The organism is Streptomyces sp. NPDC003011, assembly GCF_053591515.1.
Genome location: NZ_JBSFTY010000025.1, coordinates 55,289 through 97,567 on the forward strand (window position 1 = coordinate 55,289; position 42,279 = coordinate 97,567).

45 protein-coding genes and 3 pseudogenes (1 of these 48 running past the window's edge) are annotated in these 42,279 nt (G+C 71.2%); 21 read left to right on the forward strand and 27 right to left on the reverse strand.

Going from position 1 to position 42,279, the window contains the following annotated elements:
• The 4 genes from ppk2 to ACWD0J_RS15275 form a co-directional block, all read right to left on the reverse strand.
• On the reverse strand, positions 1–493 hold the 5' portion of the coding sequence (ppk2, locus tag ACWD0J_RS15260; protein WP_451496269.1) for a polyphosphate kinase 2. 506 nt of this gene lie to the left of the window's left edge; 493 of the gene's 999 nt are visible here — the first part of the coding sequence; the start codon lies at positions 491–493; its stop codon lies off the left edge, out of view.
• 176 nt (positions 494–669) lie between these two features.
• Positions 670–1,173, reverse strand: a complete 504-nt coding sequence (locus ACWD0J_RS15265; protein ID WP_451496270.1) for a hypothetical protein — start codon at positions 1,171–1,173, stop codon at positions 670–672.
• A 34-nt stretch (positions 1,174–1,207) separates the two neighbouring features.
• The gene (locus ACWD0J_RS15270; protein ID WP_451496271.1) at positions 1,208–1,873 is read right to left on the reverse strand and encodes a DUF305 domain-containing protein; all 666 of its coding nucleotides are present in this window, start codon (positions 1,871–1,873) and stop codon (positions 1,208–1,210) included.
• A 97-nt stretch (positions 1,874–1,970) separates the two neighbouring features.
• A complete protein-coding gene (locus ACWD0J_RS15275; protein WP_451496272.1) occupies positions 1,971–2,387 on the reverse strand; it encodes a DUF6153 family protein in 417 nt (138 codons plus the stop codon).
• Between the two features lie 310 nt (positions 2,388–2,697).
• Here ACWD0J_RS15275 and ACWD0J_RS15280 point away from each other — a divergent pair.
• Positions 2,698–3,141 (forward strand): annotated as a pseudogene (locus ACWD0J_RS15280) (hypothetical protein); the annotation flags it as partial.
• Between the two features lie 199 nt (positions 3,142–3,340).
• On the opposite strand, the gene ACWD0J_RS15285 reads toward ACWD0J_RS15280, so the two are convergent.
• The gene (locus ACWD0J_RS15285; RefSeq protein ID WP_451496273.1) at positions 3,341–4,660 is read right to left on the reverse strand and encodes a cation:proton antiporter; all 1,320 of its coding nucleotides are present in this window, start codon (positions 4,658–4,660) and stop codon (positions 3,341–3,343) included.
• Positions 4,661–5,301: 641 nt separating this feature from the next.
• Between ACWD0J_RS15285 and ACWD0J_RS15290 the strand changes: the two genes are divergently transcribed.
• The 3 genes from ACWD0J_RS15290 (at position 5,302) to ACWD0J_RS15300 (ending at position 7,859) form a co-directional block, all read left to right on the forward strand.
• Complete coding sequence (locus ACWD0J_RS15290; RefSeq protein ID WP_451496274.1) at positions 5,302–6,012, forward strand: GAF domain-containing protein; 711 nt, start codon at positions 5,302–5,304, stop codon at positions 6,010–6,012.
• 637 nt (positions 6,013–6,649) lie between these two features.
• Positions 6,650–7,510, forward strand: coding sequence for a SigB/SigF/SigG family RNA polymerase sigma factor (locus tag ACWD0J_RS15295; RefSeq protein WP_451496275.1), 861 nt, complete (start codon positions 6,650–6,652; stop codon positions 7,508–7,510).
• 91 nt (positions 7,511–7,601) lie between these two features.
• A complete protein-coding gene (locus tag ACWD0J_RS15300; RefSeq protein WP_451496276.1) occupies positions 7,602–7,859 on the forward strand; it encodes a DUF5133 domain-containing protein in 258 nt (85 codons plus the stop codon).
• A 185-nt stretch (positions 7,860–8,044) separates the two neighbouring features.
• Here the strand turns inward: ACWD0J_RS15300 and ACWD0J_RS15305 are convergent, their stop codons facing one another.
• Together ACWD0J_RS15305 and ACWD0J_RS15310 are read right to left on the reverse strand one after the other, a co-directional pair.
• Entirely contained in the window at positions 8,045–9,019 is a 975-nt protein-coding gene (locus ACWD0J_RS15305) for a polysaccharide pyruvyl transferase family protein (protein WP_451496277.1), read from the reverse strand.
• 131 nt (positions 9,020–9,150) lie between these two features.
• Positions 9,151–10,221, reverse strand: coding sequence for a DNA topoisomerase IB (locus tag ACWD0J_RS15310; protein ID WP_451496278.1), 1,071 nt, complete (start codon positions 10,219–10,221; stop codon positions 9,151–9,153).
• 194 nt (positions 10,222–10,415) lie between these two features.
• On the opposite strand from ACWD0J_RS15310, the gene ACWD0J_RS15315 reads away from it, so the two are divergent.
• The gene (locus ACWD0J_RS15315; protein WP_451496279.1) at positions 10,416–10,610 is read left to right on the forward strand and encodes a DUF2795 domain-containing protein; all 195 of its coding nucleotides are present in this window, start codon (positions 10,416–10,418) and stop codon (positions 10,608–10,610) included.
• A gap of 285 nt (positions 10,611–10,895) precedes the next feature.
• On the opposite strand, the gene ACWD0J_RS15320 is transcribed toward ACWD0J_RS15315, so the two are convergent.
• Positions 10,896–12,191 carry a multidrug effflux MFS transporter gene (locus ACWD0J_RS15320; protein WP_451496280.1) on the reverse strand — a complete coding sequence of 432 codons (1,296 nt, stop codon included), beginning with the start codon at positions 12,189–12,191 and terminating at the stop codon, positions 10,896–10,898.
• Positions 12,192–12,244: 53 nt separating this feature from the next.
• Between ACWD0J_RS15320 and ACWD0J_RS15325 the strand changes: the two genes are divergently transcribed.
• From ACWD0J_RS15325 to ACWD0J_RS15335, 3 genes are all read left to right on the forward strand, one after another.
• Positions 12,245–12,733, forward strand: a complete 489-nt coding sequence (locus ACWD0J_RS15325) for a MarR family winged helix-turn-helix transcriptional regulator (protein ID WP_451496281.1) — start codon at positions 12,245–12,247, stop codon at positions 12,731–12,733.
• A 124-nt stretch (positions 12,734–12,857) separates the two neighbouring features.
• Complete coding sequence (locus ACWD0J_RS15330; protein WP_451496282.1) at positions 12,858–13,241, forward strand: hypothetical protein; 384 nt, start codon at positions 12,858–12,860, stop codon at positions 13,239–13,241.
• Positions 13,238–14,080, forward strand: a complete 843-nt coding sequence (locus ACWD0J_RS15335; protein WP_451496283.1) for an alpha/beta fold hydrolase — start codon at positions 13,238–13,240, stop codon at positions 14,078–14,080. The genes ACWD0J_RS15330 and ACWD0J_RS15335 overlap by 4 nt, the downstream gene beginning before the upstream one ends.
• Positions 14,081–14,114: 34 nt before the next feature.
• Here ACWD0J_RS15335 and ACWD0J_RS15340 read toward each other — a convergent pair.
• From ACWD0J_RS15340 to ACWD0J_RS15375, 8 genes and pseudogenes are all read right to left on the reverse strand, one after another.
• Positions 14,115–14,411, reverse strand: a pseudogene (locus tag ACWD0J_RS15340) (hypothetical protein); the annotation flags it as partial.
• A gap of 491 nt (positions 14,412–14,902) precedes the next feature.
• Positions 14,903–15,439 carry a TerD family protein gene (locus tag ACWD0J_RS15345; RefSeq protein ID WP_451496284.1) on the reverse strand — a complete coding sequence of 179 codons (537 nt, stop codon included), beginning with the start codon at positions 15,437–15,439 and terminating at the stop codon, positions 14,903–14,905.
• 345 nt (positions 15,440–15,784) lie between these two features.
• Entirely contained in the window at positions 15,785–16,081 is a 297-nt protein-coding gene (locus ACWD0J_RS15350) for a hypothetical protein (RefSeq protein ID WP_451496285.1), read from the reverse strand.
• 39 nt (positions 16,082–16,120) lie between these two features.
• Entirely contained in the window at positions 16,121–16,972 is an 852-nt protein-coding gene (locus ACWD0J_RS15355; RefSeq protein WP_451496286.1) for an ABC transporter permease, read from the reverse strand.
• Positions 16,969–17,940, reverse strand: coding sequence for an ABC transporter ATP-binding protein (locus tag ACWD0J_RS15360; RefSeq protein WP_451496287.1), 972 nt, complete (start codon positions 17,938–17,940; stop codon positions 16,969–16,971). Before ACWD0J_RS15360 ends, ACWD0J_RS15355 begins: the two co-directional genes overlap by 4 nt.
• A gap of 271 nt (positions 17,941–18,211) precedes the next feature.
• Positions 18,212–19,000, reverse strand: coding sequence for a GvpL/GvpF family gas vesicle protein (locus ACWD0J_RS15365; RefSeq protein ID WP_451496288.1), 789 nt, complete (start codon positions 18,998–19,000; stop codon positions 18,212–18,214).
• A 3-nt stretch (positions 19,001–19,003) separates the two neighbouring features.
• Positions 19,004–19,405, reverse strand: coding sequence for a gas vesicle structural protein GvpA (locus ACWD0J_RS15370; RefSeq protein WP_451496289.1), 402 nt, complete (start codon positions 19,403–19,405; stop codon positions 19,004–19,006).
• A gap of 402 nt (positions 19,406–19,807) precedes the next feature.
• Entirely contained in the window at positions 19,808–20,233 is a 426-nt protein-coding gene (locus ACWD0J_RS15375) for a hypothetical protein (protein WP_451496290.1), read from the reverse strand.
• A gap of 268 nt (positions 20,234–20,501) precedes the next feature.
• Between ACWD0J_RS15375 and ACWD0J_RS15380 the strand changes: the two genes are divergently transcribed.
• Positions 20,502–21,167 carry a maleylpyruvate isomerase N-terminal domain-containing protein gene (locus ACWD0J_RS15380; RefSeq protein ID WP_451496291.1) on the forward strand — a complete coding sequence of 222 codons (666 nt, stop codon included), beginning with the start codon at positions 20,502–20,504 and terminating at the stop codon, positions 21,165–21,167.
• A 67-nt stretch (positions 21,168–21,234) separates the two neighbouring features.
• Here the strand turns inward: ACWD0J_RS15380 and ACWD0J_RS15385 are convergent, their stop codons facing one another.
• Both ACWD0J_RS15385 and ACWD0J_RS15390 read right to left on the reverse strand, forming a co-directional pair.
• Positions 21,235–21,729 carry an HIT family protein gene (locus tag ACWD0J_RS15385; RefSeq protein WP_451496292.1) on the reverse strand — a complete coding sequence of 165 codons (495 nt, stop codon included), beginning with the start codon at positions 21,727–21,729 and terminating at the stop codon, positions 21,235–21,237.
• 110 nt (positions 21,730–21,839) lie between these two features.
• Positions 21,840–23,141, reverse strand: coding sequence for a PP2C family protein-serine/threonine phosphatase (locus tag ACWD0J_RS15390; RefSeq protein WP_451496293.1), 1,302 nt, complete (start codon positions 23,139–23,141; stop codon positions 21,840–21,842).
• 860 nt (positions 23,142–24,001) lie between these two features.
• Here ACWD0J_RS15390 and ACWD0J_RS15395 point away from each other — a divergent pair.
• From ACWD0J_RS15395 to ACWD0J_RS15410, 4 genes and pseudogenes are all read left to right on the forward strand, one after another.
• Positions 24,002–24,727 carry a GAF and ANTAR domain-containing protein gene (locus ACWD0J_RS15395; RefSeq protein ID WP_451496294.1) on the forward strand — a complete coding sequence of 242 codons (726 nt, stop codon included), beginning with the start codon at positions 24,002–24,004 and terminating at the stop codon, positions 24,725–24,727.
• A gap of 210 nt (positions 24,728–24,937) precedes the next feature.
• Positions 24,938–25,205: pseudogene (locus tag ACWD0J_RS15400) on the forward strand (helix-turn-helix domain-containing protein); the annotation flags it as partial.
• A gap of 162 nt (positions 25,206–25,367) precedes the next feature.
• Positions 25,368–26,225, forward strand: coding sequence for an MBL fold metallo-hydrolase (locus ACWD0J_RS15405; protein ID WP_451496295.1), 858 nt, complete (start codon positions 25,368–25,370; stop codon positions 26,223–26,225).
• 99 nt (positions 26,226–26,324) lie between these two features.
• Positions 26,325–27,083 carry an alpha/beta fold hydrolase gene (locus ACWD0J_RS15410; protein WP_451496296.1) on the forward strand — a complete coding sequence of 253 codons (759 nt, stop codon included), beginning with the start codon at positions 26,325–26,327 and terminating at the stop codon, positions 27,081–27,083.
• An 83-nt stretch (positions 27,084–27,166) separates the two neighbouring features.
• Here ACWD0J_RS15410 and ACWD0J_RS15415 read toward each other — a convergent pair whose 3' ends face one another.
• Positions 27,167–27,574 (reverse strand): STAS domain-containing protein, encoded by a 408-nt coding sequence (locus ACWD0J_RS15415; RefSeq protein ID WP_451496297.1) that lies wholly within the window; start codon positions 27,572–27,574, stop codon positions 27,167–27,169.
• 319 nt (positions 27,575–27,893) lie between these two features.
• Here ACWD0J_RS15415 and ACWD0J_RS15420 point away from each other — a divergent pair, with 319 nt between their 5' ends.
• The 3 genes from ACWD0J_RS15420 (at position 27,894) to ACWD0J_RS15430 (ending at position 31,418) form a co-directional block, all read left to right on the forward strand.
• Positions 27,894–29,084: a PP2C family protein-serine/threonine phosphatase gene (locus ACWD0J_RS15420; protein ID WP_451496298.1), complete on the forward strand. Its 1,191-nt coding sequence runs from the start codon at positions 27,894–27,896 to the stop codon at positions 29,082–29,084.
• 253 nt (positions 29,085–29,337) lie between these two features.
• Positions 29,338–31,050, forward strand: coding sequence for an aa3-type cytochrome oxidase subunit I (gene ctaD, locus ACWD0J_RS15425; protein ID WP_451496299.1), 1,713 nt, complete (start codon positions 29,338–29,340; stop codon positions 31,048–31,050).
• 8 nt (positions 31,051–31,058) lie between these two features.
• Complete coding sequence (locus tag ACWD0J_RS15430) at positions 31,059–31,418, forward strand: hypothetical protein (RefSeq protein WP_451496300.1); 360 nt, start codon at positions 31,059–31,061, stop codon at positions 31,416–31,418.
• 109 nt (positions 31,419–31,527) lie between these two features.
• On the opposite strand, the gene ACWD0J_RS15435 is transcribed toward ACWD0J_RS15430, so the two are convergent.
• From ACWD0J_RS15435 to ACWD0J_RS15450, 4 genes are all read right to left on the reverse strand, one after another.
• A complete protein-coding gene (locus tag ACWD0J_RS15435; protein ID WP_451496301.1) occupies positions 31,528–32,064 on the reverse strand; it encodes a hypothetical protein in 537 nt (178 codons plus the stop codon).
• 79 nt (positions 32,065–32,143) lie between these two features.
• The gene (locus ACWD0J_RS15440) at positions 32,144–32,686 is read right to left on the reverse strand and encodes a DUF1360 domain-containing protein (protein ID WP_451496302.1); all 543 of its coding nucleotides are present in this window, start codon (positions 32,684–32,686) and stop codon (positions 32,144–32,146) included.
• The gene (locus ACWD0J_RS15445) at positions 32,670–33,647 is read right to left on the reverse strand and encodes a Rieske 2Fe-2S domain-containing protein (RefSeq protein ID WP_451496303.1); all 978 of its coding nucleotides are present in this window, start codon (positions 33,645–33,647) and stop codon (positions 32,670–32,672) included. Before ACWD0J_RS15445 ends, ACWD0J_RS15440 begins: the two co-directional genes overlap by 17 nt.
• A gap of 47 nt (positions 33,648–33,694) precedes the next feature.
• Positions 33,695–34,789, reverse strand: a complete 1,095-nt coding sequence (locus ACWD0J_RS15450; RefSeq protein ID WP_451496304.1) for a glutamate--cysteine ligase — start codon at positions 34,787–34,789, stop codon at positions 33,695–33,697.
• Between the two features lie 355 nt (positions 34,790–35,144).
• On the opposite strand from ACWD0J_RS15450, the gene ACWD0J_RS15455 reads away from it, so the two are divergent.
• Positions 35,145–35,840, forward strand: a complete 696-nt coding sequence (locus ACWD0J_RS15455) for a hemerythrin domain-containing protein (RefSeq protein ID WP_451496305.1) — start codon at positions 35,145–35,147, stop codon at positions 35,838–35,840.
• Here the strand turns inward: ACWD0J_RS15455 and ACWD0J_RS15460 are convergent.
• From ACWD0J_RS15460 to ACWD0J_RS15470, 3 genes are read right to left on the reverse strand one after another with little or no spacing between them, the layout of a single operon-like run.
• Positions 35,820–36,329 (reverse strand): hypothetical protein, encoded by a 510-nt coding sequence (locus ACWD0J_RS15460; protein WP_451496306.1) that lies wholly within the window; start codon positions 36,327–36,329, stop codon positions 35,820–35,822. The two genes, ACWD0J_RS15455 and ACWD0J_RS15460, sit on opposite strands and share 21 nt — an antisense overlap.
• A 34-nt stretch (positions 36,330–36,363) precedes the next feature.
• A complete protein-coding gene (locus ACWD0J_RS15465; protein WP_451496307.1) occupies positions 36,364–36,732 on the reverse strand; it encodes an ArsR/SmtB family transcription factor in 369 nt (122 codons plus the stop codon).
• On the reverse strand, positions 36,729–37,175 hold the full coding sequence (locus tag ACWD0J_RS15470) for an SRPBCC domain-containing protein (protein ID WP_451496308.1): 447 nt from the start codon (positions 37,173–37,175) through the stop codon (positions 36,729–36,731). The genes ACWD0J_RS15465 and ACWD0J_RS15470 overlap by 4 nt, the downstream gene beginning before the upstream one ends.
• Before the next feature lie 179 nt (positions 37,176–37,354).
• On the opposite strand from ACWD0J_RS15470, the gene ACWD0J_RS15475 reads away from it, so the two are divergent.
• The 3 genes from ACWD0J_RS15475 to ACWD0J_RS15485 are packed head-to-tail and all read left to right on the forward strand — an operon-like array spanning position 37,355 to position 41,275.
• A complete protein-coding gene (locus ACWD0J_RS15475; RefSeq protein WP_451496309.1) occupies positions 37,355–38,224 on the forward strand; it encodes an ABC transporter ATP-binding protein in 870 nt (289 codons plus the stop codon).
• Positions 38,221–39,201 (forward strand): ABC transporter substrate-binding protein, encoded by a 981-nt coding sequence (locus ACWD0J_RS15480; RefSeq protein WP_451496310.1) that lies wholly within the window; start codon positions 38,221–38,223, stop codon positions 39,199–39,201. The genes ACWD0J_RS15475 and ACWD0J_RS15480 overlap by 4 nt, the downstream gene beginning before the upstream one ends.
• A 7-nt stretch (positions 39,202–39,208) precedes the next feature.
• A complete protein-coding gene (locus ACWD0J_RS15485) occupies positions 39,209–41,275 on the forward strand; it encodes an iron ABC transporter permease (RefSeq protein WP_451496311.1) in 2,067 nt (688 codons plus the stop codon).
• A 139-nt stretch (positions 41,276–41,414) separates the two neighbouring features.
• On the opposite strand, the gene ACWD0J_RS15490 is transcribed toward ACWD0J_RS15485, so the two are convergent.
• Positions 41,415–41,711 carry a GlsB/YeaQ/YmgE family stress response membrane protein gene (locus tag ACWD0J_RS15490; RefSeq protein ID WP_286060229.1) on the reverse strand — a complete coding sequence of 99 codons (297 nt, stop codon included), beginning with the start codon at positions 41,709–41,711 and terminating at the stop codon, positions 41,415–41,417.
• Between the two features lie 368 nt (positions 41,712–42,079).
• Here ACWD0J_RS15490 and ACWD0J_RS15495 point away from each other — a divergent pair.
• Positions 42,080–42,279: hypothetical protein (locus ACWD0J_RS15495; protein ID WP_451496312.1), on the forward strand; the 200-nt coding region annotated here is incomplete at its 3' end.

Below are 42,279 nucleotides of genomic sequence, written 5' to 3' on the forward strand. Positions count from 1 at the left end.
TCACGCGCTCGACACCCGCGCGGTTGTACCAGGAGCGGTCGAAGAAGACGATCTCCCCGCGCGCCGGCAGATGAGCGACGTAGCGCTGGAAGTACCACTGCCCGGCTTCCCGTTCGGTCGGCTTCTCCAGCGCCACCACGCGGGCGCCTCGGGGGTTCAGCCGCTCGGTGAATCTCTGGATGGTGCCACCCTTGCCGGCCGCGTCCCGGCCCTCGCAGAGCACGACTATCCGCTGCCCGGTCTCCCTCACCCAGCGCTGCATCTTCAGCAACTCGATCTGGAGGATCCGTTTGGCCTTCTCGTACTCGCCCCGGCGCAGTTTGCGGTCGTAGGGATAGTTCTCCCGCCACGTCTCCAGGGGACTGCCGTCGGCGTTGAGGAGGATCGGCCGCTCCGGACGCTGCTCGTTGACGCGCAGTCCGTCGAGCAGTTCCGTCTCCGCCCCGCCCTCGTCGGCCTCGCGCGCCTCCGCCACATCCTCGTGGTCAGTCATCACTACCGCCCTCCTTTGCCTCCCTCCCAGTTCCCGGGGGATCGCGGACGAACCTCGCGCGGCGACAGCGAGCTTGCGCACAGGTGCCGCCACCCCGGGGCGGGCTCGGCCGGCGGGCTGCCGCCGCGGCCGGCCCGCCCCCGTCCGCTGCGGCCGACAGCCCTGCTCAGGCCGCTCTAGAGGGCGTCCCAGACCTTGAAGTAGCCGATGTTGTCGTTCGCCCGGTCGCCCACGTATTCCGTGGCGTAGCCGTAGTAGTAGACCGGGTTGGGGTCGTCGTTGAGGGCGGCCATCTGCCCGTCGCAGTTGTTGTAGGTCTCGAACGAGGAGATCATGTAGCGCGACATTCCGGCGTCCAGGACGTAGCCCGACCGGTCGCAGGGGCCGTAGTCCCCGTACACGTGGGTCATGCCGCCGTCGAATCCGGCGTGCTGGTACCAGGTGATGAGCTTGGTTGCGGCGCTGCTGTTCATCGTCGCCGCCGTCGTCCTGTCGTCGGAACAGGTCCGGCTCTTCACCCGGGACACCTTCTCGCCCGGCTTCACCCGCTCCACGACCACGGAGCAGTACGGGCCTTCCGACGCCCGGAGACCGAGGCCGGGGCCGCTGCCGAGGTGACTGCCGAGGCCGACGGTGTGGCCGACCGTGGGGCCGGCCGTGGGGTCGGCCGTGTCGGACATGGCCGGCCCCACTGTCCCGGGTCAGGGCGATGTGTCAGCTCTTGCCGAGCATCTTGTTCATCTGTTCGATCTCGGCGGTCTGGGCCGTGATGACGTCGTCCGCGAGCTTCGTGGCGGGACCGTACGCGCCGTCCGCCTTCTCGGCCTTCGCCATCTCGACGGCACCCTCGTGGTGCTGGACCATCATCGTGAGGAACATCTCGTCGAACTCGGTGCCGGACGCCTTCTCCAGCTTGTCCATGTCCTCGCCGCTCATCATGCCGGGCATGGCGGACGACATGTCGTGGCCCATGCCGGACATGTCCTCGGGGACCTCCTCGCCCCACGCGGCGAGCCAGCCGGACATGATCCTGATCTCCGGATCCTGCGCGCCCTTGATCTTCGTGGCGAGGTCCTTGACCTCCTGCGAGGAAGCACGGCTGTCGGCCAGTTCGGCCATCGTGACGGCCTGGCGGTGGTGCTGGATCATCTCCGTGGCGAAGCCGACGTCGGCGTCGTTGTGCTCGCCGACCCCGGCCCCGGCGGAAGCCGAGGAGGGAGAGGAGGAGGCGGCGGACGGGCCGGCGGACTCGGAGGTCATCGCCCCCGCGTCGTGACCGCCGCTGTCGCTGTCGCCGCCGCACGCGGCCAGTGCCAGAGCGGCCACGCCGGCGGTGGTGGCGAGGGCGACACGACGGATGAGTCTGCGCTGTGCAGTCATGGTGGAGCTCCTGCGTTCTGATCTTCCGGATCTGCTGAAGGGCATGCCGAAGCACGGCGCCACACCCGAAGCGGTGGGTGGCGGCGTGCGGGCCGTTCTAGATCCGCAGGAGCTGGAGTTCGGAGAGTGAGGGCGGGGCTCTGCCACCGTCGGGCCCGCTGCCGCCCGGAGACGTCCGCACGTCCTGCGCCGGCCCGGCGCAGGACGCCACGTCGGGCTGCAGCACCGGCACCACCACGGGAGTCCCGGAGACGGAAGCGGAGGCGCAGGTCGGGTCCGCATGAGCCACGTGGCCCGAGCAGCCGCCCTCGCCGTGCCCGCACTCACCCGGCATCGACAGCACGACAGCCGCGTGCGCGGTCACCACCGTCCGGTCGTGTGCCGCCGGATCGTGGAGCGCGGGGACCGGCCCGAGGCCGTGCATCCCGAGCAGACCCAGCAGCAGAGCGGCCACGAGCAACCCACAGGACCGCGTCGTGCGGTGCGGTCGGGTGCGCTGTCCGGGGCGGGTCACGGCCACATCGTAAGCATGGATCAAGGGTTCCTCGCGTCACGGGCGCCACCGGAGCGGACACGGACGGCGATACACCCGGTCCCGTCGCCCGGAGACGACGAGCGGGCAGGCACCACGACGACCGCACGATCGTCTGCACCGACCGGGGCCGGGACCTGCTCACCGGCGCCCCGAAGATCGGGGCCCTCGCCGCCCTCTCCGTCTCGCCCGCGCGGTCTTCGCGGACAGCGCGCTGCCCTGACCCGCGCTCGTCTCCGTCCACGCGGCCGCGTCCACGACGCTCGGCAACCAGAGCGCGTTCTTCCAGCAGGACGTCAAGCGGCTGCCCGCCTGGTCGACGATCAACCAAGCGGGCCGCCTGCTGATGCCGGTGGCCGTCGCCGGACGCTCGGACCTCGCCCAGCAGGCACTGCTCTACCACCTCGCGGCGTACACGGTCACCAGCCTCGCGCCTTCGCCGTCGTCCGACGGCGGGTACGCCTGGCTCGCCGCCGCCCACACCGTGGTGTCCGTGGACCGGGCGGCTCGCGCCGTGGCGTACATCGCCACGGAGGTCTCACTCGGTCTGGGTCTGGCCGGTGGACCGGTCCTGGCCGCGCTGCGGCCTGACGGGCACCCAGCCCGCGCTGGCGCACGTCAGCACGCTGCCGGTCAGATGACGCCCACCAAGCAGGCGAGCACCAACCAAGCACCAACCGAGCGTGGAACACTCACGCCCGAACGGTGGGTGGCGCCGCTATCCGCCCTGACGTGAAGGCACCGTCACCGAGCGGATGTCCCTGTGTCCCTGCGCTGCCTGCCGGACCGTGAAGCCCCGCTGGAGACCGACCGCCCGGACCTCGGCTGCCGGAGCCCTGATCCCCGCACTCGACCAGACCAGAAGGATCAGCAGAGCAGTGCGCGGCGCCTGAACCGCCCTGCCGGGGGCCCGGGTTGCGGAGCCTTCGGCGTGTTCACTCTCCCGGCCGGCCGGACCGTGTGCCGCTCACCTCTTCGTCTCCGTCTGTTTCCTCCGGACGCCGGGCTTCGGCAGTACGTCGCCGGTCGAGCCGGGAGACCACCGGCCCCGCCGTGACGCCGTGCAGCACGACCGAGACCAGGACGGTGAACGTCACCACCGCCCACAACTCCCGCTCCGGCACCGGGAAGTCGTGCTGTCCGAACGCGTAGGCGAGGTAGTACAGCGAACCGATGCCCCGGATGCCGTAGGCCGCGACCACCCAGCGCTCCCGGCCCCGCACCCGGCCCCCGAGCAGCCCGGCCCACCCGGACAACGGCCGGATCACCAGCAGCACCACCAGCGCGGTGACGGCACCCCGCCAGGTCAGGGCGGACAGGCCGCCCAGCGCGATGAAGGCGCCCAGCAGGAACAGCACCGCCGCGGTGAACAGGCGCTCGATCTGCTCGACGAAGTCGTGCAGGACATTGTGGAAGCCGTGGGCACGCTCGGCCGCGCGGATCGTGCAGGCGGTGGTGAACACGGCGAGGAAGCCGTAGCCTCCCACCAGCTCGGTCGCCCCGTACGCCAGGAACGTGGCGCCCAGCGCGACGAAGCCCTCGCGGTGTTCGGACAGCCGCAGCGCCGGCGAACGGGGCCGGAAGAACAGCCAGCCCAGCAGCCGGCCGCTCAGCCATCCGCTCAGCACCCCGACGACACACTTGTAGACGAGGTCCTCCGCCACCCAGGCACCGACCCAGTCGGCCGACCAGCCGCTGCCCGCGGCAGCGGCCAGGGCCACGGCCGCGTACGTCAGAGGGAAGGCCAGCCCGTCGTTGAGGCCCGCCTCGCTGGTGAGGGCGAAGCGCACCTCGTCCTCATCGTGCTCGTCCTCGGTGGGCTCCCCCACCCGCACCTCGGAGGCGAGCACCGGATCGGTCGGCGCGAGGACGGCGGCCAGCAGCAAGGCGGCGGCGGGTGGCCAGTCCAGCAGCCACCACGCCACGAGCGCGGTGATCACCACGGTCAGCGGCATCGTGACGCCCAGCAGCCGCCAGGTGGTGGCCCATCGGCGCCGGCCGACGGGCCGGTTGAGCGCCAGCCCGGCGCCCATCAGCGCGATGAGCACGCCGATCTCGGTGACGTGCTCCGTCAGCAGCCGGTCATCCACCGGGTCGATCACCGGCAAGGGCAGGGGCAGCAGGTACACGCACATGCCGCCCATCAGGAAGACCAGGGGCAGCGACAGCGGTCGCCCGGCCACCACTCGGGGCAGCACTGCCGCGAGCAGCGCACCCACTCCCAACCACGCGAACACGGCATCGGCAATCGTCACTGAGCTGCGCCTGTCCTTCCGCCACACCACCGAGTGACCGCGCGCGTCCCGCACGAAGGGCGGCCGGTCATCACCACATTCCGCCTGCCCGCAGGTGACCGACGCGATCTTGGCCTCAGCCTGCGTACCCACTTCGGCGGTACGGCACTACCAGACGGACATCATGCCCATAACTTCACGTTCAGTGATAAAACTGCCCCAGGACGCTTCCCTGCCCCGGTCCTCGCAGGCCGTATCACCGCCGGCGGCGGCCGTACGTTCGCCGTTCGCCCCGCTTCCGCCGGTGCTCGGCCTTGGGCTGGACGTGCCCTCGGACCAGTCGGACGAGGCGGTACGGTGCACCGGCCGCTGCTGCCCCTCGACGTGACCGGCGTCCTGCCCGGCCGGCCGCTCCACGGGACTCGAAGTCGGCGCCCGTCCGGTCGATGTGTGCCAGGCGGCAGGCCGGGTCCCGGCCGCACAGCTCCAGCAGCGGCGTCAGCCGGGGCAGAGCCGACCCACAGGCGAGCCGGTGCCGCGGCGCCCTCTCCCTCCCGCGTCCGGCAGGCCGCCCGGACGCGGGACCGGGACCGGGCGATTGCACCTCGCGGATACGGGCACTCCGACACCGTCACCAGCGGGCGATGTCAGGAAGGACTGTGATGGGGGCACGGCGATCCACGGCGGCACAGACAGTGAGACACGTTGCCCGCTCCAGCCCCTTCTCGGAAGTGCCCCGGGCCCTGTGCCAAACGGTGTGCGAGTCCATGGCCGTGGACGGGGTGACCTTCTCCCTGCTGACGGACACGCCCTCGCGGCAGTTGCTGTGCGCCTCCGACGCGACGGCTCTCCGTCTGGAGGAGGTCCAGTTCACCGTCGCGGAAGGCCCCTGCATCACCGCCGCGGCGGACGGCATTCCGGTCCTGATGGAAGACCTGGACGAGGATTCCACCCGCTGGCCCTTCTTCAGCGCGGCCATGAGCGAGCAACTCCCGGAAGTGAAAGCCGTCTACGCCTTTCCCCTGCATCTGGGTGAGGAGACGCTCGGGTCCATGGATCTCTTCCGATGCGACAAAGGCGGCCTGGACGCCCGTGCCGTACAGGAGAGCCAGCACGTCGCCGACGCCGTGGTCGAATCCCTGCTCTCGACGCTCACCGAGCTGCTCACCGGCAACGCGCCCCCGGCCTGGGAGCCGGCGGACGTCATCCGGTCCCACTGGTCCTCGACGCACCAGGCCATCGGGGTCGTCGCCGCACGCCTCGACATCAGCATCAGCGACGCGCTCGCCCGCATGCGCGCGGAGGCCTTCCGCACCGGAGAGACGCTGGCCGAGGTCACCGCGACTGTCCTGAACCACCGCCCACGCGCGTAGGCCCGCTCGCCGGCGCGGCGAAGAGCGACCCGTGCCCGGAACCTTTCGCTCCGCCGGCCGGCCGGCCGCGAACGCCCCCACCATGTCCCTCGTGCCGGGAGGAGGTCGGTGGACGGCGGCAAGGTCGCTGGACGGCGGCCGGCTCCGTCCTCGCAGCAGCGGTGCACGCGACGGCGCCAGGCGGCGGGCCGGGCGGGCAACTCCTCGTCTCCCGGCGGCCGGTGGGGCACCAGGTCGGTCGCACAGCGAGTGGGGTCCGGCCCGCCGGGGTGTCGCGTCCGTCGAGGACCGGGCGGCGGAGCCCGGCCCGCCCTCCGAACTGCGACGACTCGGTGTCACGGAGTGTGTCATGGAGAGTGTCACGGAGCCCTGCAACCAGGTCGCTCCGACCGCTGCCGACCGGCTGCCGACCGGGAGGGCGCGGCGGTCACGCGACGGATGGGCATGGTTTTGCCCCGGCCTGCTGAAGATGCGAACCGTCTTGTTTGACCGCAGGATGACAGGGCAAGCGCATGTCGTGCTTCGGACCGAAGGCGCGCCAGCGGAAGTGGTATGCCGCGGTGGCCGTTGACCGGCGGACCGGCAGCACCGCTTCCCGCGGTCACCACCAGCCCGTACCGTGCAGGAGCGATCTCACATGCCCACTGATGTGTCGACGAATCCTTCGGCCGACCTCGTCCCCGGCAAGAACCCCACGAAGCGCCCGCATGACGATGCGCCGGACACCGCTCAGGATTTCGCGCGGCTGGCCGCGTTGAGCGAGGGGCCCGAGCGCGACGCCGTGCGCGACGAACTGGTCGAGGCCTGGCTGCCCATGGCCCACCGCATAGCGAGCCGGTTCCGCGACCGGGGAGAAACGGTCCAGGACCTCCGTCAGGTCGCCGCGCTGGGACTCGTGAAGGCGGTCGACCGCTTCGACCCCGAGCGCGGCGCGTTCGAAAGCTACGCCGTGCCGACCATCACCGGCGAGATCAAGCGCCACTTCCGCGACCGTATGTGGGCGTTGAAAGTTCCCCGGCGGGTGCAGGAACTGAGGAGCGCGGTGCGGAACGCGCGCCGCGAACTCACCCAGAACCCCGGTTCCCCCGAACCCTCGGCCGCCGAGATCGCCGTCCACACCGGCCTCACCGAAGAGCAGGTCAGCGACGGGCTGGAAGCGCTGGACAGCTTCAGCACCCTGTCCCTCGACGCCGAGCAGGTCCCCGGGAACGACGGGTACAGCCTGGCCGACACGCTCGGAGCGCCCGACACCGCGTTCGACACCGTCGTGGACCGCGAAGCGGTCAAACACGGACTGCTCCGCCTGCCCGAGCGCGAACGAGCCATCCTGTACATGCGGTTCTTCGAGGACATGACCCAAAGTCGCATCGCCGACCGGCTGGGCATCTCCCAGATGCATGTCTCCCGGCTCATCAACAGCAGCTGCGCCCGGGTACGGGCCGAGGCGCTCGGTGAATCCGCGCCCCGGGGCCGTGGCGGGCGGGCCGAGCCCGCCTGACGTTCCACCCCGCTCTCGCCGAGAACCACCCTCCCGCCTGTCTGCCGGTCATGGGCCGGGCCAGGACTCCGTATGACCAAGGAGGACGACCATGTTGATGCCGCACCCCGAGACGCTGCGCAAGCTCGTCGAGGAGTACGAAGCGCTCACAGCGCAGCAATCCGTGGACGGCTTGGGCGAGTTGAGCCGACGGATGCAGGATCTGGCCTACACGCTGTGCGTCTCGACCGGCACCCGTGAGGTGCACTCGGCCCTGGCCGCCGCCCACCGTCAACTCGCGGCCTCCACCGACGGTGGCCTGGCCGTCTCCCCGGGCCAGGCCGCTCCGGACGGACGTGTTTACGCATGACACCGCCCGTCATGCATGACACTGCGTGACACCGCTGGCCGGAAAGGCGCCGGCGACCGACACCGTCACCGCCCCTCCTCCCGAGGCGGACGACGTCGTCCTTCCGCCGGCGCCATGCGCGACCTTCGGGCTAACCGGCCCGGTTCCACCGCTCCAGCCGGCCGCTCCGGTCGTCGAATCGCGTCCTAACCGGCCCGGTTCCACCGCTCCAGCCAGCCGCTCCGGTCGTCGAAACGCGTCCGCAGCGCCTCCACGAGACGGTCGGCACCGTCCTGGACGACGCCCTCCCGGAACTCCGCGGCGATCTGCGGGGCGGTGACCTGGCCGACGGTCAGGCACCAGTGCCACCAGCGTTCCAGCTCGCCTCGGTCCAGCCGCTCCCCCGGCACCAGCGCGGGCCAGTCGCAGGCACGTGCCTGCGCGGTCACCTTCGCTCCGCCCTCGACCGGGTCGACGGCCAGCGCCGGAACGCCCGTGCGCAGCGCGAGGAGCAGCCCGTGCAACCGGTCGGTGACGACGAGGTCCAGTCGGGCGAGCACGGACTCGAGCTGGGCGGGCGTCGCGCACAGGCGCCAGTCGCGTGTGTCGAGTCGGGTGTCGAGCTCCAGGCGGGCGCAGTCCTTCTCCGCCAGCCAGTCCGTGACCTGCTCGGCGACCTGCTCGTGCAGCCGCTGCCGCCCGTACTCGTGCTGACCGTACGTGAGGACCACCCCGACGACCGGCCGGGGCGGCAGGGCAGGAGCCCGGGCGGCCAGGTCCCGGCCGGGCTCGACCTGCGGGGCGTCCCGTGCCAGCACGCGGTGGAAGCCGGTGACGGCGGGGCTGTCCAGGGCGACGACGGAGGTCCCGACCGCGATGCGCACACAGTGTGCGAACCGCCGGTGCAGCTCCTCGATCTGTCCTCCGTGCAGCGGGCCGCACACGAACACCAGGTGGGAGTACTCCTCGGGCCGCACGTCGTCCAAGTGCAGGGCCTTGGGGCGAAAACCCGGACTCCAGGCGACGTCGTAGGGGATGTCCGCACGCTCCAGCACGTCCCGGACCCGGTCCAGGGCCAGCTCGTCCCCGGCGGTCACCTCTCCGTGCAGGAAGCTGAACCACCCGGTCAGCAGCAGTTTCCGGTGTGCTTCCGGGCGCGCTCCCGACCAGGTCTCGTACACAGTGCGACCGGGTTCCCGACGACGCGGGAAGCATGCGCGGGCGCGGCGTATCCCACTCGACCGGGGGATCAGCAGGCAAGCGCCAAGAGCCGGGCGACCGGAGAGGAGGCGCTGAGGGAGGCGGCGTACCGCTACCGTCGTGACGTCGACGCGGAGGCGGGCGACTTCTCGCTCCCCTCGGGCGCGTGTCCGTTGCGCAGCATGCGCAGCACCGCCTGCTCGACGGGGCCCTGGGTGGCGGGGACGCCGTACACGCCCTCGGCACCGAGGTGAGGGAGCGCGTCGGCGATCGTCACGCCCTCCTCGTACAACTCGATCACCCGCGGGTTGATGTACGAGGCGCGGCAGACCGCGGGTGTGTTGCCGAGATACCCGGCCACCTCGCGCGCCGCCCGGGCGATGGCCCGGCGACGGGCGGTCTCGCTGCGCGCGACGGGTTGCGAGACGGCCAGTGCCACGGCGGCCATCACGGTGGCGTGCCAGGTCCGGAAGTCCTTGGCGGTGATCTCCAGGCCGGCCAGTTCCTTGAGGTACGCGTTGACGTCATCGCCGGTCACGGCGTGCCAGGCGCGCTGCTCCCAGTAGGCCAGGAGCCGGCCGTCGCCCCCTCGGCGCCGCAGCAGCGCGGTGAGGCAGCGGCAGGCGGCGGGGTCCGCGATGGTCTGGACGATCTCCTTGCCGTGCTTGCCGGTGTAGGTGAACAGGACCGCACCGGCATGGCAGCGGGAATGTTCGCGGAGCAGCGTGGTGAGACCGTAGCTGTTGTTCAATTCGGTGTAGCGGTCGCTGCCGATACGGAAGAAGCCGAGGTCGAGCAGCCGTACGGCGGTGGCCAGAACGCGCTGCCGGGTCAGTCCGCGGTCCCGCAGATGCCTCTCGACCGCTTCCCGTACCGCGGGCAGGGCCTCGGCCACGTCGAGTACGTGCTCGTGCTTGGCCTGCTCCTGCTCCGCACGGAACTGCGGGTGGTACAGGTACTGACGGCGTCCGGCGGCGTCGGTGCCGACGGCCTGCAGGTGCCCGTTGGCCCGGGTGCAGATCCACACGTCGCGCCAGGCCGGCGGTATGACCAGCTGCCGGATCCGCGCCAGCTGAGCCGGATCGCGCAGCGGCTTCCCCCGGGCGTCGAGGTAACGAAAGCCGCGGCCATGGCGCAGGCGGCGGTACCCGGGGTCGGTAGGACGGCTGTGGTGAAGACGCATCCAACCTCCTTGAACTCACCTGGTGCGGTGAAATGGCCGGCTCATCCGGGCGCTGGCAGTCCAGTACCCAGTCCGCCGCGAGGTTTTCCTTGTCATGACTCGTCCGTCGGGGCGATAAATCCGGGGCTGCCGACTCGCCGGACCTCGCGTCGGGTACCGATCGGGTCACTGTCCGCGTCAGACGGGAGACCGAAATGGCCGACCTCAGCCCTATTGACCTGCAGAAGGCGCTCAAGGGAGCCGACTACCCGACCAGTCGCGACGACTTGGTTTCACTGGCCAAGCGCAATGGCGCCGACGAGAACGTCGTGCAGAAACTCTCCGACTCGGGAACGGACCGGTTCGACGGTCCCAACGACGTACAGAAGGCCGTCTTCGGCAACGAATAAGCCCCGCGCCGCATCACTGCTGGTGCACGCTCACGCTCATCAGCGGCGATCCACGGAATGCGGGGAGCGAGGGCGAAGACCTCGCAGGGAAAGCCATTGCCGAGCAGCCTGCTCGGCAATGGCTTTCGTGCGGGCGGCGGCTTCGGGGCGGGCGAATGGGGTGCGTGGCAGGCGGATGACTTCGGTGGCGGGCGAATCGGGTGTGTGGCAGGCGGATGACTTCGGTGGCGGGCGCATGGGGTGAGAGCTGGCGCCGGACACCGTGAGGGTGGGGCGGCGGTGTCGTCAGCGCTGCCCGCTGACCGCCTCCTCTTCGCCGTGCCCCTGCCAGGGCCGCGCAAGCCCGACGAGGGCGACCCCTGCCGCGGCCACGGCGATCAGCATGATGAGCGCCATCGGCAGCGAGCTGTCCTCGCCGAAGAGGCCGACCAGCGGTGAGGCGAAGGCTCCGAAGAGGAACTGCAGGCCGCCGAGGAGCGCGGAAGCGGCGCCGGGGGCCGCCCGGCCCACCGCCTGACCGATGCTCATGCCTCCCGGGAAGACCAGGCCGACGCCGCCGACGGTCACGAACAGCGTGATCCAGGTGCCCACCAGGGTCTCCCCGACGAACACGACCAGCAGCACCTGGGCCAGCGCGCCGAGGAGCGACACGCCGACACCGACGGTGAGGAGCGTGTTCAGGCGCACCCTCCCGGCCAGCCGGGAGAAGACCGCCCCCGCGATCAGCATGCCGACTGCGTTGGTGGCGAAGATGAGGGAGTACGTCGTCGAGGAGACCCCGTGCAGGTTCTCGAAGACGAAGCTGGAGCCGCTGATGTAGGCGAACAGCGCCGCCGAGACGAGGGCGATGACCAGGACGTACCCCATGAACGCCCGGCGGCCGAGCAGCGAGCCCATCGCGCGGAACGTGCTCGCGAACCCGCCGCCGTGGCGTCGCTCGGGCGGCAGGGACTCCGGCACCGCCCGCACCACGGCGAGCAGCAGCAGAGCACCGAACACGGCCAGTACCGCGAAGACCGCGCGCCAGGTGGACACGCTCAGGATCGCCCCGCCGAGCACCGGCGCGGCGATCGGCGCCACGCCCATGACCTGGGAGAGCACCGCGAAGTAGCGCGGCAGTTCGGCGCCGTGGAAGCGGTCGGTGAGGACGGCCCGGCCCAGCACCATGCCCGCCGCGCCGGCCACGCCCTGCAGGAAGCGGGCGACGGTGAGGAGGGCCACGTTCGGGGCGATCACGCAGACGAGGGAGAACAGGACGAAGCCGATCGTGCCGGATATGAGCAGCCGGCGCCTGCCGAGTCCGTCGCTGAGCGGACCGATCACCAGCTGCCCGACGACGAGTCCCGCCAGGAACGCGGTCATGGTCAGCTGCACGGCGGAACTGCTCGCGCCGAGCGCGTCGCCCATGGCGGGGAAGCCCGGCACGTACATGTCGGTGGCGAGCGGGGCCACGGCGGTCAGGGCGCCGAGGACGGCGACCAGGACCAGGGCGGCCCGGCGGGGAGGGGAGGCGGGAGCGGTGGGCTCGGCCTCGCCGGTGGTGCGCGAGGGGGCCGGGTGAGAGGGGGACGGCGATACCATGGGTTCAACGGTAACCGATAGTTCACTGGTGAACAAATATGGGAGCGAGCCGCATGTCCCCCGCCGACATCCGCGCACAGTGGGCCGCACACAACCCCGGCCTGGACACCTCACCCATGGAGCTGGTGGCCCTCCTCAAGCGCGCTACGGGCCTGCTCGACCGCACCGTCGAGCCTCTCTACGACGGCGCCCCCCTCACCGCGCCAGAGGTCGACATGCTCATCCCTCTGCGCCACGCCACTGACCCGGTCATCGCCCGTCGCCTCGCCGCGAACCTGGGCCTGTCCCGCGCGGGTGTCAGCAAGACCCTCGCCAAGCTGGAGAAGCGCGGATTCATCGCCCGCACCCCCAATCCCGCCGACCGCCGCGCCGCCCTGGTCACCGTCACGGAGGCCGGCGCCAAGGCCGTCGACGACCTCTTCCCTCGCCAACTCGCCGCCGAGGTCGAGCTGTTGGCGGGCCTGGGCGACGACCGCGCGTGGGTCCTCCAAGCGCTGGGGCGTCTGGTCGAGGCGATGGAGGAGCGGGCGGGGCGGGACTGAGCGCGGGCCAGTGGCTGGCGCTGGGGCGGTGGCGCTCTCGCGTGAGCGATGAGCTCGGGCGGCGGATCGCGTCTGCCCTGGCATGAAGCGATGAGTTCGGGCGGCGGATCGGGTCTGCCCTGCCATGACTCGCATCATCGCTGACATCTCGTTCTGCCTCGACGGCTTCGTCACCGGGCCCGAGTCCAGCCCGGACACCGGCCTGGGCACCGGCGGCGAGACCCGGCACACCCGCGCGTTGTCCGACGACCCCGACGACCCCCTTGTCCCACGCGACGCGACCGCCCGCTCGGGCGCCGTCGTCCTCACGGGCGGCGACGCCACGATCGGCTCGGCGCTCGACGCCGACCTGGTCGACGCGCTGACGCTGTGCCCCGCGCCCGTCGTGCCGGGTGCCGGGACGCCACAGTTCACCGGCGGAGCGCCGCGCACGCTGGTGCAGCGGAACGTGATCTCGGCATCGACCGCGACACACCTGACCTACGACGTTCCTGGGGTGATCCGATGACCACTGTCAACGCCAATGAGATCGCCTTGGGCATCGAGTCGTTCGGCGACGACGACGCGCCACTCGTCCTGCTCGCGGGCGGGACGACGATGCTCTCCTGGCCCGACGCGCTGTGCGAGCGCCTCGCCACCGGCGGGCGCCGCGTGGTGCGCTACGACCTGCGCGACAGCGGGGAGTCGACGACGGCGAACCCGCAGGCGCCCGCCTACACCCTGCGCGACCTCGCCGCCGATGCGGCGGCCCTTGCCGACGCGCTCGGCGGCGGGCCCGCGCACCTCGCGGGGATCGGCGTCGGCGGGATGGTCGCCCAGGTGGCCGTGCTCGACCATCCAGGGGCGTTCTCGGCGCTCACCCTGGTCGGCACCCGCGCGGTGGCGCCCGGCCCGCCCGACGACGACCTCCCCGACCATGACCAAGCGACGATGAGCCGGCTGTTCACGCGCCCGATGCCCAAGTGGACCGACCGCGAGGCGGTTGCGGAGTTCGCCGCCGCCGGCGCGGAGATCCACGGCGACGACCCCGTCGCCGCGCGCGCGATCGCCGCGCGCATCTGGGACCGCACGCCCGGCACCGCACCCCCGGTCCAGATGGCCAACCAGATGGGCATGGTGTTCTCCAAGCTCGACTGCAAACCCCGCTGGCGCGAGCGCCTGCCCGAGATCAAGGTCCCCACGCTCGTTGTCCACGGCCGCCGCAACCGGTTCTTCCCCGTCGGCAACGGCGAAGCGATCGCGCGCGAGATCCCCGGGGCACGGCTGCTCGTCCTCAAGGAGGCCGCCACCGCGATCCCCGAGGCGGCGGTCGGCAAGGTCACCGAGGCGATGCTCATGCTCGGATAGAGGACGGCGCCCGGGGGTAAGGAACAAGCCCGGGTCAAGGAACAAGCTGAGACCCCGCTGGACCGCGCCGCAGGCGGCCCCCTGCGGTCACCCGCGCCGTGGTGCGGCTGGTTCCGGGCAGCCCAGGTAGTGGCCCGCCGCGGCGTGCTGATCCGCGCGCCACGGTCGTCCGCAGCTCGGCGAGGTCGACTCCGGTGGTGGAGGTGAGGAGTTCGACACCCTGGACGACGTGGTCGGCGACGGTCCTCGACCACTGGCCCGCGCCGTCCGTCGAGATCACCGTCATCCTGCCGAAGGCGCTGAGCGGCTCGGACGCCTTGGCGACGACGCTCCTCGGCGACCTGCCCGGCGTACGCCGCCCGGTCGGAGATGATGTCCTCCACCGACATGCGGCCGACGACGGCCCTGAGCGCGCCGGACAGCAGCCTTTACGCCCTTTTGCTGCGCGGCCCACGCGTCTGCGGACCCGTCCCGAGCCGCGGACCGCGTCCCGTACCGCAACCCGCGGCCCGCGGCCGAGGAACGCGGCCGGGAAGCGCGGTCGGCCCCGGCGGCCCGCGGCCGAGGAACGCGGCCGGGGAGACGGTCGCCCGATGGGGCGGTGTCGAGGGCGAGGACAGGCCAGGCCAGGCCAGGCCCCCGCGCGGTGCGCTGCCTTGGCCCGCTCCGCCTGCTACCGGCTACCGCCTACCAGGGCCGGGAGCCGGGGGTCGGGAACCGGGGGCCGGCGTCTGCGTCCGCCAGGGCGATCTCGGGCCTCTCCCCCTGAAGACGGGCCCCGACGGTCCGTGATCGGCCGCGTCTTCGGGTGGCGTCGCCGGTTCATGACCGCGGGGGGTTGCCCATCTCCGCGGTGAACACCACCGGGTCGCTGTCGAACCCGCGGATCATCTCGTGGAACTCCCACCTGCCGGAGGCGTCCTTGGCGAACTCCGCGACCGTCGTGGCAGTGGACCCGGCGACTTGCGCGAAGTCGTCCTTCAGGAGTTCCTTGTAGCCCTCGAGGACCACTACGCCCGCGTTGGACAGGTCGCCGAACGTCTTGGGGCCGTCGTCGCTCTGATGGATCGCCACCCCTACGACCACCCGAGCGAAGGAGGGCGCCAGGCGATCGAGTTCCAGCATCATCGCCTCGACGAAGCCGAAGCCCTGACCGGTCTGGCTGTGCCGGCTCATGTTGATGGTGCCGTCCGGCGAGCGGCTGTCGAAGTGGACGACGTACACCGGCTGTCCGTAGGGGTCGTCCGATGAATACGCCGTAGCGATGATGTCGAGGTGATGAGGCGGCTCGTTCCAGTCGCTCGGGTCCCACTTGAGCTTGACCTCGACCTTGCCGAGTCCTCTGCTGACGCTGCCCACTGGCCGTTTCCTCTCCCGCACCCTGCCACCACGGGATGATTCCCCGCTCTGGCAAGTATGTCTCCCCGCCACCGTGTTGAAGCCACCTGATCGTCGCGCGTGCTCGCGTACGGCCTGTCACTCACGCTGTGGCACTCCGTGGCGATCAGCTCCAGATGGTCCGAGTCCGCCGGCTCGAACAGTTGGAGGTGGAGACGGGTGGCGCCTGCCTCGGCGAATCTGCTGACGCTGTCGACGACTTCGGACAGCGTGCCGGAGATACGGCTCTTGATGAAGGGCCTGCCTTCGGGGCCGAGGCCTCGGCCGACCGCCGCAGCCTGGCCCGCGCATCGAGGTCGGCGCTCTTCAACCGGTCCTCCCCCAGGGCGAGTTCCTCGGCGGCATCGTGTACGGCGTTCTGCTCGGCGCCCGGTGACAGGCTCCGGTGGCGCGAATTCGTCGACCACGACCACCACCGCGGACGCGCAGGCACCAGGCGAGCAGCATCGTCAACCCGGAGGGCGCGACCGCCACGGGCACCCCGTCCGAACGCCACCCCCGCAGGTCCACGTCCGCGTCGAAACTGTCGACGGCGACGACCCCCACGGCGGCCACGGCGGCCAGGAACCAGAAGCAGACGACCACGACGAGAGCCACGGTCACGGTCGGATCAGGAACCCGGCCGGCATCCCTGACGCATCGCTAACCGACGCGCTGCATGGCCTTGTGGTGCCGTTCCGCCATCGCGGCGCCGGACTCGCGGCGGGCCATCCTGCGCAGGACGGACGGGGCGAGGAGCAACCCGGCGACCGTCCAGGCGCCGAGCACGCCCGCCGTCTCCAGGTGCCGCCAGGACGCACCGAGTTCGGCGGCGACCGCGCCGGCCGGCAGCAACGCGGCCCGGAGACCGAGACCGAGCCAGTACACGGGAAAGACCTGCGCCACGGTCTGCAACCACTCGGGAAGCTTGGACAGCGGGAAGTAGATGCCCGAGATCACGACGAGCCCCATCACCGGAAGCATCAGCAACCCGATGGTGCGCGGGCTGTCGACGAGCGAACCGATGACGGCGCCCATCGGCAGGGTCGCCAGGAGCCCGAGCGGTACCACCCACACGAGCGTCAGCAGCGCTCCGCCGCCCTGCCGGGCGACCCCGTCGACCAGGAACACACCCACGGCGAAGGGGAGCGCCATGGAGACGAGAGCCGTGCCCGACACCATGATGATCTTTCCGATCAGGTAGCCGACCATGCCGTGGGGCACGGCCTTGGCCCGCAGCAGCGTGCCGTCCTCGCGCTCGGTGGCGAGCAGCTGAGCCGTGGTCATCATCCCGGTGAACGCGAGCGTCATCCCCAGCATGCTCGGCAGCAGGAACGCGCCCTCGGAGATGCCCGCACCCTTCAGCGGATCGTCCTTGACCAGGTACAGCGGCACGATGAGCAGGATCGTCCAGAGCACGTAACCGAACACGTCCTGGCCGGTGGTGAAGGTCTGCCGGAGTTCCGTCCAGCCGCGCCGTGTCCCCATCCTCGCCGCGTACCACACCGGACTCATCGCGTCCTCTTTCCGAAACCGTGTGCCGCGCGCTCGCCGGGAACGCTCCCCGCCTCCAGCTCCCGCACCATCGTCAGGTACGTGTCTTCCAGGCTCGCCCGGCGTACCTCGAGCCCGCCGATCGCCTCGCCGTGCTCCTCGAACAGCCGGCGGACGAATCCGGTGGGCTCGGCCGTCGCCTTCTCGAAGGGCCGCCCGTCCCGCGTCCATCGCACGGTGGCCTCGGCCGACGCCTGCCGGGACAGCTCCGCGGCCGTACCGTCGGCCACGATCCGGCCGCCGACGAGGATGAGGATCCGGTCGGCGAGCCTCTCCGCCTCGGCGAGGTCGTGCGTGGTCATCAGAACGGTGTTGTTCTCGTCGGCGAGTCCGCGCACCAGCCCGTGGAACTCACTCCTGGCCTCCGGGTCGAGACCGGCCGTCGGCTCGTCCAGGAACAACAGCTCGGGTCTGCCCACGATGCCGACCGCCACGTCGAAACGCCTGCGCTGCCCGCCGGACAGGGTTCCGACCCGCTTGTCCGCCTGCTCGGTCAACCCCACGGCGGCGAGGAGCTCGTCGACCCCCCAGGGCCGCCGTACGAGGGCGGTGGAGTACGGCGCGTAGTAGCAACCGAGATGGGCCAGCAGCTCCCGCACCCGCCACTTGCCGTGGTCGCGCCAGGACTGCAGCACGATGCCCAGGCGCGCCCGCCACCGCTCGTCCCCGCGGGCCGGATCGATGCCGAGGACGGTCACGTCCCCGGCCGAACGCATCCGGAAGCCTTCCAGGACCTCGATCGTGGTCGTCTTGCCCGCGCCGTTCGGGCCGAGCAGCACGACCACTTCACCGCGCCGGGCACCGAAGCCCACTCCCTTCAGCACGTCCTGGCTGCGGTAGCGCATGCGCAGATCGCGTACGTCGATGACCGTGTCGCTCCCCGGCGGCGGGCTGCTCCCGACGCCGGACAAGGCGTGCGAGGTCGTCATCCGCGTTCCCCCGTCCCTCTCGTGGCCGTGCTCCGGGATGAGGCACCGGAGGCCGCCCGCCGACGTCCGTAGTCATGGGACGCGTCTTCGGCTGCGGTCGGCCGTCGCCGTCCGGCAGCGGCCTTTCCCTGCCCTTCCCGGCCCTTCCCGGCCCTTCCCGGCCCTTCCCGGACGAACACAGTACCGAACAGTCCACGGCATGATCAGGTCTTGCGGTGTGATCCGGGCCGCCCCCGCACGGCAGCCACAGCGGGAAAGTCGTCGCCGCCTCTCACGTGTTCGTCGGCTGGGCCGTCGCGCCTCCGAACGCTTCCGCCGTGCCGCCTTCGCCGTCCGTCGAGGGAGTGTCGACGAAACTGTAGGGCGGCAGCGGACCGTTGACCCGCAGGGCCAACTGCTCGTGTTCGTGGCCGAGTTCGTCGACCGTGGTCAGGAATCGCTCGGCGGAGTCACGTTCCACCAGGAAGGAGACGTTGGCCAGCCAGCCCGTGCTCTGCGGTCCGGCGCTCACCGCCTCGGCCATCGGCTCCAGCGCCTGTCGGAGCAGTTCGGCGTCCGTCGCCTCACGCGCCTGGACGGCGGCGGCGACCATCTCCCCCAGCCGGACCTTCTGCTCCTGCGAGCCGCCGCCGGCCTCCTGGTTCGCCTCCGCCAGGGCCCGGATCTCGTCGTTGTCCGCCATCACCAGGCGCAGCACGGCCTCTTCGTCGTGGTTGGCCTTGACGTTGTACTCCACCTTGCCGTCCAGCGCGCTCAGCCGTTCCAGGAAGTGCTCCGCGCGCTCGGCGAGCACGGTCGTCACCGTGACGTCGTCCGGCGAGACGCCGCCGAACCGCATCGGCAGTACCACGCCGTCCGTTCCGGCCGCGTCCAGCACCCGCTGGTGCGCGAGCAGATCACGCCGCTTGGGCCGCAGTTCCCCGGGAGCGTCACTGACGATCGCGGCCAGCTCGCCCCGGGACAGAACACGCACCGGTCGCGGAGGATCTCCGACCCCGTCCAGGTCCTGGGGCAGTGAGGAGTGCGCCGAACGTACGATCCCGTAGACGTAGGTGCCCATCTCTCATTCCCCTCTCCCGCGCGCCCCACGCCGGACGCCCTGACGTTCCTGGCCCTCGTCACGGGCCTGCTGGAAGGCCTCGGAGATCGCCTCCGCGGCACCGGACAGAACTCCCTTGGTCTTGCCGTGGGCGCCGGACTCCGTGGCCTTCCCCTTGAGTTCGGTGAGTCCGGCCGGCTTGCGCGGCCCCGCTTCCAGATCGAGGCGGTTGCACGCCTCGGCGAACCGCAGGTACGTGTCGACGCTGGCGACCACGACCCGTATGTCGATCTTGAGTATCTCGATGCCGACAAGGGAGACCCGAACGAACGCGTCGATCACCAGCCCGCGGTCCAGAATGAGTTCCAGGACGTCATAGAGGCCACTGGACCCTCCCCCACCACCCTGCTGTGTCGCCACGGTCACCACGACCAACCCCTGTCCTTGTCTCTGCGCGACCCCATCAGCGCTGCCCCCGGCTGCGACTCAGGCTTGGGACACGAGTAGCCCCCACCACCCGAGAACAAACGCGTGTACGAACGAAGCCGGCGCTCAGCCCAGCCGCCGGTGCCGATGCCGATGCCGACCGATGCCGATGCAGCAGCCGGGCCGCGCCCACCACCACCGGCACGGCTCGACCCCCCTGCTCTCAACGTGGAGAGACGTACACAGACAGTCCTGTCCCACGCAGTCCTGGCCGCTCGGTGTCCGAGGGCAGCCAAACGGCCCGCACGGCCCGCACGGCCCACACGGCCCGCACGGCCCGCACGGCCCGCACGAAGCAGCAGACCAGCGCCGACACGAGGGTCACCACAAATCAGGGAACGGCTACTCCGGTTGCGTCACGGTCAGCGCCCACCGAATCGACTCCGCCGAAGCGTCCACAGCCACCGAGAAGGACCCGGGAGGGACCACGCCGGCGTCCATGGTCACCGACCCCAGCCCGGCAGCCCCGGCCGGACAGTCCACCGAGAACGCAGCGACCTCCTCCTGCTGCGACTCCATCGTCACCCGCACGGTGCCGCCCCCCTCGCACGCCACCGTGAGCACGGTCGGCAGCGCGTCCCACGCTCCCCCCGACACGAGACCGCCATCCCCCGTGCGTTCCTCGACCCACACCAAGCCCTCCGGTCCGGGGTGGGGCAACAGGACATCGGTGGATGCCACGGCGGGCCCCGCCCCCGCACCCGTCAGCCCTAACGTCGTCAGCGTCGTCAACGCCGCCGCGATCAGGCTCTTACTAGTCCGTCTCATGTTCGCTCCTTCTTGATGCGAGATCCGGAATCCGGGTCCGGCAAGGACTCCACAGTCTTCCGAGGCGCATGACGTGCCACATGAGTATCTGCACTCATGAGTCTCGGCACAGGTCGCACGGTGACACACCGAACTGGTCGACGCTGAGCAACGAGCGGCCTGGGCGCCCAAGTTGCGAGCGAGGTGCCGGGTCCGTCGGGTTTCGCCGCGTTCCGCGCCCACCATCACGGCACGGTGTGCCCTGTCCCCCTGCCGCTATGGTTCTGCCATGTCCCGATCATCAGGTAGCGGCTCCCCTTCGTCTCCCGTCACCGCGGACGACCTCGGCCTCGCCGTACGACTCGCTGTGGCAGTCCTCCGCAGGGCGCCCTCGGCCGCTTGGGACGCCAAGGCCGGTTCGCTGGAGTGGGACTGCTGGGAGACCGTCGAGCACCTCAGCGACGACCTGTTCGCGTACGCCGTCCAACTGGGCCCGGAAACACCGCCCTTGGACGGCGAGGTGCCCTTCGTGTGGGAGAGTCGCCGACCCGGCGGCCCGGCCAACGCCGTTCACGCGGACCGTGCGGCAGGACCGGAGGGCCTCTTGCAGGTACTGGAGGCCAGTGGCGCCCTGTTGGTCGCCATGGTGCGCACGAAGCCTCCGCAGACCCGCGCTTACCACGTCTTCGGTGTCTCGGACCCCGAGGGCTTCGCCGCGATGGGGATCGTGGAGACCCTGGTGCACACGCACGACCTGGCGCAAGGACTCGGGCTCGCCTGGAGCCCACCGGCCGATCTGTGCGCGCGGGTGCTCGTCCGGCTGTTTCCGCACGCGCCGTGGTCCACGGATCCGTGGACCACATTGCTGTGGGCCACAGGACGCGCCGAACTGCCCGGGCATCCTCGTCCCACCACCTGGCGCTGGGACGGCACGCCCCGGGGCACAGTCGCCTGACGACTAACGGCCAGCGGTCAACGGCCAGTTGGACAGCCGGGCTTGAGGCGCTTGCACGAGGCCGGTATCAGGGTGCCTCGAGGCGTCCCCGGGCCGCGATCCGCTCGCGGATGCGGGCGGCGGTACGCGCGGCGTCCTGCTGCTCGACGGCCAGCACGCCGTTCTCGGTCATCAGCGCGTGGAACTGCTGCCGCTCGTAGGGGACACCCGATGGGAGTGCGGCAATGTGCCAGTGCAGGTGCGCGTTTCCCTGCTGACTTCCCAAGGAATACAGATAGGTCCGCTCCGCTGCGACAACGTCCTCCACGGACAGGGCGACCTCACGGACGACCAGCATCAACCGGCCGTAGTCCTCCTCGTCGAGGTCGCGAACGGCGTGCTCGACATGGCGTTTCGGCGCGACGAGAACCTTCCCCGCCACCGTGGGCCACCGATCGAGGAACGCGACGTGGTCCTCGTCCTCGAACACCGTGTGATGCGCGTACTCAGGATGCCCTGAGAGGAAAGCGCACACGAAGCACGGGCCGGTCCGCGCTCTCGCCGCGTACGCTTCCAGGTCCATCGTCTGCCGTTCCGCCGGCACAGGTGCTCCCTTCCCTCCGCAGGCCGACCGAAGCGCCCGCAGCTCCTGGCACAGGGCCGTCGGCGAAGCCCAAGCCCAAGCCCTCTGCACTACGGTGACGTCGGCGAGGGAGACGCGTCGGCGAGGTCCGCCCCGGTGTCGGCACACCGCTGTGAATTGCCGACGCCGTGCCAGTCCAGGCACATGATGGTGGCATCGTCCTGGAGGTGACCCTCGTTCGAGGCGACGACCTGCGCGATCATCGTGCGGGCGGCCTCCCGCGGATGCAGGTCGCTGGTGCCCTCGATCAGGCCGCGCAGGTCCACGCCGCTCGCGCTGCGCTCCAGCATGCCGTCGGTGAGCATCACCAGCCGGTCGCCGGGCCGCAGATCCAGCCGCTGCACCCGGTATTCGTGCGGGAACTGGAAACCGAACGGCATGTCGATCTCGACCGTGAGCTGTTCCACCTTTCCCTCCCGCAACCGCAGTGGCCAGGGATGACCCGCGTTGATGAACTCGCTGCTGCCGTCGAGCAGGCTGATGCGCAGGAGCTGACCGGTGACGTAACTCTGCCGGCCGTGGTCGAGCATCGCCTGATGGGCCTGCCGGGCTTGCTCGACCAGATCGGCGCCCGCCCGCCTGGCCCGCCGCAGCGCGCCCACGGCGAGAGTGGCCAGCAGCGCGGCGTCGACGTCGTGGCCCATGGCATCGGTGACGGACAGCTGTACGGTGTCGCGGTCGATCGTGTAGTCGAAGGTGTCCCCTCCGACATGATCGGCCGGCTCCAGTGCCCCGGCGACCGAGAACTGCGCGGCCTCGCAGGCGAGGGACGAGGGAAGCAGCCCGTGCTGGATCTCCGCCGCCAGGCTCAGCGGGCTGGTCCGGCGTCCCCACTGGTACACGTCGGTGAACGACCGGTTCGCGCTGACGATGTAGGCCAGGGCGTGCGCGGTCTCACCGATCTCCCTCATCGCGGCCGCATCGGGCGCCACAGGCAGGAACAGTTCCAGCAGGCCTATGGCGTCTCCCCGGTTGGTGACCGGGGCGACGACCCGCACCGCGTACCCGTCGGGCTTGGTCTCGGTGGCCAGTTGCTGGGTCCGGATCACTTCGTCGTACAGGGTGCCGGGCAGGGCTATGCGCTGGGCGGGTTCGTCGGTCTCGACGCTTCCGGCGACGCCCAGGCGCACCACCGACGCACCGGTGAAGTCCGTGAGGAGAAAGGAGACCATGGTGGCGTCGAGGCGCTGCCTGAGCATGCGGGCGACGACATCGAGCGACTCCACCGGTGCCGCGGCTTCCGCCGCGGCCAGCGCGCCGGCAAGGCCCGCGATCGGGACGTCGTGGCCGTCGCTGTGCGGGAAAAGCCGGGAGCCGGCCACACCGTCAGCGTCCGGCGGATGTGCGCTCACCTGATGAGTCTCCCCCGTCTGACCACCCCGGAGCCACCTCGCCGGAGACGACGAGCCGCCGACGGGTCGGGTCGCGATACCGCGGCCAGGCGCGGACCGGTCCCGTCTCGGCACAGTCTGCCACCCCTGGCCCCAGCCGGATCGTTTTCACCTGAACGGCCGGCTGACAACCCGCTCGACTCCCAGGCGATCTGGTGATCAGGCGATCCGGCGATCCGATGGGGGTCGTCTCACTGACCGGGGCGCACGGACCGGACGGTCGATCCGGTCCGTGCGCGCGTCGGTGAGCCAGGGGCAGGACAAGCGACACGGTCCTGCCGACCCCGGGCCAGCCGCTAGGGGCCCCTTCGCTCCCCCGGCGTGCCGTTCCGCAGCGCCGACAGCTCCGACACCACCGGAAGCACCGGATCGGCTTCGCCCCCGCCCTCGGAACCTCCCACCGTGGCTCAGCGACCACGCCCGCACAACGCACGAGCCCCGCTCCGCGGCTGGCGGAGCGGGGCTTGTTCCGAGCGCTGGGCAGGCCTTGCACCTGCATCTTCCCGCAGGAAGCGGGACGTCTTTCCTTGGACCACCAACGCATGGCCGTGCCTGGATTTCCGGCGTGCGGCTCAAGGTCGACTATAGCGGATCTTCGTCCGGAACCCGGAGGCGGCGGAGACGGCGGAGACGACCGATCGCCTGCCTGAGGCCAGGTGGCGTAGCGTTCAGAGGAGAGGCGCACGCTGGCTGCGCCGGTGACCGCGCTGGTGTCAGGTGACGGTCGCACTGGAGGCGTTCCTTCGGACCTGGGACTCCGTCGCCCCGGTGGCCCGACGAGACGGCGACAAGAGGGCCGCGGCCCCGTGAAGGAACACGTGATGAGTACCGACAACACATACGGCAGCAGCCAGCTGACCCAGTGGCTGCTGGAGACCAACTCACTCGAAGACTTCCTGCAGACACTGGCGGACGCCGCCCTGGAGCTGTCCAGAGCCGAAGGCGCCGGCCTCACGCTGGAACGCGACGGCCGGCCGCTGACCGTGGTCAGCGCCGGAACGGCGGCGACGAAGCTGGACGAGAAGCAGTACGGCCAGGACGACGGCCCCTGCCTGCAGTCCCTGCGCACCGGCGAGGAGCTGTCCGTCAGGGACATGCTGCGGGAGACCCGGTGGGACGACTATCCGGCCTACGCCGCGGCCTGCGGGATCCGCTCCTCCCTCTCCCTGCCGATCGCCGCCCACACCCACACGGCATGCGCTCTCAACCTGTACGCCGGTCCGCCGAACGCGTTCGAGCAAGTCGATCTCCCTGCCTTGCGGTCCCTCGCCTCGCAAGCCACCGGCGCCATCGCGCTGGCCCAACGCATCGCCGACACGCAGACGTTCGCCGAGCAGATGCAGGCCGCGATGCAGTCCCGCAGCGTCATAGACCAGGCTCTCGGCGTGGTCATGGGACAGAACCGGTGCACCGCCGACGAAGCCTTCGGCATCCTGCGGTCCGCCTCCCAGCACCGCAACATCAAACTCCGCGAGCTCTGCGTCGAACTGATCACCAACCTCACCGGCCGGCCTCCGACCGCTCCGGCGCTGCGCCCCCGCCCCTGACAGACGTCGGTGACGGCAGGCCGTGATCGGGCCTTGTGCCTCCGCGAGGTGAGCACTGTCGCCGGAGCCGGTGGCCGCTCGTCCGCGTACCCACCGGCACCTCCCGCCCCGTGCGGAGGGCGTACGGTGGCTCAAGGGATTCGGCAGTGAGTCTCCGGCGCTCCTTCGCCCCCAGTCCCCGGGAGGAGGACGCGCTGAGCCGAGAACTCCCAGAACGTGGCGCGGCTGTCCGGGATGAGCGTCTCCGCCTTCTCCCGCGGCGTCCAGGCGGTGACCGCGATGAGTCCGCTCCAGTTCCGGAAGGAGAGCCGGCTGCGGGGGTCCGGCTGCTGCTCGCCACCCGTCCCGGTCACGTCACCGGAGCCGGCCACCGTGTCGGCTGTGACAACCCGGCACAGTTCAGCCGCGCATACCGCCGCCAGTTCGGCGCGCCCCCAGCCAGGACGCCACCCGCCTGCGTCCCGCCGTGCGCGGCCCGGAGACTGTGAGGAAGGGGGCAGAGGCGCTGCTGGGGCTGCGGCGGCGGGCGGGTGAGAGGCGCGTGATCACGTCCGTCAGGGGTACTCCGGGCGTCCGGAGGGAATCGGGACACGCCAGTGGCAGGACGAGGTGGCCTCCGGCCTCGCCGGACGGGACGGTCATGCCGCGGATCACCGACGACACCCCTGACGGCTCGCTCGACCTCCACTTCATCGGCAACGCGACCGTCCTGGTGCGTTACGGCGGGCTGACCCTGCTCACCGATCCCAACTTCCTGCACCGCGGGGAGTACGCCTACCTCGGGTACGGGCTGCTGAGCCGCCGCCTGACCGAACCGGCCGTCGACGTCCGCGACCTTCCCCGCCTCGACGCGATCGTCCTGTCGCACCTGCACGGGGATCACTGGGACCGTCGGGCGCGCAGGCATCTGGACCGCACGGTGCCGGTGCTGACCACGCCGCATGCCGCCCGCCGTCTCAGGGTGGTGCACGGTTTTCCCCGCACGGCGGGGCTGCGTACCTGGCAGGGGCACACCGTCCAGCGGGGCGGCGTACGGGTCCGGGTGACCGCGTTGCCGGGGCGGCACGCCGGCCACCGTCTGCTCCGGGGTCTTCTCCCGCCGGTGATGGGCAGCATGCTGGAGTTCGGTCCCGTGCGAGGACCGGTCGGCCTGAGGCTGTACGTCTCGGGCGACACCATGCTCCACGACGGCCTGGACGAGATCGCCCGGCGTTTTCCGGCCGCCGATCTGGCTGTTCTCCACCTGGGCGGCACACGCCTGCCCGGTGGCTTCGTGGTGACCATGGACGGTGCGCAGGGAGCGGAGCTGGCACGGCGTCTCGACCCCCGCCTGGTCCTGCCCGTCCACTACGACGACTACACGGTGATGCGTTCGCCGCTCACCTCGTTCCTCACCGAGATCGACGCCGTCGGGCTCGGTGAACGGCTCGTCCACTGCCGTCACGGGCAGCGTGCGCGGATATCCCCCGCTCCCGGGGCAGCGCCGACGGTCCTCTGACCACGGGCGAGGTGGTACGCGACGGAGAACCGGAAGATGCCGGGGAACGCGGTCACCGCGGCATCCGTGGACCCGGGGCGAGCGGGTACCCGCCTGATCATGGCGCACCTCAAGAGCCTGTCCGTCGGCGTCAGGCATGACCACGCCGGGACGACGGTGATCCGCAGTCTGGGAACGGAGCAGGCCGACGAGCGGGGCCGGCTCCTGGTACTGGTGCCGGGCCTGGGCGCGCCCGGGTACCTGTTGCGATCAGTGGATCGCTGCGCGCGACGCGGACCGGTCCGGCTGCTGGACGTTCCCGGTTTCGGCGGCCCGTCCGGCCCGGCGTGCCCTGAGACCCTCGGGGCGCTCGCCGACACGGTGGCGCGGTGGCTGGCCGTCGTTCCGCGCGAACCCGTGGTGCTCGCCGGCCACTCGACCGGCGCCCAGGTGGCACTGCACGCCGCTCAGCGCGTGCCGGAGCGGGTCCGGGCCCTCGTCCTGATGGCTCCGACCTTTCCGCCTCGCCTGCGGCGGATGCGTCCGCTCGTGACGGCGTTCGTCCGTACCGCCGTCCGGGAGTCCCCCTCCGTGGTGCCGGCCGTGCTGCCCTCCTATCTGAAGGCGGGGCCGCGACGACTCGTGCGGTGCATTCGCTCGGCCCAGGCGGACGCACCGGAGGACCTGATGCCCGCGGTCACCTGCCCGGTCACGGTCGTCACGGGAGCGGACGACGCGCTCTGTCCGCCGGAGTGGATCCACCGTCTGGCGCGCCGGACCAGGCGGGGCCGGGCCGTGGTGGTGCCCGGGGCGCACGCGTTCCCCCACCGGTACCCCGGTCTGACCGCCGAACTGCTGGCCGAGGCGCGGGAGACGTGATGCCGAGTGGGAGACGTGATGCCCGAGGCGGGTGTCCGCTCCGCCCTGCGCCCGGCCGCTCGGGCCGGGCGACCACGGGCCGGCTATGACAGGCCGTCCCGTTCGAGCACCTCGTGACACGGCGACGCCGACGGTCCGGCGAGGGGACGGCAGCCGCGGGCGAGGGCCAGGGCACCGGACAGCGTGGCCGTCACCAGCAGGTACCGGTAGACACCGGTCACCCGGAAGACTCTGCGGGCCAGCGGCTGACGCGCCACCACACACAGCACGGCACCCCGGCTGTGGGCGAAGCGCCGGGTACGCAGCAACACACCGACAGCCGCGGCGGTGACCAGCGGCGTGCGCACATCGATGATCACCGTGCGCGTGGCCGACCGTGAGATCTCCCGTTGGAGACGTCTCTGAGCGGCGCCCTCCGCATCGAAGTCGATGACGTCGTCGATCTGGATCACGAGATGGCCCTCGCTGAGGCGGTGGCACGGAAACAGCAAGTCGGGCTCCTTGAGGCATGCCGGCAGGAGAGCCACTTCCTGACCACCGTCCTCTCGTACCCCTGCCTCCGGAGCTGATGCCGAGGATCATTGACGTAACCGTGCCCACGCGGCTCCGGGAGCTCGACCCTGACCACCCCGCCGTCGCCCAACGAGCCGCCCTGCGGCGGAACCCCGCACAAAGGGAGCGGCGAGCCGTACGCTGAGCAGACAAGGCCGTTCCGCTTCTTGTTCTCGTCCGCCGCGCAGCAAGACCGTTTCCCTCCGTCGCCGGGGCCGGCGGACGGACGCGGGCCGTCCCCGTCTGATGGGTCTTTCCATGACCACGCTTCGTGACTCGGCCCTCATGCTCCGCGGGCTGCTGCGGGCCAGTCATCTGGCCAGCTTCGAACAGTTGCCGGCCCTCGTGGCAGAGCATGCCGACGCGGCGGGCCTGCGCCATGCGCGCTTCTACGTGGCCGACCTGAGGGAAGAGGTACTGCGGGAAGCCACCGGCGCCGGCATCGACGCGGGCGCCGACGGGCAGGAACTGCGCATCGACACCACCCTGCCCGGCCGGGCCTTCCGGAGCATGCAGGCGTTGTCGGCCACCGTCGGCGGCCACCGGCAGCACTGGCTGCCCCTCCTGGACGGCACCGAGCGTCTCGGCGTCCTCCGTGTCGACACCGATGCCGATCCGGACGACGCCGGCCACGAAGCCATGCGGGACCTGTCGTCACTGCTGGGCATGATGCTGGTGTCCAAGCGCGCCCACAGCGACTCCTACGCACGCCTCACCCGTCTGAGTCCCATGTCGGTGTCCGCGGAGATGCAGTGGACTCTGATGCCGCCGCGGACCTTCGCCAACCACCGGGTGACCATCGCCGCCGCCATGGAACCGGCGTACGCCACCGCGGGCGACGCCTTCGACTACGCCGTGGCCGGCGACACCGCCCACTTCGCGATCTTCGACGCCATGGGCCACGACACCGCCGCCGGCCTGACCGCCAACCTCGCCGTGGCCACCTGCCGCAATCAGCGACGCCAGGGCGCGGACCCCGTCGAAGCGGCGCGGGCCATCGAACACATGCTGATCGAACAGTTCACCCGCGCGCGGTACGCCACGGGCATCCTCGCCGACCTCGACATGGGCACCGGAGTGCTGACCTGGCTCAACTGCGGCCACCACCCGCCCGTCCTGATCCGCGGCGGTCGCTGGGCCACCACCCTGGCCTGCACGCCCACGCACCCCCTCGGCACGGACCTGCGTCTCCCCGCCGTTCTCTGCCGCGAACAGCTCGAACCCGGCGACCGGATCCTGCTGCACACCGACGGCATCACCGAAGCCCGCGACGCCGACGGCCAGGAGTTCGGCCGCGACCGCTTCGTCGACTTCGTCATCCGCCACCAAGCCGACGGGCTGCCCGTGCCGGAAACACTGCGCCGGCTCGTACGAGCGGTGCTCGACCACCACGACGGCAGACTCAACGACGACGCCACCGTCCTGCTGTGCGAGTGGCGCAGCCCCTGACCCCGCGCTGTCACGCGCAACGGATCGTCATCCATTGCGGGGTGCCGGTGGACTGACGCTCCGTGGGATTCCCCCGGACGCATGGATCATTCGGCCATTCAGCTCAGAAACCGCCGTTGTCGGGCGCGGTGCCGAATCGGCAGGACTACTTTCCGCTGGGCTGGTTACGCACAGCCCGACACGAAGACCAGCAGGGCGGGTCCTTGTTCCGCTTCCCCCACCCGTCCGTGCACTGCTGCTGATTGAGGAACTGATGGCGATCCATACCGAACCCGTTGCTCCGGTCCCCGCCGTGGAACGCCGGAGCAGAGGCCAGGTCATCGTTACCTGGCTGACCACGACCGACCACAAGAAGATCGGTCACCTCTACCTGATCACCTCGTTCGGCTTCTTCCTCGTCGGCGGGGCGCTGGCGATGGCGATCAGGGCGGAACTGGCCCGGCCGGGCCTGCAGTTGCTGTCCAACGAGCAGTACAACCAGGCGTTCACCATGCACGGCACGATCATGCTGCTGCTGTTCGCCACACCGACCTTCGCCGGGTTCGCCAACGCGATCATGCCACTGCAGATCGGCTCCCCGGACGTCGCCTTCCCCCGCCTGAACATGTTGTCCTACTGGCTGTTCCTCTTCGGCGGCCTCATCGTCCTGGGCAGCTTCCTCACCCCCCAGGGCGCCGCCGACTTCGGCTGGACCGCCTACACCCCCCTCAGCGGCCCCATCCGCAGCGGCTACATCGGCGGCGACCTGTGGATCATGGGACTGGCACTGGCCGGATTCGGCACCATCCTCGGCGCCGTCAACTTCATCACCACCATCATCTGCATGCGCGCCCCCGGCATGACCATGTTCCGCATGCCGATCTTCACCTGGAACGTGCTCCTGACCTCGGTCCTGGTCCTGCTCGCCTTCCCCGTCCTGGCCGCCGCGCTCCTCGCACTGGAGGCGGACCGCAAGTTCGGCGCGCACATCTTCGACCCGGAGAACGGCGGCGCCCTCCTGTGGCAGCACCTGTTCTGGTTCTTCGGCCACCCCGAGGTCTACATCCTCGCCCTGCCGTTCTTCGGCGTGATCACCGAGATCCTCCCGGTCTTCTCCCGCAAGCCGATCTTCGGCTACATGGGCCTGGTCGGCGCCACCATCGCCATCACCGGTCTGTCCGTGACCGTGTGGGCCCACCACATGTTCGCCACTCAGGCCGTCCTGCTGCCGTTCTTCTCCTTCATGAGCTTCCTGATCGCCGTGCCGACCGGCGTGAAATTCTTCAACTGGATCGGCACCATGTGGAAAGGCTCCCTCTCCTTCGAACCGCCGATGCTGTGGGCGGCCGGCTTCCTCGTCACCTTCCTCTTCGGCGGTCTCACCGGCGTCCTGCTCGCCTCACCGCCACTGGACTTCCACGTCACCGACAGCTACTTCGTCGTCGCCCACTTCCACTACGTGCTGTTCGGGACGATCGTCTTCGCGATGTTCGGCGGATTCAGCTTCTGGTGGCCCAAGATGACCGGCACCATGCTCGACACCCGCCTGGAGAAAGTCCACTTCTGGACCCTCTTCGTCGGCTTCCACACCACCTTCCTCGTCCAGCACTGGCTCGGCGCCGAAGGCATGCCCCGCCGCTACGCCGACTACCTCGCCGCCGACGGCTTCACCGCCCTCAACACCCTCTCCTCCCTCGGCGCCTTCCTCCTCGGCCTGTCCACCCTCCCCTTCCTCTACAACGTCTGGAAGACCGCCAAGAAGGGCGAACGCGTCGAGGTCGACGACCCCTGGGGCTACGGCCGCTCCCTGGAATGGGCCACCTCCTGCCCCCCGCCCCGCCACAACTTCGTCACCCTGCCGCGCATCCGCTCCGAATCCCCCGCCTTCGACCTGCACCACCCGGAACTCACCAAGCTCGAAGAGCGCGAGAACGTCGGCAGGCGCGACGCCGTGGAGCCCGAAGGACACAAGGGCGAACCACGGTGAGACACGGCATGCGCAGGGCGGCCAAGGACGAGCGCAGCGAACTGGCGAACACGGTCGAGGGTTACCTCCTCGCCCGCACCCATCACGACCAGGCACAGCGCGAAGCCGAAGATCTCTGCGCCCGCATGCCCTGGCTGACCAGCGCGCAGGCCGAGGACGTCACGCGCCACTACCTCCGCCAGCGCATCGACCTCACCCGTCAGATGCTGCTGACCACCACCGAACGGGCCGGCCGGCTGCGGGAAGAGTACGAGGACCGTTACGCGTCCCTCCGCCGCGAGCTGCTCAAGCGTCACGCGGCCTGCGCCTGCGCCGTCCTCGCCTGCACGGCCGGAGTGAGCACGCTGATGTACCTCGTCGGCCGCTAGAGCCGCTGCTGGATTCGCCGCTGGATTCCGCCGCTGCCTCCGTCCCGTGAGCGCGCGCCGCACGAGCCGCGGCCTGGCTCCCTGGGCCGACCCGCGCGGCGGGGCATCGTCACCGGCCGTAGGCCTCTTTGCGGGGAAGGGGGCCCACGTCGGCGCGGCGGCGGCCGGGGCGACGGGCGGCGTGGCGCTGTCCGGGGCCGGGGCCGCCGCGAGCGGCGAGCGCGTCGGCCACGGCGCCGGTGACGAAGGCGTAGACGGCCTTGTGCAGGACGTCCACGACGAGTTCCTTGCGGGGCCACGTGGAGGGCGGGGCACCGACGCCGGTCGCGTTCTCCAGGATCTGGTCGTTGGTGAGACGGACGACGGTGAACTGGGCGGAGGCGACGGGCCCGCGCAGTCCGGCCTGGGCCATCACCGAGCGCAGCACCCCGAGAAGCGCGGCCTGACCGTAGTGCATGGCCCAGTTGACCGGCAGGGGCTGTGTGCCGGGACGTTCGGGCAGTCCGGTCAGCCGCTGAAGGACCCGCGCGGGCACATGGGAGTCCGGCCGGCCGGTGACGGCCTGCTCGATCTTCTCGCCGAGCGTCATCACGACTGCGCCGACGGTACCGGCGGCCAGCCCCTGCCACAGCGCGCGTGTGATCATGCCGGGCGAGTACCCGGTACCGGCGCCTTCACCCGCCCCCGGCGGACCGCCCGGGGTGTCCCGCACCGAGGTCATGAGGTCACTCGCCGGTGGTCTTCTCCACCAGCGCGGTGTACGCCAGTTGCAGCGCGTCCGACCCGGCCAGAGCGGCGAGCGCGCCCATGGCGGTGCGGGTCGCACGCGGCCAGAGCAGCTGGCCCGCGGTGAGTGTCGAGGCCACCCAGACGCTCATGCAGAACGGGCAGGTCATCAACTCGCCCGCGGTGCTCTTGCCCTCCTCGGACCGCGCCTCCTCGTGCAGTTCGGCCGGGCCCTGCGGGCCGACGTACTCCGTGAAGGGGGCCCGCAGCGGACTGGTCACCGATGCCTTGCTCAGCAGTCGGCTCAGCCGGAAGGCAGCCACCGAGGTCAGCACCACGTCCCACGGCTCGGGCCGGTCGGGCAGCGGCCGCCCGCGGAGCCGGACCACCGTGGCCCACGCCGCCGTGTACGCCCCGAACGTTGCCATGGCGGCGAGATAGCCGCCCAGCGGCCGCTCCTCCTCCGCCGAGTACTCCCGTGTGGTGCGTTGCAGCAGGCCGTGCAGACGTCGTGCGAACCGGCTGTCAGTTGCTGTACCCATGTGCCCCGTCCGCTCCTGTCCCGCTCCGTTCCAGGTCCGCTTCCCCACCGCTCCCCGCTCCGTCGTCGTTGTGGTCGTCCTCGCGCAGACGCACCTCGACATGGCCGTCGACGATCCGGGTGTCGAAGGCGGGCTGGGGGGCGGTGGCGGGACCGCGTACGTTCCAGCCGTCCGAGAGCCGGAAGACACTGCCGTGCCACGGGCACCGGACACATCCGTCGGTGACGGTGCCCTCGGAGAGCGGTCCCGCGAGGTGGCTGCACCTCTCCGCCAGCGCGTGGACGGTGCCCCCGGACTCGCGCACCACCAGGACGGGTACGTCGTCCACGCTGCGCCGTACGGGCTGACCGGCCGGGAACTCGTCCACGGCCCCGACCCGGTGCCAGCCTTCGGAGACGACGTGCGGCACCTCTTCGGCGTGGTTGGCACCGGATGCCTGACGGTAGGCGAGGTGACCGCCCAGCATGCCGCCGATCCCGACCGCCGTCAGGCCCAGGAAGCCGTACGCCCGTCCGGCGGCCGAGCGGCCCGTGACCCGGCAGGCCAGCGAGGCCGCGTACAGTCCGACGGCAGTCGTGTTGGCGACGGCGTGCACCAGTCCGACGCGCATCTGCTGCCGGTGCAGTTCCGCCCAGTCCACGGCACCCGTCAACGCGGCGGGCGCGGCCGCGGCCAGCCCGACACCCACCAGGACGCCCGCCTCACGGGAGCGCCCGGGCCGCAGGTCCAGTACCGCGGCCGACAGCCAGCTGCCGATCGGCACCTGCACCATCAAGGGGTGTACCGGGTGCCCCAGCCACCTGCCGTGCAGTACGTCCCGCACGCGTCCGAGGGGCAGCGAGCGCACTTTGCTGCGCAGCGCCTCGATCATCGGGTCGGCCCTGGGCTCCCGTTCCAGCCGGTCCAAAAGCCACAGCATTCGGTTCTGCTGCAGTCTGCGGCGACGTGGCGTTGTGCTCATGCGCAGCCGGGTCCCCACCTGCTCACCAGGCAAACGGAGGGACGAGGTCATGGCGTGCCGCCCTCGCTGATGATCAGGTCGATGGCCGCGCCCAGACCGCCTTCGGCGAGGGCGGCTCGCTGTCGGTCCGCCCCGGTGCCGTCCTGGAGGAGCCGGTGGATCAGGCCGGTCACCTCCCGGCCGTCACCGGATGCCTCCAGTGCGGGAGCGACATGTCGCAGGAGCTGGCACAGGACGTCGCCGGCGCGGCGTCGGCTGCCGCTCGGGTCGATGAGGGTGTCGCTCAGACCGTGCCGGGCCGCGTGCCACATGCCGGCCTGCAGCAGTTCCGGCGCGCAGTCGGGTGTGGGAGCGCCGGCGGTCGCCTCGCCCAGGGCGGTCTCCACCAGAGCCCGGACGAGTCCGGCGAACATGACGGCGTCGTCCACGCGCAGCTGCACGTCCAGGCACCGCACCTCGATGGTGGGGTACCGCTCCGAGAGGCGGGCCTGCCAGTACAGCTGACCGGTGTCCGAGATCAGACCGCTCTCCAGCAGTCGCTGGACACGCCGGTCGTAGTCGGCCTCGTCGTGGAAGGACGGAGGCATGCCGCTGACCGGCCAGCGGCTGAAGATCACGGTGCGCCAGCTGCCGAAGCCGGTGTCGTGGCCGTCCCACAGCGGGGAGTTCGCCGACATCGCCGTCAGCGTCGGAAGCCACAACCGGAGCCGGTTCAGAACCTGCACGCCCGCCTCCCGGCTGGGTACGGCGACGTGCACGTGCATGCCGTTGACCAGCTGCTCCGCCACCAGCTGCGGGGCCTGCGCGCGCATCGCCCGGTAACGGGCCTCGTCGGTGACGGCCACCGGACGCTGATCACGCACCGGCGGGGTGCCGCAGGCCGCGAGCCGGCAGCCGTGCGCCTCGGCGGCCGCCACGACGGCATGCCGCAACCGCAGCAGGTGCCCGCCGACCTCCTCCAGGGTGCCGCACACCGGGGTGGCCACCTCGACCTGCGCCTGCAACAGCTCGGACTGCACCTTCTGGTCGTCCAGCAGCTGTGCCACACCCGTCGCCATGCGCACCTTCTCCGCCAGCGGCAGAGGAAGGCCCGTGACGGGGTCAATCAGCAGATATTCCTCTTCGACGCCGATCGTCGTCATCGCTCGCCCTCTGTTCCGCTCGCTGCCGTGTCCGGCTGCGACGCACCTGGCTGACACCCCTCGCGGCGGTGATCACCTCGGCAGAGGTACGCGTTGTGGGGCTCTCCGAGTGCCGCGGCCGCTTCATCACAAACCCGGCACAGTCGAGGACACGGTGCGTACATGGGGTGAACCGCAGCACGCTGTCATCTCCGGCGATCACGCCGGTGCCCTGCGCGGACGCCGGAAAGCGTCGCGCGTGCCGTCCGTGCGGTGTGCGGGGCCGCGTCGGGGTACTCGCTCCCGTCCCGGGAGTCCCCAGCAGCGCCGGGACCCGGGGCGACCTCGTCGCCGGTCCACAGGAAGGGAGCGGTCCATGCCCCGGACCATCGCAGGAGAGACCGTCGAGCAGCTGGGCGGCCGGGACAGCGTCCTGGCACGGCAACGCCGCGACCACGCCGAGATGGACCGCCTGATGAACGCGTACGACGCCCACAGCGAGGGCGAGGACCGTGAGCGGCTCCTGAAGGACATCGTCCAGCTCGTCTTCAGTCACGCGTTCGCCGAGGAGACCGTGCTGTGGCCGGCCGTACGGCGCTCCGTCGCGGACGGGGAGGAGCTGACCTCCCGGGTCGAGGAGGAACACCAGCAGATCAACGATCTCGTCGCCGCCGTCGAACGCCTCAGTCCCGGACAGCCGGAGCGCGAACGGAAGGTGCAGCAGGTCTTCGCTCTGATCCGGCAGGACATCAGGGACGAGGAGGACCTGGTGCTGCCCCGCCTTCAGGAGGCCCTGGACACGGCTCAGCTGCGCCGGCTGGGCACGGTGTGGGAGACGGTCCGGATGAGCGCGCCCACGCATCCCCACCCGGTCATCCCCCGGCGTCCGCCCGGCAACGCGATCCTGGGCGTCCCGTTGAGTCTGTACGACCGGCTGCGGGACGCGCTCGGCCCCGGACGTTCCGCGGCGACGGCCGAGAAGGTGGCGACGGCCAAGAAGGTGGCCGGCGGACTGGCCGGCCTGTTGGTCTCCGTCGCAGCGGCCGTCGCGCTACGGAGCAGGCGGCGCTGAGGGGACGGGCCGGCGTCCCGGGACGGTGACGCGGAGATCGAGAAGCTGCCGGGTATGCGCGGGCACGTGGTTCTCGGCGAGGCCGTCGATGAGGCCGGCCAGCGCGACCGGCTGGTCCAGCACGAGGGCGTCGTCGGACAGGAGGAGCGACGGCACCAGGACCGAGGCGGCCTCCTGGTCCAGTTGGCCGGCGATGTCGCACAGGACGGCGGCCTGGCTGCGGACATGCTCCATCAGGTCGGTCCGGCCTGCGTGCCCGGCGATGATCCGGTCCAGGTTCCAGGTGTCCAGCGAGATGCGGTTGTCGAAGGTGGGCCGCGAGCCGGCGACGACGCCCAGGGCGACCGCCGCGGTGGAGGCGTCGACGCTGAGCAGGTGAGCCAGTATCCGGTCGGCGTTCCATCCCCCGTCGTCCGCGTCGCCGAGGTCGGGCATCGCCGCCGCCTCGAACAACGTGTCGTAGGCGCCGCGCAGCGCTGTGGTGTCCATGGCGTGGTGTCCTTCAGTCGGGGCTGTCTGCGTCTCAGTCCGGGTCTGTCCGCGTCGCGTCCCGCTCCGCTGCCTCGGCGACGCGTTTGATGTGCGCCAGCCTCCGGTCCCAGTCGGCCGCGAGCGAGGCCATCCACCGTGCCGTCGTGTCCAGCGCCGCGGGCCGCACCGCGTACCGCACCTCGCGTCCGACCCGGCCGCCGGTCACCAGCCCGGCGGCGTCCAGGACGGCGAGGTGCTTGACCACCGCCTGCCGCGAGACGGGGAGCCGTTCGGCGAGCGTCGTGGCGGTGGCCTCGCCCTGCGACGCGAGCAGATCGAGCAGCCGGCGTCGCGTCGGGTCGGCCAGCGCGCCGAGGACGTGGTCGACGACCTCGGCGGCGCCGGAACGCTCTTCCGTCACGTGGCGGGCTTCTCGGCGCGCGTCCTGAGCGCGTCGAGCTCCAGGGGCCAGCCTTCGCTGTGGTCCTTCAGGTTCTGGCTGCGCAGCTCCTCGGATCCGGCCAGCGCCGCGAATCCGCTCTCGACGACGCGCAGCCGCGTCCGGTCGCCTTCCTGGGTCAGCGTGAACTCCACGAGCGTGCTGTTGTCCTCGCGCAGTTCCTCCCCGGGGAACGCGCTGGTCCACCGGTACGCCAGGTACGTCGGCGGCTCGACCTTCTCCACGCGTACCGGGAAGTCGCCGTGCTCGGGGTTCTTCGCGATCATCGACTCGCCCTCCTTGGCCACGGTGCCGGGCAGGCTCGCTTTGTCGGCCACCCAGAACCCGGGCTGCGCCACCAGCGACCAGACCCGCTCCAGGGGTGCCGCGATCAGGGTTTCGCGTTCGATCCGGTCCTCGCTCATGAGGGACTCCCTTTCCTCGCCGCCATCAGGTGCAACTGCAGAGTTGCACAACGCCTCTGAAAGTGCAACTGGACGGTTGCACTACTTGCGACGCACGCCCGGGAGCGTGGCGGTCCGGCCGAGCCCGGCATCCGGGACACCCCTGCCGGCCCGACTTAGGTTAGGCTAACCTTCGTCGCGTGAGATCTTGTGAGGAAGCAGCCGGCACCCCGCGTCTGCGCGGCCATGAACTGTCGGCCACCGGCGTGACCGTGGCGTACGACGGGGTCGACGTGGTGCACGACGCCACGGTCGCCCTCCGGCCCGGTGAGGTGACCGTCCTGGTCGGCCCCAACGGCAGCGGCAAGTCGACACTGCTGCGGACGATCGCCCGGCTGCAGCGGGCCCGTCGCGCCACGCTCAGGATCGACGGCGACACCGACGGCCTGGCCCTGACGTCCCGTGAGTTCTCGCGCCGTCTCGCCCTGCTGACCCAGGGCCGCCCCACCCCCAGCGGACTGACCGTGCGCGACGTCGTCGAGTTCGGCCGGTATCCGTACCGGGGACGCTTCGGCCGGCCGGATCCGGACGCGTCGGCCGCGGTGGACCGGGCGCTCGCGCTCACCGGTCTCACGGACCTCGCCGAGCGCGGCGCCGACCACCTGTCCGGCGGGCAGTTGCAGCGGGTGTGGCTCGCCGGCTGCCTCGCCCAGGAGACCGGCGTCCTGCTCCTGGACGAGCCCACCACCTACCTCGACCTGCGCTACCAGGTCGAACTCCTCGACCTCGTCCGCGACCTGGCGGACGAGCACGGGATCGCCGTCGGCGTCGTCCTGCACGACCTCGACCAGGCGGCGGCCGTCGCCGACCGGATCACGCTGCTCGAAGCGGGCCGCGTCGTCGCCGACGGCCGGCCCGAGGACGTCCTGACACCGGAACGGCTGACCGCCGTCTACGGCATCCGGATCGACGTCGACACCGATCCCCTGACCGGCCGGCTGCGCAGCCGGCCGATCGGCCGCCATCACACGCGACACACCCTCAGCGAAAGGCTCGGCACCACTTCATGAGACGCCTCCTCCGCACCGCGGCCACCACCGCCGCCGCGGCGCTCACCCTCGCCGCGTGCGGCACCACCGAGCCCGCCGCCGACAGCTCCGCGAAGCCCTCCGAGGCCATCACCGTCACCGACGCCACCGGCGCGAAGGTCACCCTCGACGGCCCGGCCACCAGGGTCGTCACCACCGAGTGGAACGTCACCGAGAGCCTCCTCACGCTCGGCGTCGACCCCGTCGGCGTCGCCGACGTCACGGGCTACAGGACCTGGAACACCGCCGTCCCGCTGACGACGGCTCCGAAGGACATCGGCACGCGCGGCGAGCCGAGCATGGACACCATCGCCTCACTGTCGCCCGACCTCGTCGTGGCGACCACCGACCTGCCGCCGGCCGCCCTGAAGCAGCTGCGCGAGGTCGCCCCCGTGCTGGAGGTGAAGCCCGCCGACGGCTCCGACCAGATCGGGCAGACACTGAAGAACGTCGACCTCATCGCCCAGGCCACCGGCACCACCGACAAGGCCAGGACGGTCCGCGAGGACTTCGAGGCCAAGGTCGCCGAGGCCAGGAAGGCCCTCACCGACGCCGGTGCCGACGGCACCCGGTTCGCCTTCGCCGACGGCTACGTCACCTCCAACCAGGTTTCCCTGCGCCCCTACACCAGCGGCTCCCTCATCGGCGCCGTCAACGAGCAGATCGGGCTGGAGAACGCCTGGACGGTCAAGGGCGACGCCAGCTACGGCCTCGGTTCCACCGATGTCGAGGGCCTCACCGACCTGCCGAAGGACACCCAGTTCGCCTACATCGGCAACGACGGCGACAAGAACAGCACGCCCTTCACCGGCGCGCTGGCGAAGAACCCCGTGTGGACGTCCCTGCCCTTCGTCAAGGCCGGCGACGTGCACCGACTGCCCGACGGCATCTGGATGTTCGGCGGTCCCCGCTCGATGGAGGCGTACATCGACGCCGTCGTCGACGCGCTGACGCAGTAGCGGAGCCATGGCCGTCACCGCGACGAAACCCGCCACCCGTCCGCAGGCGGCCACGCCCCGCGCCGGCGCGGCCGCGGTGACGGCCGCGCTCGTCCTGCTGGTCGCCGCGCTCGCCGTCGTCGACATCACCCAGGGCACCGCCGCCGTCGGGCCGGCCGAGGTGTTCAAGGCCCTGACCGGGCAGGCCGATCCGGCCGACGCGTCCGTCGTGGTCGCCTCCCGGCTGCCGCGCATGACCGCCGGCCTCCTGGTCGGCGCGGTCCTCGGGGTGGCGGGCGCCGTACTCCAGGCCGTCAGCCGCAACGTGCTCGCCTCCCCCGACACCCTCGCGGTGAACGCCGGTTCGTACCTGGCGCTCGGGCTGGCCGGCGCGACCGGTGTCTCGCTCCCGCTGCTCGCCTCCTCCGGCGTGGCCTTCGCCGGCGGGCTGCTGGCCGCCGGCGTCGTCCTCGCGCTGTCCGGTCTCGGCACGGGCACCGTACGGCTGGTCCTCGCCGGGACCGCGCTGGCGCTGGGACTGAACTCCGTGACGGAGGGCCTGCTCCTGCTGTTCCCCGAGCAGACGGAGGGCCTGTACCAGTGGAACCAGGGCAGCATCGGCCAGAACGGCTTCGACGGTGTCGTGCAGATGCTGCCCGTCGCCCTGGCCGGGCTCCTCGGTCTGCTGCTGACCGCCCGCCGGGTCGACGCACTCGCCCTCGGCGACGACGCCGCGCGCGGTCTGGGCGTCCCGGTCCGCGCCACCCGCGTCACGGTGGTGGTGCTGGCGGCGCTCCTGTCCGCGGCCGCCGTCACCCTCGCCGGGCCCATCGGCTTCGTCGGCCTGTGCGCACCGGCCCTGGTCCGTCCGCTCGCCCGCCGGTTCCGGGGTTTCGTCCGCGCCCGTACGTCCTGGCCGGTGGCCGGCCTGGCCGGCGCCGGACTGGTGCTCGGCTCTGACGTGCTGCTGCGGGCCCTGGTGCCCGCGAACACGGCGGTCACCGTGCCCACCGGCGTCGTCACCAGCCTCGTCGGTGCCGTGTTCCTGGTGGTGACGGCCCTACGGCTGCGGGACACCACCGAAGCCGGTGCACCGGACCGGCTGCGCATCCCCAGCCGCACGGCGTTCCTGGTCACGCTGGCCGCGCTCGTCGCCGTGGTCGCCGGTGTCGCCGTCGCCGGCGTGCTGCTGGGTGACAGCAAGCTCCTGCTGGGCGACGTGGTCAACTGGGTGCAGGGGCGGGCCGGCCGGGCCGTCTCCTTCGTCCTGGACACCCGGGTGCCGCGGGTCCTCGCGGCCCTGTGCGCGGGCGCGGCGCTCGCCCTGGCCGGCACGCTGGTGCAGGCCGTGACCCGCAACCCGCTCGCCGAACCGGGGGTCCTGGGCGTCTGCGGCGGAGCCGCGCTGGGTGCCGTGCTCCTGGTGACCACCGTGCCCGTCGCCGGCACCTGGAGCGTGGCGGCTGCCGCGTTCGCGGGGGCCGCGGCGTCCTGCGTCGTCGTCTTCGGGCTGGCCGCCCGGGGCGGTTACCAGCAGAACCGGCTGGTCCTCGTCGGCATTGGCGTGGCCGCCGGGACGACCGCCCTGACCAGCCTGCTCATCGTGCTCACCGACCCGTTCAACGCCACGAAGGCGCTGACCTGGCTGTCCGGTTCGACGTACGGACGGACCATGCCGGACGTCCTGCCCGTCGCGCTCGTGCTCCTCCTGGGCATCGGCGTCGCGGCGGCCCGGCGCACCGAGCTGGACCTCGTGTCCCTGGACGGGGACACCCCGCGTCTGCTCGGCCTGCGGCTGTCCCGGGTCCGTCTCGGCTTCCTGGTGGTGAGCGTCCTGCTCAGCGCGACCGCCGTCGCCTCGGCCGGCACCATCGGTTTCGTGGGCCTGGTCGCGCCGCACGCGGCACGGGCCCTCGTGGGCCGGCGGCACGTACGCGTGGTGCCGGTCGCCGTCCTCCTCGGCGCCGCGCTCGTCTGCGCGGCCGACCTGCTCGGCCGCACGGTCATCGCGCCCGCACAGCTCGGCGCCGGCCTCATGACGGCGGTGATCGGCACGCCGTACTTCCTGTATCTGCTGGTACGGAGCCGGCGGTAGTCCACGGCAGTCCGTGCCCGGCTGACGACGGAGTTCGGCGGTCGCCGGACACACGTGAGCGCCCCCGTCCGAATCGGACGGGGGCGCTCACGTTTTTTCGACGGTGCTCAGCGCCCGTCAGGCGGCTACGCGGCCCCTGTTACGCGTGGACGTGCCCGCGCCGATGGCCGCGCCCGTGACCGCGGTTGGTGATCAGACGGTACAGCGCGAGGAGGATGACGGACCCGACGATGGCCGCGATCCAGGTGGACAGATCGAAGAAGCCGTCGATCGAGTCCACTCCGAAGATCACCTTGCCGAGGAAGCCACCGAGCAGCCCTCCGGCGACACCGATGAGCATGGTGATGATGATTCCGCCCGGGTCCTTACCCGGCATGAGCGCCTTGGCAATGGCGCCGGCGAGCAGACCGATGACTATCCACGCGATGATGCCCATGGCAGCTTTTCTCCCTTGCTTTCGGGTCGACGAACGTGTTTCCCAGGAACACACCGTCAAACTGCGGTATTTGCCGAAGCCCTGAAGACACCATGCCGTCCGGGCCCCGGTCCGGGCCGACTTGGTCACGTCGTGGCAGATCAGCGACGGTCCGGAAGAGGTTTCGCGGGCCCGTCGGGCCCGCCGGTTCCACCGTCGCCGCGCGCGTGGCCCTCATGACCGAACCCATGTGCGGCAGCACCACAAGGTGCGGCTCGGCCAAACAGGGAATCACGTGCTCGCCTGTCGGCACCCGGTGGCCGGAACGGACGGAGACGAGGGCGGCTGCGCCCAGGTGGTCCGCCCAACAGCGCGGCGGGACAACCGACATGACGGTGCCAGGTGACCACCCCCGCACCCTGGACCAGCTCCGACGCGCCTTCGCGCAACGGTCATGCCGAGGGACCAGGCATCGCCGACTCGACGGCACCTGGTCCCAGGACACGCAACCGGTGCGAGGCCGGCGTGGCCGCGCTCTGGCACAACTGCGCTGGCCGAGCGACGACACGAGCGTCCTGGGCAACGTCGC

Coding starts and splice junctions, on each gene's coding strand:
- ACWD0J_RS15330 (WP_451496282.1), top strand. CDS start 12,858: ATGACTCGCATCATCGCTGACATCTCGTTCTGCCTCGACGGCTTCGTC.
- ACWD0J_RS15485 (WP_451496311.1), top strand. CDS start 39,209: ATGGCCGTCACCGCGACGAAACCCGCCACCCGTCCGCAGGCGGCCACG.
- ACWD0J_RS15460 (WP_451496306.1), bottom strand. CDS start 36,329: ATGGACACCACAGCGCTGCGCGGCGCCTACGACACGTTGTTCGAGGCG.
- ACWD0J_RS15320 (WP_451496280.1), bottom strand. CDS start 12,191: ATGGTATCGCCGTCCCCCTCTCACCCGGCCCCCTCGCGCACCACCGGC.
- ACWD0J_RS15315 (WP_451496279.1), top strand. CDS start 10,416: ATGGCCGACCTCAGCCCTATTGACCTGCAGAAGGCGCTCAAGGGAGCC.
- ACWD0J_RS15410 (WP_451496296.1), top strand. CDS start 26,325: ATGGCGCACCTCAAGAGCCTGTCCGTCGGCGTCAGGCATGACCACGCC.
- ACWD0J_RS15375 (WP_451496290.1), bottom strand. CDS start 20,233: ATGAGACGGACTAGTAAGAGCCTGATCGCGGCGGCGTTGACGACGCTG.
- ACWD0J_RS15420 (WP_451496298.1), top strand. CDS start 27,894: ATGACCACGCTTCGTGACTCGGCCCTCATGCTCCGCGGGCTGCTGCGG.
- ACWD0J_RS15335 (WP_451496283.1), top strand. CDS start 13,238: ATGACCACTGTCAACGCCAATGAGATCGCCTTGGGCATCGAGTCGTTC.
- ACWD0J_RS15470 (WP_451496308.1), bottom strand. CDS start 37,175: ATGAGCGAGGACCGGATCGAACGCGAAACCCTGATCGCGGCACCCCTG.
- ACWD0J_RS15380 (WP_451496291.1), top strand. CDS start 20,502: ATGTCCCGATCATCAGGTAGCGGCTCCCCTTCGTCTCCCGTCACCGCG.
- ACWD0J_RS15385 (WP_451496292.1), bottom strand. CDS start 21,729: ATGGACCTGGAAGCGTACGCGGCGAGAGCGCGGACCGGCCCGTGCTTC.
- ACWD0J_RS15445 (WP_451496303.1), bottom strand. CDS start 33,647: ATGAGCACAACGCCACGTCGCCGCAGACTGCAGCAGAACCGAATGCTG.
- ACWD0J_RS15435 (WP_451496301.1), bottom strand. CDS start 32,064: ATGATCACACGCGCGCTGTGGCAGGGGCTGGCCGCCGGTACCGTCGGC.
- ACWD0J_RS15455 (WP_451496305.1), top strand. CDS start 35,145: ATGCCCCGGACCATCGCAGGAGAGACCGTCGAGCAGCTGGGCGGCCGG.
- ctaD (WP_451496299.1), top strand. CDS start 29,338: ATGGCGATCCATACCGAACCCGTTGCTCCGGTCCCCGCCGTGGAACGC.
- ACWD0J_RS15355 (WP_451496286.1), bottom strand. CDS start 16,972: ATGAGTCCGGTGTGGTACGCGGCGAGGATGGGGACACGGCGCGGCTGG.
- ACWD0J_RS15265 (WP_451496270.1), bottom strand. CDS start 1,173: ATGTCCGACACGGCCGACCCCACGGCCGGCCCCACGGTCGGCCACACC.
- ACWD0J_RS15395 (WP_451496294.1), top strand. CDS start 24,002: ATGAGTACCGACAACACATACGGCAGCAGCCAGCTGACCCAGTGGCTG.
- ACWD0J_RS15270 (WP_451496271.1), bottom strand. CDS start 1,873: ATGACTGCACAGCGCAGACTCATCCGTCGTGTCGCCCTCGCCACCACC.
- ACWD0J_RS15490 (WP_286060229.1), bottom strand. CDS start 41,711: ATGGGCATCATCGCGTGGATAGTCATCGGTCTGCTCGCCGGCGCCATT.
- ACWD0J_RS15440 (WP_451496302.1), bottom strand. CDS start 32,686: ATGGGTACAGCAACTGACAGCCGGTTCGCACGACGTCTGCACGGCCTG.
- ACWD0J_RS15310 (WP_451496278.1), bottom strand. CDS start 10,221: ATGCGTCTTCACCACAGCCGTCCTACCGACCCCGGGTACCGCCGCCTG.
- ACWD0J_RS15360 (WP_451496287.1), bottom strand. CDS start 17,940: ATGACGACCTCGCACGCCTTGTCCGGCGTCGGGAGCAGCCCGCCGCCG.
- ACWD0J_RS15290 (WP_451496274.1), top strand. CDS start 5,302: ATGGGGGCACGGCGATCCACGGCGGCACAGACAGTGAGACACGTTGCC.
- ACWD0J_RS15450 (WP_451496304.1), bottom strand. CDS start 34,789: ATGACGACGATCGGCGTCGAAGAGGAATATCTGCTGATTGACCCCGTC.
- ACWD0J_RS15325 (WP_451496281.1), top strand. CDS start 12,245: ATGTCCCCCGCCGACATCCGCGCACAGTGGGCCGCACACAACCCCGGC.
- ACWD0J_RS15480 (WP_451496310.1), top strand. CDS start 38,221: ATGAGACGCCTCCTCCGCACCGCGGCCACCACCGCCGCCGCGGCGCTC.
- ACWD0J_RS15405 (WP_451496295.1), top strand. CDS start 25,368: ATGCCGCGGATCACCGACGACACCCCTGACGGCTCGCTCGACCTCCAC.
- ACWD0J_RS15300 (WP_451496276.1), top strand. CDS start 7,602: ATGTTGATGCCGCACCCCGAGACGCTGCGCAAGCTCGTCGAGGAGTAC.
- ACWD0J_RS15295 (WP_451496275.1), top strand. CDS start 6,650: ATGCCCACTGATGTGTCGACGAATCCTTCGGCCGACCTCGTCCCCGGC.
- ACWD0J_RS15430 (WP_451496300.1), top strand. CDS start 31,059: ATGCGCAGGGCGGCCAAGGACGAGCGCAGCGAACTGGCGAACACGGTC.
- ACWD0J_RS15365 (WP_451496288.1), bottom strand. CDS start 19,000: ATGGGCACCTACGTCTACGGGATCGTACGTTCGGCGCACTCCTCACTG.